Source organism: Cupriavidus sp. SHE (genome assembly GCF_000812445.1).
Lineage (GTDB): Bacteria > Pseudomonadota > Gammaproteobacteria > Burkholderiales > Burkholderiaceae > Cupriavidus > Cupriavidus metallidurans.
On record NZ_JWMB01000023.1, the window covers coordinates 57,463 to 115,133 of the forward strand.

Sequence of the window (57,671 nt, forward strand, 5' to 3'; positions counted from 1 at the left end):
CAGCTTCTTGCGGCCGAAGCGGTCGGACAGCGGCCCGACCACCAGCGCGCCGATAGCCAGGCCGATCGGCGCGGCGCTCATCACCACGCCAAAGGCGGCCTTCGAGATGCCCCATTCGCGTGTGATATCCGGCGCGAGGAAGCCCATGATGGCCACATCCATCCCGTCCGTGGCGACGATCAGGAAACACAGCACCAGCAGCAGCCACTGGTAGCCGGACATCTTGCGTTCGTTGATATGGGCCCGAATGTCGAGCCGTTGCGTTGTCATGTTGCCGTCTCCTGGCGTGATCCGCCGTGCGGGAGTCAGCGGATTCTAGTTATCGACATGGCTAATCGCCGCGGAAGCGGCCGGCCGCGCATCCCCCATGCACGGCAACGGCAGTCTACGTTCAGCAGGGGATAGCAGTATTGCTTTGTGGCGCGGGCTGCGTTGCCATCTACTTATCGACGGCCTGTTCCATTGACCCGCTGGCGTGCCGCAGCGCGGCGATCAGCGCATCGGCGCCGGGCGAGAGACGCGCGCCCACGCGAGTGGTGATGCCAATGCTGCGCGCCGTGTCAGGCAGCGGGAGCCCCAGTTCGCGCAGCCATCCCGCGTCGATCTCGTGGCGAAGCTGATGGGCGGACAAGGCGGTCACCATGTCCCCCTGCAGCAACATGCCGCGCACCAGCGCGAGGTCTCCGGTTTCCACCAGCGGCTGTGGCAACGGCAGGCCACGTGACGCAAACACGCCGTCCAGGGCCTGGCGCGACGGCGACGCGGCGCGAGACAGCACCCACGGATACGGTTCGAGATCGGCCAGCGTCACGCGCTTTCTGGCCGCCAGCGGATGCGCGGCGCGAACGATCAGCGAGATCCGGTCCTGGAAAAGCCTCTCGGTGGCAAGCCCTTGCGAAGCCAGCGGACGTACCGCGCCAAGAATGAAATCGATCCGCCCGGCCAGCAGGCCCGCGGTCAGTTCCTCATACGGGCTTTCGAGCGTCCGGAAACGCAGATGCGGATGGCGCCGGTGCACGTCGGCAATCGCCATCGGCAACAGCAGCGTGCGGCCCAGCGGCAGCGCGCCAACCGTCACCACACCTTCCAGCACCCCTTTCAGCGCGGCGATATCGGCGCGGATATTGCGCAGTTCTGCCAGCACGCGCTCGAAACGCACCACCCAGCGGCTGCCTGCATCGGTGGGCACCATGCCCCGCGCCGTGCGCGCGAAGATGGGCTGGCCCAGTGCATCCTCCAGCCGGGCGATTGCCTGACTGACCGCTGGCTGCGACACGCCGATCGACGCCGCCACGCTGGGCATGTGATGCACCTCGGCCAGCATCGCCGCCACTTCGAGCCGCCGTTCGTTGTGCAGCGCATCGATACTGGCGACGGCGGCGCCCGATTGGGCCCGCATCCGTACCGCTTCCTCCCGCACCTCGCGCAAGGCGGCTTCGATATGCCGCGCGCGCTCGAGCACGATCTCGCCGGCGCGTGTCAGCAGCATCCCCCTGCCCTTGCGCTCGAACAGCACCACCCCAAGCGTCTCCTCGAGCGCGGCCACCGAACGGGCAATCGCGGACGACGCCCGATGCAGCGACTCAGAGGATCGCCGTACCCCTCCGGCAGCGGCGACACCGGCAAAAACGTGAAGGTGATGCAGGCTGATGGTCTCCATGGCGTTGTCCGACCCGATGTTGTATTTGTGCTGTCGATAAGCAGATTAGAACAACTGTCCTGCGACATGGCAACCAAGGGATTCCACGGTACGCCGATACTTCGGCCACCTGATGGACAACCTGATGGACCACCGATCGGACCCCTGATCGGGTCCGGCTTCGCACACGCCATGACGCCCTGCCTCGCCTCCGATCTCCGCGCGATTCCTTGCACGCTGATGCGCGGCGGCACGTCGCGCGGACCGTTTTTTCTCGCGAGCGATCTGCCGGAGGACCTGCCAGCACGCGATCGCGTGCTGCTGGCCGCGATGGGCAGCCCGGACCCGCGTCAGATCGACGGCCTGGGCGGCGCGCATCCGCTGACGAGCAAGGCCGGCATTGTGTCGCGCGGCACGCCGGGTCATGCCGACCTGGACTTCACGTTCGCGCAACTGCAGCCGAACGCCGACACCGTCGATACCACCCCGAACTGCGGCAACATGCTGGCGGCGGTGCTTCCCTTTGCGATCGAACGCGGACTGATTGCGCCGCAGGGCGACATCACCCGGGCACGTGTGCTGACGCGCAACACCGGGATGCTCTGCGACATCACGATCCAAACGCCCGGTGGCGTGCCACGGTTCGCGGGCAACGCGCGCATCGATGGCGTTCCCGGCGCCGCGGCTCCAATCGTGATCGATTTTCTCGATACCGCAGGCTCCGTCTGCCATGCAATGCTGCCCACCGGCAACGCCATCGACGTCTTGACGATCAACGATCCGGTGCGTGGCGGCTCACGCATGATCGCTGCCACCCTGATCGACAACGGCATGCCGATGGTGCTGATGCGCGCGGAGGATCTCGACCGCACCGGCTACGAAAGCGTAGCCGCGCTCAATGCCGATCACGAGCTCAAGCAACGCATCGAAGCCGCGCGGCTCGCCGCCGGCAAGCTCATGGGGCTGGGCGACGTCTCCGACAAGAGCTATCCGAAGATGTGCCTGCTGGCCCGGCCACGCCAGGGCGGCAGCATCGCCACGCGTTGCTTCATCCCGCGCGTCTGCCACGATGCGATCGGCGTGCTGGCCGCCATCACGGTGGGCACCGCCTGCGTGCTGCCGGACACCGTGGCAAGCGGCATCGCAGTCACCAGCGTCGGGCCGCTCCATGCCATCAGCGTCGAGCACCCGACCGGCGAGTTCACCGTTGAACTGGAAACCGATCCTGCCAAGCCGGGATCGATCGTACGTAGCGCGCTGATTCGCACCGCGCGTCCCATCATGCGCGGCGAGGTACTGGTGCCGACCAGCGCATGGCCACTGTCTGACGAACTCCCATGATCATCGATTGCCACGGGCACTTCACCACCGCCCCCAGGGCCCTGGAAGACTGGCGCCAACGCCAGATCGCCAGCCTGAACACCCCGGCGCTCGCGCCTTCCGTCAGTGAGCTGCGCATCAGTGACGACGAACTGCGTGACGCCATCGCCAGCAATCAGCTTCGCCTGATGCGCGAACGTGGGATGGATCTGACGATCTTTTCACCGCGCGCGTCGTTCATGGCGCACCACATCGGCAGCTTCGAAACCAGCGCCACGTGGGCCGCCATCTGCAACACCCTCTGCCACCGTGTCAGCGAGTTGTTCCCCGACCAGTTCGTCGGCGCCGCCATGCTGCCGCAATCGCCGGGTGTCGATACCAAGAGCTGTATCGACGAACTCGAACGTTGCGTGCTCGAGTATGGCTTTGTCGGCGTGAACCTGAATCCGGATCCGTCTGGCGGACACTGGACCTCGCCACCGCTATCCGATCCGTACTGGTATCCGATCTACGAGAAGCTTGTCGAACTCGACGTGCCGGCCATGATTCACGTCAGCACGAGCTGCAACGCGTGCTTCCACACCACTGGCGCGCACTACCTGAATGCCGACACCACCGCATTCATGCAGGTGCTGACCAGCGACCTGTTTCGGCGCTTTCCGACGCTGAAATTCGTGATTCCGCACGGCGGCGGCGCGGTGCCCTACCACTGGGGCCGGTTCCGTGGGCTGGCGCAGGAGATGAAGCTGCCGCCGCTTAGCGAACACCTGCTCAATAACGTCTTCTTCGATACATGCGTCTATCACCAGCCCGGCATCGACCTGCTGACGCGCGTGATACCGGTCAATAACGTGCTGTTCGCCTCGGAGATGATCGGCGCGGTACGTGGCATCGACCCCGAGACCGGCCACTACTACGACGATACGCGGCGCTACATCGATCAGGCCGCGCTCTCGGACGAGGAACGTCACCAGATTTACGAGGGCAACGCGCGGCGCGTCTACAGCCGACTTGACGCGCGACTCAAGGCACGTGGCCACTAGGCACGCAGCCGCCAGGCAGCGCCATCGAAGCCAGGCATCAACGTTGTTCCAGAAAAATATCTAACGGAGGAGAAGAAGATGAAACTGCGCCACCTGGCGCTGGCGGCCGCGCTCGGCCTGCCCGCCATCGCCAACGCCCAATCCGTGACGCTCTACGGCGTCATCGACACCGGCATCGAGTACCTCAACCACGTCGGCACCGCCAGCAACTCCGTCGTCAAGATGGCCAACCTCAGCGGCACCGTACCCTCCCGCTGGGGCCTGCGCGGCACCGAGGACCTCGGCAGCGGCATGAAGGCCAACTTCGTGCTCGAATCCGGATTCGCCCCCGACAGCGGCGTCTCCAACCAGGGCGGCCGCCTCTTCGGCCGCCAGGCATGGGTCGGCCTCTCCGGCAACTGGGGCCAGGTCAGCCTCGGCCGCCAGTACACCATGCTGTTCTGGGCCACGCTCGACTCCGACATCCTCGGCCCCAACGCCTACGGCTCGAGCTCGCTCGACAACTACCTGCCCAACGCCCGCGCCGACAACGCCATCGCCTACAAGGGCAAGTTCGGCGGCTTCACCATTGGCGCTACCTACAGCTTCGGGCGCGACACCGTCAACGCCGGTCCCAGCCCGTCCGGCACCAACTGCGGCGGCGAGAACCCCGCCGACAAGACCGCCTGCCGCGAATGGTCGGCCATGCTCGGTTATGAAACCAACTGGTGGGGCATTCTGGGCGCCTATGACTCGCAGCGCGGCGGGCCCGGCGCATTCGGCGGCCTGACTTCGAGTTCGCTCAAGGATGATCGCGCCACCCTCGGTGGCTACATGCTCGTGGACCGCGCCAAGATCGGCGCCGGCTGGATCGGGCGTCGCAACGGTGCCATCGCCACGCCGCGCAGCGACATGTTCTATGCCGGTGTCGCCTACGACATCACTCCTGCGGTGACGCTCTCCGGCGAGGCGTTCTACCTCAAGTACCACAACAGCGCCGACAAGGCGTGGCTGGGCGCGTTACGTGCCAGCTACGCCTTCTCCAAGCGCACGTCCATCTACACCACGCTTGGCTATATCGACAACGGCGGCAAGCTGGCGCTGTCCGTGGACAGCGCTTCCACCGGCGCATCGCCCGCGCCTGGCGGCTCGCAGTTCGGCGCAATGCTTGGCATGAAGCACGTCTTCTGACGGCACTTCATTCGTCGGCTTGAGACTGGGCTCCACCTGCCCGCTTCTGGTCATGACTGGCTGGGAGCGGGCTTTTTTACGACTGCAGTCCTGTGCCGAGCGACCCGTAGTGCCAGTGACGTGCAGATAGGTGCAGATACGTGCTGATTGAACCCGTCCAAGGGCCGTTTCATTGCTGCGCCGGGCCCGGCGCGCTATCGGTAGCTCACCGTCACCTCGTTACTGCGGCCTTGCAGGGTGGGAGACAGCCCCCCACGGCCAGCAACCCGGTAGGCAAACACGAACCCGCCAGTCGCATCGTCGCCCGCGAATGCATCGGTCTTCCCCTGCGCGCCAGACAGCAGCACGCAGCGTCGCGCGTTACACAGGTATGCTTCCAGATCGATCGGCGGGGTGCTGACGAAGCTGTAGCGCCAGCGTACCGATGTAACGATGCCGCTTGCCTGAGGCATCGTGCCGGGAGGCAACACCGGCGACGACATCGTGCGCTGGCCGCGACTGGCAATCAGCGGTCCCTGCGCGGAGCTGGTCCAGGCATAGCGCGACCCACTGAGCTCGTAGGTGGCGCGCACGTATGTCTGCGCGTCGACCCATGTGGGGGCCAGACAAAGACACAACGCGAACGCCAGAAGATGACGCATCACAACATGCCGCGAAGCTGGTTGCGCAGCCGCGTAATGGCCTGGCTGCGGATCTGGCAGACGCGCGATTCGGTCACTTCCAGCACGGCCCCGATCTCGCGCAGGTTCAACTCCTGGTCGTAGCAAAGCGAGAGCACCAGCTTCTCGCGCTCGGGCAGCTTCTCGATGGCACGGATCAGCGCGTCACGCATTCCGGATTCCATCAGCACCGTGAGCGGATTCGCTTCGTCGGTCACCCCAAGGTGCCGATCCAGGAAGTCTTCCTCCCCGGAGCGTTCGAAGTCCTCATAGTGCAGCAACTGGCAGCCATGGACTTCGTTGAGCAGTTCCTGATACTCCTCCAGCCCCATTTCGAGTTCCTTCGCCACTTCGGAGTCGATGGGGCTCCGGCCGAGTTTCTGCTCGAGCTGGCGCTGCGTGCGTTCGATCTTGCGTGTGAACTGGCGCAGACTGCGCGATTGCCAATCGTTGGCGCGCACCTCGTCGAGCATGGCGCCGCGAATGCGCTGGCTCGCATAGGTCTCGAATCGCGCGCCATGGTTGTCCTCGTAGCGCTTGGCGGCGTCGAGCAGGCCGATCATGCCGGCCTGGATCAGGTCGTCGATCTGCACGCTGGCCGGCAGCTTCGCCGCCAGCTGCAACGCGATGCGTCGCACCAGCGGCGCGTGCGACTTGACCACGTCTGCCTGTTCGAGCTTTCCCTGAATCGTGTACATGGTGGAACTCTCGGTAAATGCTTTCTATCGGTGCCAGCGCCGCGCAAGCATGGCCGCGGCTGACTGTCTGGCTCGGTGTCCGGTCTTGTCGACTTCTTGTTCTGGCTTCATGCGGGAACGGCCACAGCCGCTCCCTGGGGCGTTGTTTCGTGTCGCAACGGCCATGCGCCGATACCGCTGGCGATGTGGCGCAGCGCGCTGGTGGATGCCGCTGCGGGATACGCCTCCACCACGCAACGGCCAAGCTGCAATGCGCGGGCCACCAGCGGGTCGATCGGCAGGTATCCGGTCAGACCAGCCTCGACGCCGAGGTACTGGCTCGCGGTACGGGCAAGATTGCGTGCCAGCGCGGCAACGGTCGCTTCGGCGGCCGCCATATTGACGACCAGATGGAAGCGGCGGCATGCGTATTCGTGATGCAGACGCTTGATGCGCGCGTAGGCCGCGGTAATCGACGTTGCCTCCGGGCGCATGACGATCACCACGTTGTGGGCGGTTGCCGCCAGAGGCGACAGCGCGCCGGTTGCATCCGTGCGCGCGTCGATCAGCACCGACCGCATGTCGGGAATCAGATCGGATAGCGCGCGGTCCATGTTCCCGGCGTCGACTTGGATATCACCTGCCGGCAGCACCGCGATGCCACTGGCAGGGCGCGTGCCAATCGCGGCGGCCGCGGTCACCCGGCCGGCCAGCGCATCGGCGAGCGTTGCGACAGGCGCGGCGCCCGACAGACGCGTGGCACGCACGCCATGGCGATCCTCGTCGACGAGCAGAACACGTTCGCCCTGCATGGCCAGCGCATTGGCCAGACCCAGTGTCACCGTGGTGGCGCCCGCCCCCGCATCGGCGGCAACCACCGCGATGCGCCGGGTGACGCGCGGCGCCAGCAGACGGCGCAGGCTTTCTGCCTGATCGGAACCCATGACGTTCAAGGCTTACTCCCCCGCGACTGCCAACTGCGGCAGTCCGACTGTCGCCTGCATTGCCGCGTCGGCAGTGATATCACCGACGAGCGCAGGCGAGGCGGCACGTCCCGGATAGTTCTCCAGCACATCCAGCAGCGCCAGCAGGCGACCCATGCCCTCGTTGAGCACGGAGCCTGGCACCGGCACATTCGCACGCGTCGCGGCACGGCCGGCCAGGCGTGACAGGAACGCCGGCGCGGTTGCGGTGGGGGTGTGCTGCAGGCGCAGCGTGGTCAGCCCGAGCTGGAGCGACACCATGCTGGTCCCCTGACTGTCCGACGCATCGCTGTCCTGCGCGAAGTGTTCGGCGGCATGACGCAGCGTGCGGAACTGCTCGTCCGCGGCGTTCGCCCATTGCATCCAGCGTGCGACCTGCGCGGCGTCATCGGTCAGCGCCACGTCGCACAGCACGTACTCGACCGCCAGCGTTTCGCCGGTACCACGATCCGCCATGCGGGAGACAACGAGGCACGCTTCGGTGCCGGTCTCGGCCGTGTTATCGCGAGCGCGTCCAACCGCACGAACCGTCCCTTCCGGAATCCGCACTGCACAGTGACCAACCCAGTGCACAGCACCGCGGTCGCGCCAGGTCGTGTCGCCAATCGCATGAAACGTCAGCGTGTCGGCGATCGCATCGAGCTTGCTGGCCGCGCCACCCGTGATCACACGCGCGGTTTTACGCGTACCCGCCACCCAGCGCTCGCCGAGCTGATGCCAGCGCGCGATGACGGCGGCCGATGGCACCGATGCATTCAGGTTGACGACGGTACGTGCCGCCGACAGCGTGGCGCGCACGGTCTCGGCTTCGGCATCGGCGTCCGCTTCTGACATCGACTGCCGCGTACGGCCAACCGGCGCGGTGGTACCGGCCAGCGGCATCCCGTCCCGATCGGCAAGCCACAGGGTGCATTGCATCAACTGCGGCGCGCGACGACCTTGCACCGGCTGGGTGAAATTCTGCGATACGGCGAGCACATAGCGCTCGCAGGCCCGGCTGGCGTCGCGGCAAATCGCCATGCGTGCCTGCTGGCCCATCTGGCGCAATCCCACGGCACCGGCGCCGCGCTGTTGCCAGAGCTGGCGCGCGACATCGAAGCCGTAGCCCGCGGCGTTCAACTCTTCCACGCACGTGCCCACGGCATTAGCGCTATCAGTCAACGAACGCAGCATGTCATCGGCGCCATTGCGCTCGGCCGGGCGCGGCGTTGCGGCGTCCGCTGCAGCGGCATGGCGGCGTGCCATGTCGGCGTCATTGAACAGCGAGCCACGACGCGGCGTCATGAACGCGCGTTCCACCAGTGTGCTGGCCTGCGCGAGTTCCAGATGTTCCGGCACGCGCTGGCCAGTGGAAGCATAGAAAACCGGCAGGCGATGGCGGATCACCACATCGAGCACGGAGCCGAGATGCGTCGCTTCATCGAGCTTGCTGATAATGCACCCGTCGATGCCACCAGCGTCACCGGCAGCGTCGTGGCGATAGGCGTGCACGACTTCATTGAGCGTATCGCCATGCGCGGCGCCGTTGAGCAGCAGCACGCGCTGCATCGGCGCCTGCACGCCCGCCAGCATCGCGATCTGGTCGGACAGGCTGCGATCGCGCTGGCTCATGCCAACGGTGTCGATGATGACCAGATGCTTGTCCTTCATCGCCGATAGCGCGAAACGCAGGTCCGCGGCGTCTTTCACCGCATGCACGGGCACGCCCAGAATGTCGCCGTAGATGCGAAGCTGCTCGTGCGCGCCGATCCGGAAGCGGTCGGTCGTCAGCAAGGCCAGGCGATCGGCGCCGTGGCGCAGCACGTAGCGTGCGGCCAGCTTGGCCGTGGTGGTGGTCTTGCCCACGCCGGTGGGTCCGATCAGCGCCAGCACGCCGCCCTGATCGAACAGTGCGTCCTCGTTGGACAGCACAGGCACCTTCTTCGCGATTTCCTGCCGAATCCACGACATGGCGGCCGGACGATCGGTACCCACTGGCAGACGGGAGATCAACGTACGTGACAACTGGCCAGAGAAGCCCGCGTTCACCATCCACTCGAACAGCGACTCGCGCAGCGGATCGCCCACGGCCACATTGCCGGCGCCGCTGGACAGGCCCGCAAACTGGCGCTCGAGCATCGAACGCATCGACGCAAGCTCGCCACGCAGATCACCGATGACGCCGTCGTCCGCCCGGGTCGCCTGCCCGTCGACGGCATTGGCTGCTGCGATGGCGATCGGGCCGATCTGCACCGGGGCGGTCTCAAGGATCTGGGATCCGGCCGGCGTGGGCGACACATAGGGCTGCGCGTTGGCGTTCACCGCACCGAGATCGGTGTCGCGCATCGCGACGATTTCCACGCCACCATCGATGGTCCGGTTCGACAACACCACGGCATCCGGGCCCATCGCCTCGCGCACCTTGCGCATCGCTTCGCGGCCGTTGGCCGCCACAAACTTTGCCACGCTCATGTTCAGTCCTTACGCTGCGCCGCCGATCATGGCGGTGATGCGGATATTGCGGTTGTCCGGTACTTCGGCATGCGACAACACCTTCAACTGCGGCAGGGTGCGGCGCAGGAAGCGCGCCATCAGCGGCCGCAGCGGCGACGGCACCAGCAGGACCGGATCGAGACCCAGTTGCTCCTGGCGCACCACCGCGCCCTGCGCCTGCTGCAGCACCGCATCGGCCAGGCCCGGCTCGATGCCGCCGCCATTGGCCAGCGCCTGCGACAGCACGCGCTCCAGGCCGGCATCGAGGCCGATGACCTGCAGGTCGGCGTTGTTGGGGAAAAGCTGCTGCGTGATCGCGCGGCCCAGCGCCACGCGCACGAGCGTGGTCAACTCGGCCGGATCGCTGACCTTCGGCGCGTGTTCGGCGATGACATCGAGAATCGTGCGCATGTCGCGGATCGCCACACCTTCGTCCAGCAGGCTCTGCAGCACCTTCTGCAGGCCAGTCAGCGTGATCGTCTTCGGCACCAGGTCCTCGGTAAGCTTGGGCGATTCCTTGGCGATGCGGTCCAGCAGCGACTGCACTTCCTGGCGACCCAGCAGCTCGGATGCGTGCATCTGGATCAGGTGGTTCAGGTGGGTGGCCACCACGGTGCTGGCGTCGACCACGGTGTAGCCATACGCCTGCGCCTGCTCCTTGAGGGCAGCGTCGATCCAAACGGCCGGCAGGCCGAAGGCCGGGTCGCGCGTGGCCGCGCCGGGCAGCGTGCCGGTGACCTGGCCCGGGTTGATCGCCATCCACTGGCCCGGGTTGGCTTCGCCACTGCCGACCTCTACGCCCTTGAGCGTGATGCGATAGGCGGTCGGCTTCAGTTCCAGGTTGTCGCGGATATGGACCACCGGCACCAGAAAGCCGATGTCCTGCGCGATCTTCTTGCGGATGCTCTTGATGCGGCCCAGCAACTCGCCGTTCTGGGCGCGATCCACCAGCGTGATCAGGCAATAGCCCACCTCCATGCCAAGCGGATCGACCATCGTGACGTCTTCCCACGACGCTTCGGCGGCCTCGGCCGGCGCGGCTGGCGCGCGCGCCTCGTTCGACTTCGTTTCTTCTGCCGTGGCCTCGCGGCGCATCATGTGCCGACCGAGCCAGATCAGTCCGGCAGCCAGCAGCAAGAACGCGAAATGCGGCATTCCCGGGATGATGCCCATCATGCCGATAATGGCGGCCGTGATGAACAACACGCGCGGATTCGAGAAGAGCTGGCCGGTCAGTTGCTGGCCGACGTCCTGCTCGTTCGACACCCGCGAGACGATGACACCGGCGGCCGTGGAGATCACCAGTGCCGGAATCTGCGCCACGAGGCCGTCGCCAATCGTCAGCAGTGTGTAGTTGTGCACCGCCGTGCCAAAGTCCAGGTCGTGCTGCACCATGCCTACGACCATGCCGGCCACGACGTTGATGAACATGACCAGCAGGCCCGCGATGGCATCGCCACGCACGAACTTCGACGCACCATCCATCGCGCCGTAGAAATCGGACTCCTGCGCCACCTCGGCACGACGCTTGCGCGCGCCCTCTTCATTGATCAGGCCGGCGTTCAGGTCCGCGTCGATCGCCATCTGCTTGCCCGGCATCGCGTCCAGCATGAAGCGCGCGCCCACCTCGGCGATACGGCCCGCGCCCTTGGTGATCACCATGAAGTTGATCACCACGAGGATCGCGAACACCACGATACCGACCGCGAAGTTGCCGCCCACCAGGAAGTGGCCGAAGGCTTCGATCACCTTGCCGGCGGCGTCCGGGCCGGTATGCCCTTCCAGCAGCACCACGCGCGTGGAGGCAACGTTCAGCGACAGGCGCAGCAGCGTGGAGAACAGCAGGACCGCCGGGAACGCCGCGAAGTCGAGCGGACGCTGCGTGTACATGCCGACCAGCAGCACCATGATCGACAGCGCAATGTTGAACGTGAACAGCAGGTCCAGCACAAACGCGGGCAACGGCAGGATCATCATGCCGAGGATCATGATGATCAGCACCGGCCCCGCGAGCGCCTTCATCTGGGCACCAGAGCGCAGGCCCGGCATATTGAGGATGTTCGTCAGTGCGTTCATGCGCGGCTTTCCGGTACGGCAAGTTCATCCGGCACCACCAGATCCGCGGGCCCATTGGGCTGTGGACCGTAGCTGTAGTGCCAGTTCTTCAGTTGATAGACCCAGGCCAGGACCTCGGCCACGGCGGTGTACAGACCGGCCGGGATCTCGTGACCCAGCTCGACGTGGCGATGCAGCGCACGTGCCAGCGGCGGCGCGGACAGCATCGGCACGCGGTGTTCCGCGGCCAGTTCGCGAATCCGCGCGGCCACTTCATCGGCGCCCTTGGCCACCACGCGCGGCGCGCCCATGCGGCCTTCCTCGTAGCGCAGCGCCACGGCGTAGTGCGTGGGGTTGGTCACCACCACGTCGGCCTTGGGCACTTCGGTCATCATGCGGCGGCGCGCAATGGCACGCTGCTGCTGGCGGATACGCGCCTTGATGTGCGGATCGCCATCGGTTTCCTTCATCTCCTGCTTGATCTCTTCCTTGGTCATGCGGAGCTTCTTGTGGAACGTATAGAGCTGCCAGGGCACGTCCAGCGCGGCCACCAGGATCAGCGATCCCGCCACCACACCGCTGACATACAGCACCAGTTCCATCATGTGCAGCAGTGCCTCCTGGATCGGCGCGTCCATCAGCGCGATCGTCTCCGGCAGCTTGCGCCAGATCATCCAGGCACCCACGCCACCCACCAGCAACGACTTGGCGATGGCCTTGGCCAGTTCCACCAGCGAATGCGCCGAGAACAACCGGCCGAGGCCGGAGATCGGCGACATACGCGAGAAATCGGGCGAAAACGACTTGGTCGAGAACATCCAGCCGCCCAGAGCCAGCGGCGTCACCAGCGCCGCGACGCCGAACATCAGCAGAAGCGGCAGGAATGCCAGCAGGGCGTCCCAGACAATGGCGGCAAACTGGGACAACATGCGATTCGTGTCGAAGGCCGTGGCCGGCTCGAACGCGAGGCCGGCATGCATTACGGCATCGAGCTTGCGGCCCAGCACGCCGCCCGTGGTCCAAAGGCCGATCACGCCGGTCATCAGCATCGCGAACGTGCCGAGCTCGCGCGAACGCACCACCTGCCCCTCTTCACGCGCCTTTTCAAGGCGCCGGGCTGTGGCGGGTTCGGTTTTCTCGAGATCGCTTTCCTCGGACATGGACGCTCCAGGCGCGAAGCGCGGACGGCACTTCGTCACCGAGGATTATCAAATCCCCGGGCGGGAAGCATTGGGAGGAAAAGGCGGGGAAACAGGTCCCTGTTTCAGGAATGGAGGGGGCAGCGGCGTTAACGGTCCCCTGGGTGCCGATCTTTAGGGGGAACGCCCCAAAATGCCGGGATCGCGCACTGTCCGGCTGGCATCCGGCGGCATGATGTCGCCTTTACGATGCGGCGCGATGCCGCGTCAGGCGACGCCGCATCGCGGGGCGCGCGGGCTCAGGACAGGCGATCCGGATCGATGGAGATGCCCAGCTGCTCGGCCATCTCCTCGACCAGCGCCTGGAGGCGCGCCACCTTGTCTTCCAGCTCGCGATGGCTGATCCGCAGCGCCTCCAGCTCCGACGGCGCGATCTCGATGCTCGCGCTCGCGCGTGGGCCCGGCGCTTCGGCCAGACTGACTTCTCCGCATAGCAGGTGCGTCCAGCGGTGTTCGCGCTCCCCCGGGCCACGGGGCAGCTTCACGACCAGGGCAGGATCGCGTTCGGCCAGCTCGTCCAGGAACGCCTCGACCGACGAGATATCGGCAAATGCGTGCAGCCGCGCCGTGTTCAGGCGCAGTTCCGCCGCCGTCTGCGGCCCACGCAACAGCAGCGTGGACAGCAGCGCCGCGGACTGGCTTGGCACGCCAAGCACGCGGGCAAGGTTTTGCTCGAAGCGGGGCACCCGGCTGCTGCTGCCTTCGAACACGAGGCTCAGCGATTTGAGGCCATCGATGGCGGTCAGGATCTCGTCCTCGCCGACGCTCATCACCGGCGATCGCGCGGTCTTCTGGTTGCAGCCTGCGGCCAGCGCATTGAGCGACAACGGATAGGTATCGGGAACGGTGAACTGCTTTTCGAGCAGCACCGCCACCACGCGGCCTTCAAGCGGTGTCAGCGCGCGCAGTGGCGGGCGGGACGAAGCCCCGGTTGCCGTGGGGGTGTCAGGAGTGTCGGGGGTATCGGTCATTTCGGGCTACGGCATCGGTCGGCAAGGCGACCATTGAAGCGCAAGCGGGCGGCCAGCGCAACCTCGCCCGAAGATGGCGGAGCCCGCGCCGCCCCCGTGGTCCCCCCCGTGGCTCCTTACCGTGTGATCGGCGGATTGCCCCGGCGCCGTGCCAGCAGCGGCGCCTCCACACCTTCCACGCCGACCAGACCCAGCACGGTGGTCAGGCCCCATTGCGCGCCTTCCCAGGCATTGGTGGGATCAAACCACTCGTCACGCGAGTGTGCGCCACCCGATTTGCCGCCGCTGCCGATGATGATGGCCGGAATGCCCAGCGCCATCGGCACGTTGGCGTCGGTGCTGCCGCCCCGCAGGGTTGGCGCCTCCTTGCTGTTGGCGTGGATCACGCGGACAGCCGATTGCACGATCACCGAGTCGGTCGGCGTCTGCCCGGCCGGGCGATCGCCGATCAGCTTCGTCTGGAACGTGATTTCCTGGCCCTTGGCTGGCGCCCAGCGACGATTCTCGTCCGCAACCCCGCCTGCAATCGCATCCATGATGTGCTTTTCGGTTTCCAGCAGGGCCGGCGTGCCGTTCGAACGGATATCGACCGCCATGCGCGCATCGCCCGCGATCGCGTTGACCGACGTGCCGCCGGCAACCGTGCCGACCGTGAACGTGGTCTTGGGATCGGATGGCGTGCGCACATCGCTGATCTTGCCGATAGCGCGCCCCATGGCGTGAATGGCGCTGGGCAGGCCAAACGCGCCAAAGCTGTGGCCGCCGGGACCGCGGAAGGTCACTTCGTAGCGATGGCTGCCGGTGCCCTGCGTCAGCACGCGATCGCCGGTGCCAGGTTCGATGCCGACCATGCCGTCGATGTCGGGATGCTCGCGGAACACCGCCTTCATGCCGCGCAGGTTGCCAAGTTCTTCCTCGCCAACGTTGCCCACGAAGACCAGATCGCCAGCCGTCCGCACATTGTTGTCGTTGAGCACCTTCAGCCAGGACAACAGCACGGCTAGTCCGCGCGTGTCGTCGCCAATACCGGGGGCGTAAAGCTTGCCGTCGCGCGCCTTGACGGTGACGTCGGTGCCTTCGGGGAAGACCGTATCGAGGTGGGCGGAAATCAACAACTTCGGGCCATTGCCAACACCCTTGCGGATCCCGATCGCATTGCCTTCGGCATCAATGTGGGCATCGGCCAGGCCAAGCGCCTTGAGCCGCGAGACGAAGTACTCGGCACGTGCGCGCTCCTTGAAGGGCGGCGCGGGAATCTCGGTCATGGTCTTCAGCTCGGTCAGCGCGCGCGCGTCATCGGCGCGGACGTCCGTCATCAGCTTCTTGTAGACCGGGGATGCTTCGAGTTTGGTGTAGGCAGTGTCTACCGCTGGGGAGACCTGTGGGATGGGCAGCGTCTGCGCGTGGGCAATTCCGACAAGCGCGACGGATGCGAGGGCAACAACGGTACAGCGAGCAGGCATGGGGGCAATCCTCTGGCAGGGGGGAAACCGTGTTTGCTGCGATTGTGCCAGTGAATGCGAAGGTACGCTGAAGCGCCGCTCTCCCGCGATGCGGGAGAGCGGAAGCCTATCTACTATCTACAAACAACCTCAGAAGCCGAGGCTCGCCAGCAGATCGTCCACCTGCGACTGGTCCGACACCACATCGGCCTTGCCCTCGGGGTTGATCTGCGGACCGTTGATCAGGGAAGGGGGCGCTTCCACGCGCCGATCGGCCGGCACGTTGTCGATCAGCACCTGCAGCAGTTCCTGCTCCAGCGTGCGGATCATGTCCATCATCTTCTTGATCACCTGGCCCGTCAGGTCCTGGAAGTCCTGGGCCATCATGATCTCGAGCAGATGGCTGCCGGTGGCCTTGGTCTTCTCCGGAACCTCGGTCAGGAACTCGCGCGTGTCGAGCACCAGCGCGCGGGCGTCGCCCAACTCCACGGGTTGCTCGAACCACTCGCCCCAGCGCTTGTCCAGCGCGGTGGCCTTGGCCTCGAGTTCTTCCTGCAGCGGCTGCGCCAGTTCCACGGCCGTGAGCGAACGCTCGGCAGCCTGCTCGGTCATGGCGGCGATGTAGCTCAGACGGTCGCGCGCGTCGGGAATGGCCTGGGCGGCACGCTCGATTTCCTTGTCGAGCCCCAGCTCCCGCATGTTGTCGCGCAGCATCCGGGTCAGGTTGCCGATGCGATGGATGATCTGCTCGGCCGCTTCATTGCTGAAAGTCGGAGTCGTCGACATGTCGCGTCCCTCTTATTGACCCATTTTCTCGAAGATCTTGGTGATCTTCTCGTCGAGCGTGGCAGCGGTAAACGGCTTGACCACGTAGCCATTGGCGCCTGCCTGCGCGGCGGCGATGATGTTCTCCTTCTTGGCTTCGGCCGTCACCATCAGCACCGGCGTCTTGGCGATCTCGGGCGTTGCACGGATCGTCTGCAACATGGTCAGGCCGTCCATGTTCGGCATGTTCCAGTCGGAAACCACGAACTGGAAGCTGCCATCCTTGACCTTCTCCAGACCGGCCGCGCCGTCCTCGGCTTCGTCCACGTTGGTGAAGCCAAGCTCCTTGAGCAGGTTACGGATGATCCGGCGCATGGTCGGGAAGTCGTCGACCACGAGAATCTTGATGTTCTTGTCCACTGTTACGGCTCCAAAACGGTTGCGGATGGCCATGCCATCCGGATGATTGCTGCTTATCTGACCTCTCGCGCGCTATACGCGCTGCGCCCGCGCGCCAAACGTAGCCAGGTGCGCCATGACACGCTGGCTCATCTGGTGCAGGGGCACCACTTCATGCACACCGCCGGCCGCGATGGCTTCCTTCGGCATACCAAACACGATGCAGGATTGCTCGTCCTGCGCCAGGTTGTAGGCGCCTGCCTCGCGCATGCGCAACATGCCGCGCGCGCCGTCCTTGCCCATGCCGGTCAGGATCACGCCCGTGACGTTCTTGCCACCGTGAATGGCGGCGGAATCGAACAGCACATCGACGGACGGTCGGTGCCGATTGACCGGCGCTTCCTGGGACAGGTGCGCCACGTAGTTCGCACCGCTACGCGCCAGCAGCAGGTGCGAATCGCCGGGCGCGATGTACGCATAGCCCGGCAGCACACGCTCGCCATGCTCGGCTTCCTTGACCGTGATGCGGCACAGGCCGTTCAGGCGATGCGCGAACGACTTCGTGAAACCTGCCGGCATGTGCTGGACGATCATGACCGCCGGAGAATCGGGGGGTAGCGGCGTCAGGAAATCCTTGATCGCCTCGGTGCCACCCGTGGAAGCCCCGACGATGATCAGCTTTTCCGTCGACAACAGCGGCGCGCGCAGCATCGGCGCGACGGGCGCCGCGCCAGCGCTCTGCTCCGCACGCGCACGCACGCGGGCGCGCGATGCGGCGCGGATCTTGTCCGCGATCGTCTGCGTGTAGTCCAGCAGGCCTTCGCGGATACCGAGCTTCGGCTTGGTCACGAAGTCCACAGCGCCAAGTTCCAGCGCGCGCATCGTGATCTCGGACCCACGCTCGGTCAGCGACGACACCATGAGCACCGGCATCGGCCGCAGGCGCATCAGGCGCTCAAGAAAATCCAGGCCGTCCATACGCGGCATTTCTACGTCCAGCGTCAGCACGTCCGGATTGACGCGCTTGATCAGGTCGCGCGCCACCAGCGGATCCGGGGCGGTACCCACCACCTCCATGTCCGGCTGGCTGTTGATGATTTCCGACATCAGGCTGCGTATCAGCGCGGAATCGTCCACGCACAGCACCTTGATCTTCGCGGCAGTCATGTTGGTCTCTACGTCTCTTGCGTGTATTTCGTGTATTACGCGTCTTGTACGTCCCGCGCGCCCGACATCAGGTCGGGATCCTGGCCGTGGTCTGTCGCGTGAACAGTTCCACGGCGCCTCGCGCGGGTGCCTTCGTCGACGTGGACAGCGCCCGTGCCAGGGCACGTTCCTCGCGTTCGACGCCTACGGTATCGTCCTGGCGCGTCAGTCGGCGGACCAGTGCAAGGCCGGTACGTGGAAAGTAGCTGACACGTCGCGCGTGCGGTCCGCGCAGATCCTGCGCGGCCACGCGCACTTCTTCCGTGCGCAGATACTTCAGTACGAAATCGGCATTCCGATCCCCGATATTTAGAGTCGTCATGTTGGCCAGCACCGCGCCACCGCCAAATACTTTGGCCTCCAGCCGTTCGCGACGCGCGCCCATCTTCAACAGTTCATTGATAAGCACTTCGAGCGCGTAGCAGCCGTAGCGCATCGACGTAGAGAGCATCCGGTCGGCGCCGGCGTTCTCGTCGTCGGGCAGCATGAAATGGTTCATGCCGCCGACACCGGCCACTTCGTCGCGAATGCACGCGGACACGCACGATCCCAGGACGGTCGTGAGAACGACGTCCTCGGCCGTCACGTAGTACTCGTTGGGCAATAGCTTGATGGCCTGCCGGTCGAATTCGCGGTCGAAATACTTCCGGGTGGCGATGGCCTCCGGCATCTGGGGCGTGCCACGCATCATGCAGCTCCGCTCTTGTTCGTCAGCTCGTATACGGTCTGCCCGCGCAACTGGAATGCGCGGGTGACGTACGAGAAGTTCTCCGAGTGCCCCGCGAACAGCAGACCGTTCGGCTTGAGCAGCGGTGCAAACCGTTCGAGAATCTGGCCCTGCGTCGGCTTGTCGAAGTAGATCATCACGTTGCGGCAGAAGATCGCGTCGAACTTCTCGCGCAAGCCCCAATCTGGCGCCAGCAGGTTCAGCGGCTCGAAGGTGACCGTCGCGGCAAGCTCCGGCTTGACCTTGACCGACCCTGCCCGCGCGCCGGTGCCCTTCAGGAAGAACCGCTTGAGCCGTTCCTGCGACAGCCGCGAAACCTGCTCGGCGGTGTAGATGCCGCTGCGCGCCTTGGCCAGCACCTGGGTGTCGATGTCCGTGGCCAGCACCGTGCCCGCACGCTCGCCCAGCGCTTCCGCCAGTGTGATGGCGATCGAGTACGGCTCCTCGCCGGTCGACGCCGCGGCGCACCAGACGCTGTAGGGTCGCCCGATCTTCTTGGCGTGCTCGGCCAGCAGCGGAAAGTGATGGGCCTCGCGAAAGAACGACGTCAGGTTCGTCGTCAGCGCGTTGGTGAAGTACTCCCACTCCGACGAACGCTCGTCGGCTTCGAGCTGCGCGAGATAGGTGCTGAAGTCCGCAAGCTGCAGTGTGCGCAGCCGCCGGGCCAACCGGCTGTAGACCATCTCTCGCTTGTGGCTGCCAAGCGAGATGCCCGCGCGCTTGTGAATCAGCGCGCGGATCTTCTCGAAGTCGCGCTCGGTCAGCAGAAAATCGCGCATCTCATCGCGCAATGGCGCCAGCACGGGCGCACCGGGCGTCATAGCCGCGCCTGGCTTCCTGATGGCGCTGGAGGAAGAACGGAGCGGCGTCATGGTGTATGTCCTTCAAGGTACCGGGAAGTCGGCGATGCGGGCTGCCGGACGTGCCGGCAAGCCTCAGGCGAGCTCGGCCTCGATCAATTCCATCTCTGGGCTGGTCATCATGCGTTCGATGTCGATCAGGATCAGCATCCGGCCTTCCACCGAACCCAGCCCGGTCAGATGTTCGTTGGAGACCGACACGCCGAACTCCGGCGCTGGCTTGATGTCATCGCCGGTGAGCGTCAGCACGTCCGATACGCCGTCGACGACGATGCCAACCACGCGGCCGGCCACGTTCAGGATGATCACCACGGTCTGGTGGTCATAGCGCACGTTGCCGAGCTTGAACTTCAGGCGCAGGTCGACGATCGGCACGATCACGCCGCGCAGGTTGGTCACGCCCTTGAGGAAGTCTGGCGCGTTGGCGATGCGCGTCACCGTCTCGTAACTGCGGATCTCCTGCACCTTGAGGATGTCGATGCCATATTCTTCCGTCCCCAGCGTGAAGACCAGGTACTCCTGACCCGAGGCTTCGCTGCCCTGGGTATCGATATGTCCGATGCCGGCCATGTCCGTTCTCCTTGCTGTCGATTACTACGCGGCCATCGGGGCCTGGCGGCGCACACCGGTGCGCTGCAGCGCGCCGACGTCCACGATCAGGGCCACGCTGCCGTCACCGAGGATGGTGGCGGCGGAAATGCACGGCACCTTGCGATAGTTGGTCTCGAGGTTCTTGAGCACCACCTGGTGCTGCCCGATCAACTGGTCCACCAGCAGCGCGAAGCGCTTGCCTTCGGCCGCCAGGATCACGGCGATACCCTGCGTGGGCTCCTGCACCGCGTTGGTCACGTTGAAGACCTTGTGCAGTTCCAGCAGCGGCAGGTATTCGCCGCGCACGTTCATTACCCGCTCGCCGTTGGCGGCGGTGTGCACGTCGTCGGCCAACGGCTGCAGCGACTCCATCACGCAGTTCAGCGGCAGGATGAAGGTTTCTTCGCCAGTGCGTACCGACATGCCGTCCAGAATCGCCAGCGTCAGCGGCAGCACGATGCGGGTGGTGGTGCCCAGCCCGGCGCGCGAGCTGATTTCCACGTGGCCGCCCATCTCCTGGATGTTCCGCTTGACTACGTCCATGCCAACGCCCCGGCCGGAGACATCGGTAATGACTTCGGCCGTGGAGAAGCCCGGCGCGAAGATGAGCTGCCAGACTTCGTCGTCGGGCATGCTCTCGGAGACCGGCAGGCCGTTCTGCATCGCCTTGGCCAGGATGCGCTCGCGGTTCAGGCCGGCGCCGTCATCGCTCACCTCGATGACGATGTTGCCACCCGCGTGCTGCGCGGAGAGGATCAGTTGTCCGGTCGGCTCCTTGCCGGCGGCGATACGCTTCTCTGGTGTTTCGATGCCGTGATCGAGACTGTTTCGCACCAGATGGGTCAGCGGATCGATGATCCGCTCGATCAGGCCCTTGTCCAGTTCCGTTGCCTTGCCGAACGTGACCAGATCGATCTGCTTGCCGAGCTTGCCCATCATGTCGCGCACCAGACGCGGGAAGCGCGAGAACACGTAGTCCATCGGCATCATGCGGATGGACATCACCGCTTCCTGCAGATCGCGCGCGTTGCGCTCGAGCTGGCCCATGCCGGAGAACAGGCGGTCGAACAGCACCGGGTCCAGCGACGACGCGGTCTGCGCCAGCATCGACTGCGTGATGACCAGTTCGCCCACGAGGTTGATGATCTGGTCGACCTTCTCGGTCGGCACGCGGATCGAACCGGCATCCGGACTGTGCGCGGCGGCGGGCTTGGCCTTTTCTTTCTCCTTGGCAGCCACCGGTGCGGCGGCGGGTGCGACAGGCGCGACGGCTGCCGGCGCGGCTACGGGCGCGGGCGTCGGCGCAGCGACCGGTGCGGCCGGTGCCTCACCTGGCGTTACCGCTTCCACGGCGATCTGCTTCTCGTCGATCACAAAGCAGCAGACCGCGATGATGTCGTCGGGGCTGCACTGGCTGTTCAGCCAGATGATCAGGTCGCCGTCCGATTCCTGTTGACCGGTGATCTCGCCCAGGTTGGCAAGCTCCTCGCGCAGCAGGGCCTGGTCGGCGGCCGATATCTTGATCAGGCTCACCTTGAGATTGCCGCCGGCCGGTGCGGCAGCGGGCGCGGATGCAGCCACTGGTGCCGGTGTGGCGGCAGGCGCGGGTGCCGCCTCGCCGCTGGCTTCCTGGGCCAGTTGCTGCAGCACGGCGCAAATGCGCGCCAGCGTTTCCGGATCGGGTTCGGTGCCGTTACGGTAGGCGTTGAGCTGATCGTGCAACACGTCCTTGGTTTCCAGAAAGGTGTCGATGATGACGCGCGAGAGAGCTAGTTCCCTCCGACGCGTGCGGTCCAGCAGATTCTCGAAGATGTGCGTGGTTTCGGTCAGCGCCGTGAAGCCGAACGTCGCGGCGCCGCCCTTGATCGAATGCGCGGCACGGAAGATCGCGTTGAGCGCTTCCGCATCGGGGGATTCGATATCCACCTCGAGCAGCAGCTGCTCCATTTGTACGAGCAGTTCCTCCGCCTCCTCGAAGAAGGTCTGGTAGAACTGCGTGATATCGATATCGACAGACATGATCGTCCTGACTCGCTAGATTGCCCTGGAAGATGCGCCGCCCTGTTCAGGCGGCACGCGTCATTCCCCCTTGCCCTTGCCCTTGCCTTTGCTTTCGCCCGCGCCGGCAGGCGTGGCCGCGGGCGCCGAGGCGCTCCCCAGCTGCGCCTGCACGTCCTGTGCCGCCTGGCCCTTCTGAGTCTGCACCGTGACATCGGCGGCGCTGGCGTTCTCGGCCTCGAACTGGGCCTGGGCGCGCTGGTTGAGCACGACGATGCTGATACGGCGGTTCACCGGTGCCAGCGGATCGTTCTTCTCCAGCGGCATCGTGTCCGCCAGACCCAGCACCCGCAGCAACTTGCCTTCCTCCATGCCGCCTGCAACCAGTTCCTGCCGCGACGCATTGGCGCGGTCAGCAGACAGTTCCCAGTTGCTGTAGGCACGCTGGCCCATCATGTATTTGGCCGAGTCGGTATGGCCGGAAAGACTGACCTTGTTCGGCAGTTCGTTGAGCACCGGGCCGATCTCGCGCAGGATCGTGCGCATGTACGGCTCGACCGCCGCGCTGCCGGTGCGGAACATCGGACGGTTCTGCGTATCGAGAATCTGGATGCGCAGACCTTCGCTGGTGATGTCGAGCAGCAACTGCGGGCGGAACTGGCGCAGTACCGGGTTGTTCTCGATGATCTGTTCCAGACGCTTCTTCAGGCCGCGCAGCCGTTCGCTCTCGATCTGGTCGCGGCGGCGCTGGGCATCCGCGGCCGGATCGTTGGTCTGCGCCTTCATGATCTCGCCATCCTTGGCCATCACGTCCTTGCCGCCGCCTGGAATCACGCTCGTCGAAAGGCTGCTCTTGTCGCCGCCGGCAATCGCCACCTTGAGCGGCGTGCGGAAATACTCGGCCACGCCGACGAGAACCTTTGGCGACGAGGAACTCAGCAGCCACAGCACCAGGAAGAGCGCCATCATGGCCGTCATGAAGTCGGCGTAGGCGATCTTCCAGCTGTGGTTGCCATGCGGCTTGGCATGCGATTTCGCCTTCTTGATGACGATCGGACGCAGGTCCTGGGCGCTGCTCATGACTGCTCTCCCGTCAGGTCAGGCTCTTGACTTCGCGAACGTGGTCGTCGAGCTCGAGGAACGACGGACGTACCGTGGAGTACAGCACCTTGCGGCCGAACTCCACCGCCACCAGCGGTGCGTAACCATTGAGCGATGCCAGCAGCGTGACCTTGATGCATTCGTACATCTTGATGCTCTCGGACACCTGGTGTTCGACACGCGACGCCAGCGGCGACACAAAGCCGTAGGCCAGCAGAATGCCCAGGAACGTACCGACCATCGCGTTGGCGATCAGCGCGCCGAGTTCGGCCGGAGGCAGGTCCGCGGAAGCCAGCGCGTGCACCACGCCCATCACCGCGGCCACGATGCCGAAAGCGGGCAGACCGTCGCCGACGCGCGAGAGCGCATGGGCCGGAATCTCGGCCTCATGGCGGACGGTTTCGATTTCGTGGTCCATGAGCGCCTCGATCTCGAACGCGTTCATGTTGCCGTTGACCATCATGCGCAAGTAGTCCGTCAGGAATTCCATCATCTTGGCGTCGGCCAGGATGCGCGGGTACTGACTGAAGACACTGCTCGATGCCGGATCGGCGATTTCCTTTTCGAGGAACAGGATGCCCTCGCGACGTGCCTTGGACAACAGCACGTACAGCAGCGCCATCACGTCCAGGTACAGTTCCTTCTTGTACTTGGAGCCCTTCAGCAGCGAGGGCATGGCCTTCATCGTGGCCTTGATGGCCTTGCCGCTATTGGAGCTGATGAATGCGCCAACCGCGGCACCGCCGATGATGATGAGCTCCGCCGGTTGATAAAGCGCGCCCATGTGGCCGCCGGTGAGGGCGTAACCGCCCAGCACCGCCACGACTACGACGACATAGCCAAGAACTACAAGCACGATCGGATCCCCGTCTGAAAAACACGCGTCAGGCACGCATCGGGGGCATCCCGCGCGGGCGAGAGGGGTCACCGCTCACCAACCCAGGGCCCACCTCCTGCGCGGACGTTGGGCCAGATGGATCAGGCTTCGGTCTGCGCGGCTGCGGCGTCCTTCGAGAGCTTCTTCACCTTTCCGGCGCGTGACGGCGGACGGCACAGGCTGCACACGAAGTTCGTGTGCGGCTCATAAGCGTGCGTGACGAACTGTCCACCGCAACACGTGCACGAGGAAAGCTGCAGCATGTTGCTCTCGAAAAACCGTACTAACGTCCAAGCACGGGTGAAACTTAAGACGATTTCGCCGCCGAGCAGTGAAACATGCTCGAGATACAGGCGATAGGCCGCCACGACTGCGCGAATGCCAGACGTCTCGCCTTCCTGCACCATGAACTGGTACGCGGAGAAGAACAGCGACGAATGGATGTTCGGCAGCCAGGTGGTGAACCAGTCCGTGGAGAACGGGAGCATGCCCTTGGGCGGCGACGCGCCACGGAGCTCCTTGTACAGGCGGATCAACCGGTCGCGCGAGAGCGTGGTCTCGGCTTCAAGCACCTGCAGTCGCGCGCCCAGGCCGATCAGCTCGATGGCGAGCTGCGTCTGGTTCGCGTCCTGCAGGACGCTCTTGCGGTTGGGGATGGGGGTGGCCGCAAAGCTGCGGGCTGGCGAGGCCTGGAGGAGCGCGGTCAATTGAGCGACTCCACAGGTTGCCGGGCAAGCAGGATAGCAGCGTGGATCTGCTGCATATCGTGGCTCTTGGCCGTGTGTGTGAGAGTGGAAAGCAGCGCGTGATCGTCGAAGCGGAAACGGCACAGCACCATGTTCGATGCTGCCAGCTTGACGAGTTGCGCCGAGGTCAGTTTGGCGAGGATCTCAGCAATTTCCTTGCTGACGCCGAGCCTGAACATGGCTTCCACCTGGTTTTCGCGCACCAGTCGTTGCGCGAGCAGAAGATAGGCGAGATTGACCTCCCGGATCTCCTGGAGAACTTCACTGCTTTCCAATTTTTCCCCGCTACCAAAAAAACCCTCGACCGCTTGTCCGGCGCTTACCGGCAGATGCTGCTTGCCGGCGACCAGATCGTTAAGGTGCGTGTGCGATGGGTACGACGTACTACGAAAGTAACTGCGCCTGGTAACACCGTCTCTCTGAAACGTTACAGATGTTACAGAGTGTAAGTGAAACTGTTACGTTTATATCGGCTTTCCGCCTCGTATGCCAATCCCTACTTGAGTTGGGGGGAGACAAATGTCGTACAGATCAGACAAAGGCCGCGAATTTTGTAACAGGCTTTAAAACTGTCTTCTGATTTACATCAATGTTGTTACGGCCAGCCAACCGAAGAGACACTCTAATTTTGCGCAGCACACGTCACTGACTGACCGATCGACTGCCGAATTCCACTATTGACGAACAAGCGCGCCTTGACTAAAGACGCGCCGCAACCACGCTGCCAAGCGGGCAAATACATCGTCGGGCGCCTCCCTGAACAAATGCGGACACGCGCGTTCCACCTGTTCCAGCACGCGAGCAGCCTCTTCGGCGCCGATGGAGCCGTACTCCAGCGCCAGGCCCAGCAAGACGCGCAACTCTCCAACCTTGCTGCGCCCCAGCGCTTCGCTCTGCTCCGTCTGCAATCCGTACATGACGTCGTACGCGCGCTGCCGAAGACCATCGGCAACACGCCACGCAGGCGTCTTCATGCGTTCTTCCAACGTGCGAATGTCGACGGCGCTGGCCGATATCTGCGCGGCCAGCGCTTCGGTAAAGGCGGCGTCGGCGCCTGCCTCGGAGAGAATCTGCGTGGCCCACTGGCGCGCGTGCTCGACGCGCTGCTGCGGCGTCCAATCGGGCTGCACGGCCAGGCCAAAGCCGAAGCGCTGCGCGTCGCGCATCAACGCGGCCAGCGCATTGGGTAACTGCTTGTCGAAGACCTTCTTGGCCCATCCATATTCGCCACTGGCCAGCAGGCGCATCACGGCGCGCTCGGTCAGCGGACCATCCTGCTGCATCAGTCGTGCACGCAGGAAGTCATCGAACGCGGGTGGGATGAACTGGGCATCGAGGCCCGTGGAGACCTTTACGAAGGCATCGAAGTCCGCGCGCAGCCGCGCAGAGGCTTCGGCCGACAGGGACAGGCTGATGTCGGTGTTCATGGTGTCGTTGGACGAAAAAGCGCCCCGGCGCTGGCTGGCTCGATGCCTGGCGCCGGGACGTGCGTCACCCTTCCTTGCGGTGCCGCCAAGCGGCTACCGGAAGTCCGGTCAGAAGGCGCTCCAGTCGCCGTTGTCGGAGGCGCTGGTCGCCGTGCTCGCGGAAATTGTCGGGCGCTTCAACTGGCTATCGGCAGCTTCGACCGATTCCTCAACACCAGCGGCGGCAACCGGAGTGGCGGCAAGCGCCGTGCCCGCGGCCTTGGCAGCCGTCTTCCTGACCGGGCGCGCCGGGGCAGGCAGGCGTTTCGGGCCCGACGGCCGGGCGGCCGGGCGCACGGCGGGAGCCGGGGCAGCCAGTGCCGGCACGGCGTCATCACCGTGGGACAGGCGGAAGCCCGACACCGACGCCATCAGGCGGCTGGCCTGATCCTGGAGCGAACCTGCGGCAGCGGCGGCCTGCTCGACCAGCGCCGCGTTCTGCTGGGTGACTTCGTCCATCTGCGACACGGCCTGGTTGACCTGCTCGATGCCCGAACTCTGCTCGGCCGAAGCCGCGCTGATCTCGCCCATGATGTCGGTCACGCGCTTCACGGCCTGCACGATCTCGTCCATCGTCGTGCCGGCCTGCGACACCAGCGCGGCGCCGGTGTCCACCTGCGCCACGGAGTTGTCGATCAGCGTCTTGATTTCCTTCGCGGCGTTGGCGCTGCGTTGCGCCAGGCTGCGCACCTCGCCGGCCACGACGGCAAAGCCTCGGCCCTGCTCGCCCGCCCGCGCGGCTTCCACGGCGGCATTCAGCGCCAGGATGTTGGTCTGGAACGCGATGCCCTCGATCACGCCGATGATGTCGACGATCTTGCGCGACGCGTCGTTAATCTCGCCCATCGTCTGCACCACGCGGCCCACCACTTCGCCGCCACGGACAGCCGTCTCCGACGCATTGGCGGCCAGCCCGCTGGCCTGACGCGCGTTATCGGCGTTCTGGCGCACGGTGCTGGTCAGCTGCTCCATGCTCGAGGCCGTTTCCTCGAGCGATGCCGCCTGCTGTTCCGTGCGTTGCGAAAGGTCGTTGTTGCCGGCTGCGATCTCGCTCGATGCCGAGCCGATCGATTCGGCGGACACCTTGAAGTCACGCACCATCCGCGAGAGTTGCTGCTGCATCTGGTCCATGGCATGTAGCAGGCTGGTCCGGTCGCCGGCACGCAGGTTCACGGCGTCCGAGAAGTCGCCCTCCGCGATGCGCGCCGCGATGGTGGCGGCATAGCCCGGCTCGCCACCGAGCTGGCGCGAAAGCTGGCGTGCCAGGAATCCACCCAGCAGCACCGACACCGCCAGGCCGCCCAGCACCAGCGCCAGCATCAGCACGCGCGAGTGGTTGTAGACGCTGGTCGATTCATCCATGTTGGCCTTGGCGCGCTCGTCGCGGCGCTTCACCATCTTGAGCAGGAGGTCTTCAAGCGCGCGGCTGTCCTTGAGCAGTTCGGCGCTCTCGGTGAACACGGTGCTTTCGAACTGCGAGGTGTCCAGCGGTTGCTTGCCGACCAGTTCGACATACTTCTGCATCCGCTCGCGGAACGGCGGCAGCAACGTCTCGTACTGCTTGAACAACGCCTGGCCTTCCGGTTGCGTGAAGGAACTCTTGGTCGACTTGAGGCGGGTCTCCAGCGTGCTTAGCGACTTCTCGATCTGCTCCCGCTCGGTAGCGCGCTCGCCCATCGTCGACGCGGACAGCAGCGCGATCTGCGCGCGGCTGGCATAGACCAGGTTGATGTTGCCGTCCTGGACCGCCTTGAGCGCCTGCAGGTCGCTGTTGTAGATCTTGCCGGTCCATTCCGTCATGCGCCCCATGTTGACGACGCCTAGCAAGCCAATGATGGCGCCGATGACGGATACAACCAGGAAGCCAGCAATCAGCCTGGTTGTCACGCGTAGTTGATTGAACCACTGCATAGAACTACCCCCTCCTTCCATTTGAATAGACCCGAAGCTCAGGCGTTGACCAGCCCGGCTTCTTTCCCCGTTTCACCCATCGTCGCCACCTGTCGCTTGCGCGGCGGCCGGACCTCGGCCTGCATACTCACGCGGAACGTGGAGATCGACTCCCGCAGGCGCTCGGCCTGTTCTTCGAGCGAGCCCGCCGCGGCAGCGGCCTGCTCCACCAGTGCAGCGTTCTGCTGCGTCACATCGTCCATCTGCGTCACCGCCTCATTCACCTGCTCGATGCCTGCGCTCTGTTCCGCCGATGCCGAACTGATCTCACCCATGATGTCGGTCACGCGCTTCACCGCCTGCACGATCTCGTCCATCGTGGCGCCGGCCTGACCCACCTGCTCCGCGCCGCTTTCCACGCGCGCCACGGTATTGCCGATCAGACCCTTGATCTCCTTGGCCGCATTGGCGCTGCGCTGCGCCAGGCTGCGCACCTCGCCGGCCACCACCGCGAAGCCGCGGCCCTGCTCGGCCGCGCGCGCGGCTTCCACCGCCGCGTTCAGCGCCAGGATGTTGGTCTGGAATGCGATGCCCTCGATCACGCCGATGATGTCGACGATCTTGCGCGAGGCCGCGTTGATCTCGTCCATCGTCTGGACCACGCGCCCCACCGCCTCGCCACCGCGCACGGCCGTCTCGGAGGCATCGGCCGCCAGCCGCGTGGCCTGTTGTGCGTTGTCGGCGTTCTGCCGGACCGTGCTGGTCAGCTGCTCCATGCTCGAAGCCGTTTCCTCGAGCGACGCGGCCTGCTGCTCGGTACGCTGCGAGAGATCGTTGTTGCCGGCGGCCACCTGGTGCGTGGCCGCCGAAATGCTGGCCATGCCGCCCTGGATATCGTTGACCACCGACTGCAGGCTGCGCTGCATCGTGCGCATGGCACGCGACAGTTCGCCGACTTCGTCGGCTGACCGGTGTTCGAAGTTGCTCGTCAGATCGCCCGCGCCCATGCGCAGCGCGAAGTCCAGCATGTCGCGCACCGGGCGCTCGACACGCGACACCAGCATCGAACCCGCCATGAACGAGGAGAGCACCGCGAATCCGAATGCGCCCCACAGCCACGGCCAGAGTTGCGCGGCCTGCTCCTCTGCCAGCCAGTGCACGCCGGCGATGGCCGCCAGGAACCACACCAGCCCCGCAAGCTGGGCCCAGAGAATGCGTCGCTTCAGGGTAATTCGCGTCACGCGGCCGATCAGGCCCGCCAGGCCAGTACGCACCACGGCGCCATCGCGGATCGCCAGGCCGCCGGCGCGGTTCTCCCGGAAACGCCGATATGCGGCGTCGGCCGCGTCGATCTGTTCGCGGCTGGCCATCGAACGCACCGACGTATAACCGACGACGCGGCCGCCGATGCGTGTCGGCGTGACCGTGGCCTGCACCCAGTAGTGATCGCCGTTCTTGCAGCGATTCTTCACAACGCCCACCCATGACTTGCCCGCCTGCAGCGAATCCCAGAGATCGGCAAAGGCCTCGGGCGGCATGTCGGGATGTCGCACGAGATTGTGGGCAGCGCCAAGCAGCTCGTCGGACGTGAATCCGCTCACCTCGACGAACGTCCGATTGGCGAACGTGATACGACCCTTGAGGTCGGTTCGCGAGATCAGGTAGACGTCCGGGGGAAGCGGATGCTCCCGCTGGGTGACTGGCTGGTTGTTGCGCATGGCTTTGACTGCTTTGGGGGCGTTGACCGCGGTGTGCGGTCGGCCCACGCCACGCCCGGCAGGACGCGCGTGGGGCGAGATACGAATCGGCGCGGTACGCTAGCGCCGCTCAGGCGGCGCCGGCCGCGGCTTCGATGGCCGCGAGATCGTCGACGTTCATCAGCTTTTCGATGTCCGCCAGGATCAGCATGCGGCCCTCGAGCGAGCCAATGCCACGGATATAGTCGGTTTCGACGCCGCCCGACAGGGTCGGTGCCTGCTTGATCTGGGCCGGGGCCAGCGTCAGCACGTCCGACACGCCATCGACCACGATGCCGGTGGTCCGCTCATGGATGTCGACGATGATCACGACGGTGTACTGGTCGTAGCTGATCTGGGCCTGATTGAACTTGATGCGCAGGTCGATGATCGGGACGATCGTGCCGCGCAGGTTGATCACGCCCTTCAGGTACGCGGGAGCATTGGCGATCTGCGTCACCGTTTCGTAGCCGCGAATCTCCTGAACTTTCAGGATGTCGATACCGTACTCTTCACGACCGAGCCGGAACGCCAGGAATTCCTCTCCCGAACCGTCCGTCCTGTTGATGCTGATGTTCATGGTTGCCCCCGCTGGCATGGTTGATCGTTGCCGGGCTGGCGTGCCCTTGCCGTTACCGCGCATGGCGGCCCCTGAAACCGGGCATCGAATATGGCCCTCTAGTAATTACGGCAGGCAGCGGGGTGAATGAAGGGCGACTTTGCGTGAAACTCACCCTACGTTGGGAGGGCCCAGCAGCGCGTCGACCGACGCCATGAGTTCATCGGGGTCGAACGGCTTGGCCAGGAACCCCGATGCGCCGGCCTCACGGGCGCGTTCAAGGATGGCATCGTCATGCTCTGTCGACAGCATCAGCATCGGCACCGTGGCGTAGTCCGGCATAGCGCGCAACGCGCGGATCAGGGACAGGCCATCCATGACCGGCATGACCTGATCGGTCACCAGCATGTCGAAGTTGCCCTCCCGCGCGACCTCATACGCCTCCTTGCCATCCGACGCCTCGGTCACCCCATAGCCGCCGGCACGCAGACAGGCGCTGGTCATCCGGCGCAGGGATGGTGAATCATCGACGACAAGAATGCTCAGGAGAGACATCGGGGACTCCGGGTTCGGGTGAGTCCGCCAATGGCACGGCCAAGACCGCCGGCGGCGGACGGGCCGGCTTGGGCGACCGCAATACGCGCGGCACGCCCTTTCATTGGCATATCGGCGCGATGGAACCGTTCTTTAGCGCCGATTCGCGAAGCGTGCCTTCTAGACCGCCAGCGGCCGTGCCGCGTGCAATACGTCGGCAAACCCGGGCGAGTCGAGCGGAACGGCCAGCAGGTAGCCCTGCACTTCGTCGCAGCCCATGCCGTGCAGGATTTCCAGTTGCGAGGCCGATTCGACACCCTCCGCCACCACCTTCATGCGCAGCTCGTGCGCCAGCGCCACCATCGAGCCGACGATGGCGCGACCCTGCGGGTCGGCATCGAGCCCGCCGATCAGCGTGCGATCGATCTTGAGGGTGCCCACGCGCAGTCGTTTCAGATAACCAAGGCTCGAGTAGCCGCTACCGAAATCGTCGAGCGCAACCTGGATGCCGAGCGATTGCAGCTCCGCCAGCGTTTCCAGCGACTTGGCGATGTCCTTCATCGCGGCGGTCTCGGTGATCTCCAGCGTGATCGCCGAAGGCGGGATGTCGTGCTGGTGGATATGTTCGAGCAGATAGCGCGGAAAGTTGCGGCTCGCGAAACGCGTCCCGGAAACGTTGATCGCCACCGGCACCACCGGCAGCCCAGCGTCCTGCCAGCTCCGCACCTGCCCGCAGACCCGCGAGATCACCCAGTCGTCGAGCTTGTCGATCTGGCCCGACTGCTCGGCCACCATGATGAATTCGGCCGGACTGACCGAGCCCAGCGTGGGATGCCGCCAGCGGCAGAGCGCTTCGGCACCCACCACCTGGCGCGTCTTCACGTCGAATTTCGGCTGGAACATCAACGACAGGCCGTCGTCCTGAATGGCAGGCCAGAGGTCGCGCCGGATCACGCGCGTGCGGCGCGCGCGCTCCCCCGCGGCCGAGTTGAACACGCGCACCTGATTCGAACCGCTTTCGCGCGCCTCCGACAGACTCACGCGCGCTGCCTGCATCAACCCTTCGGATGTGGCCGCATCACGCGGATAAATCGCGATCCCGATGTTCACGCCGATCTGCATCTGCAGGCCGCGTGCCGCGACGAACTCGGCCAGGGACCCGAGCACGCGAGAGCCCAGGTCATGCGCGCGGCTGTGATGCACCAGATTGGGCACGCCAACGGCGAACTCGTCGCGCGCCAGCCGTGCCAGGAAGTCGTGCGGCTCCAGCGCGGCCTGGGCGAGCGCGCCCGCGTCCTGCGCCAGGATGTCATCGGCACGCACTTCGAAAACTTCGTCGACCTCGCGATAGTCGGCAATATGGATCAGCAGCACCGCGCATCCCGTCTCTGCCAGGCGCGCATGGGCGATGCTTTGATCGAGCCAGCGGGCGAAGGCGGTGCGGTCCGGCAGGTCAGTGCTGACGCTGTATTCGCCGACCGGTGACAGGCCACTGCCGGAAGGCCGGATCGTCAGGCCGGGAATGCGGCCCGGCCCGCGGCGCGAAACGCGTCCGTCACCGGCCCGAAGCATAGGCATCGTGGCATGGTCATCGGCGACATCGTCGTGCATTGCCAGCTCGGCCTGCCCCGGGAGCCATCCGCGCGCCTGGGCACGATGCATGGCGAACATCGCCACGCACAGCAATGCGATCCCGCAGGCCAAGTAACTGGCTTCCGAGAAGTCGGCCGTGTCGATACAGGCGCGCGCCGTCATGACGGTGCCGCCACAGGCACGCCCCAGCCGCGCGCCGGCCACGGCGACCAGACCGGCGCCAGCCAGCATCGCGGCGGCAACCGCCACGCGCCAGCCACGCGCGCCTTGTTGCAACCACTGAAGCGGCGGCCCGAACAGATGCGACGCAGCCAGGCTTGCCGCCAGCGTGGCGGCAAACGTGGCTGCCATCCGCGCGCCATCATTGGCGGCAGTCAGCGTGCCGGATGCCAACGCCACCCAAAGGGGCAAACCGAGCATCCCGTGCGACATCAGCGCGGCCGGCCACGTCATCGACCAAATGGCCTTGCGCCCGGGCCCGCCTTCGGTTTTGGCCGCGCGCACGCCCACTGCCGCGGCAATGCCGAGCAGGGCTGCGAGCAGCAGGAGGCTGGAACTCGTGGCGATCATGGGGGCGACAAGAATGGAAAATACTGGGGCACCGAAAGCGCCATGATGCGTGCCGGGCGCGCGCCCCGCATCATGGCACTTCGCAAATGCCTCATGAATCTAGCGTCGATGTGTCCTTGCTGGTTGACTGCGTTGATCAGAAGGTTGCCCAGTCGTCGTCAGCCGTGGCTGCCGCGGCCGGCTGGCTCGCCGACGGTCGCAGTGGCCGGCTTTCGGCTGGCATGCGCGCCACGGGCGGGCGGCGGTTGGCCGGGAGCATCGCGGGCGGCGACGCGCGTTCGGCGCTGCGTGCCATTGCCGGTGCGCTTGCCGGTGACGTCGCCAGCGAATGCCCGGCACGTTGGGCGCCGGCATTGGCGCGCGCATTGCCGCCATCGGAAGCCAGCGTAAACACCGACACCACACCCTTGAGCTTTTGTGCCTGCTCTTCCAGCGCGCCGGCCGCTGCCGCCGCTTCTTCCACCAGGGCCGCGTTCTGCTGCGTGACCTGGTCCATCTGCGCCACGGCCTGGTTGACCTGCTCGATGCCGGTGGTCTGCTCCTGCGACGCGGCGCTGATTTCGTTCATGATGTCCGTCACGCGGCGCACGGCATGAACGATCTCGCCCATGGTCTGACCCGCTTCGGCAACAAGCCGGGTGCCGCTTTCCACGCGCTGGCCGGATTCGTTGATCAGCGACTCGATCTCCTTCGCTGCATTGGCGCTGCGCTGCGCGAGGCTGCGCACCTCGCCGGCCACGACCGCGAAGCCGCGTCCCTGCTCGCCGGCGCGCGCGGCTTCCACCGCCGCATTCAGCGCCAGGATGTTGGTCTGGAATGCGATGCCCTCGATCACGCCAATGATGTCGACCACCTTGCGCGAGGCGCCGTTGATCTCGTTCATGGTGTCCACCACGCGGCCGACCACGTCGCCACCCTTCATGGCGATTTCCGAAGCCTCGCCGGCCAGGGCGCCGGCCTGGCGCGCGTTGTCGGCGTTCTGTCGCACGACGGTGGTCAGTTCTTCCATGCTGGCCGCGGTCTGCTCGAGCGATGCGGCCTGCTCCTCGGTACGCTGCGACAGATCCGTGTTGCCAGCGGAGATCTGCTGCGTGGCCGACGCCATCGAATCGGTGCCGCCGCGAACTTCGGCAACGATGCCCGCGATGCTCTCCTGCATGGTGGCCAGCGCCTGCATCATGCGACCGATCTCATTCTTCGACATGCTGGAGATACGCGATGTCAGGTCGCCGCGCGTCATGCGCTCGAACACGTCGAGCGCTTCCTGTACCGGGCGAACGATGGCGCGGTGAAGCATCGCGGTAGCGAATACCGCAACCAGGATGCCGAGCGCGATCAGCGCCAGCGACATCGCGCGAGTCGTCTCATAGCGCGACTGCGCGCCTTCGAAGTTGGCCTTGCCGGTATCGAACTGGAATTTTTCGAGCTTCTCGTGCGCGGCGGACATGCCGCGCTGCAGGTCTGGCAGCACATCGCGCGCCAGACGCAGCGCCTCGTCATGGTTGCCGGCCACCATGGCCTGCTCAAGTGGCTTGACGCCGGTTTCGAAGAACGCCTGCCGCTTGGCCGCCAGTTCGCCGGCCAGCGCCTTTTCATCGTCGTTCTGAGGCAGCGACATATAGGTCTTCCAACCCTTGTCGGATGACTCGATGAAGACATTGGCACGGTCGACGTGCTTCTTCAGATCATCGTTCTCGCTCCCCCGCATCACACCGCGATCGAGCGCCAGGCGCAGGCGGGTGGTGCCGAGCATCGCCTCGGACAGCGCCTGTGACGACGCCAGCTGGTTGGAGTACGTCTCCTTGAGCGCGCCGTTGGATTGAGAAATACCTAGCAGACCGGCGCCGCCGACCAGCAGAAGGTTCGCCGTAAGCAAGGCCATTGCGCCCCGTAAAAGGGTCTTGATCTGGATATTCTGGTGAAAAGACATGATGTGCTGATCATTGGGGGATAACCCGAAGACACCCCTGCTCCGGTCCCGGCGGAGCGATACCGCGCGTCGCCCCGCTCAGGCTTCGATAACGGCCATCCCGAGAGCTTCCTTGAGGCGCCGGCTCTGAACATCGACGAAATGCCGACTACGCCACGTGAGATCAATCAGAATTATCTCGTGACATCTTCGGCACTTACTTTCAAATAGCTTTCAAATGATAAATGTGAAATCTCGCCGCGCGTGCCTGATTCAGTGCCTGCTGAATTACCCGTCCAGGCACGACTGGCCAGGAATATGGCCGCCATTGAATAGAGCACCGCCCTTGGCACCGTAGATTTACGGGTTTTAGTGCGGCATGTGGCTTGCGCTGGCGGCGCCGGAGATCATCGCGCGGACCACATGCCAACCCGAAAGTTCAGGGATTATTCTGATTTGGGACTTTTCGCAGATTTCTCTGAAATTAAAGTCAGGGGATTTGCAGCGGCGAGATACGCCGTTATAATTCCCCTCGTCAATTCACGGACCAACACTAAAACCCGAGGATACAAATGGCGACCTATCAGGAAATCGTTCAGAAAATCAGCGAACTGCAGAAGCAGGCCGAAGAGATCAAGGCACGCGAGCAAGCCTCGGTGATCGCCGATATTCGCGAGAAAATCGAACAATATGGCCTGACCGCCGAAGACCTCGGATTTGGTGGCAAGGCCGTGGCCGGCAAGAAGGCCGTCAGCCGCAAGGTGCCGGTTCGTTACCGTGACAGCGCCGGCAATACCTGGACGGGCCGCGGCAAGCGCCCGGGCTGGCTGACCCAAGCGCTGGCCAATGGCAAGTCGATGGAAGATTTCCTGATCCGCTGAGCAACCCAGCCGATCGGCAGATAAAAAGAAACCGGGCGCTATGCCCGGTTTCTTTTTTGCCGCGTGTCCATCAGGGCAGTCGCCGCTAAGCCGTGAACCCCACCGGGTTCAACGACTGCCAGCGCCAGGAGTCCTCGCACATGCGGTCGAGGTCGTGACGGGCGCTCCAGCCAAGCAGCGTGCGGGCAAGACCCGGATCGGCATAGCATTCCGCAATATCGCCGGGGCGGCGCGCGACGATTTCGTAGGGTATCGGCCGCCCGCTGGCCCGCTCGTAGGCCTTCACAACTTCCAGAACACTATATCCACGGCCCGTGCCAAGATTCACGGTCATGCCGCGCGGGTTCTTGCCTAGGTAGGCCAGCGCTGCCACATGGCCATCGGCCAGATCGCTGACATGGATATAGTCGCGCACCCCGGTGCCATCGGGCGTCGGATAGTCACCGCCATACACACTCAGCTTTTCGCGCCGCCCGGCGGCCACCTGCGCCACATAGGGCATCAGATTGTTCGGAATGCCGCCCGGGTCCTCGCCAATCGTTCCGCTCTCATGTGCGCCCACCGGGTTGAAATAACGCAGGAAGGCGATTTTCCATTCCGGATCGGAAATTTCCAGATCACGCAGGATCTGCTCCCCCATCAGTTTGGTCTGGCCGTACGGATTGGTGGCCGATAGCGGGAAATTCTCGAGAATCGGCATCGCATGGGGATTGCCGTACACCGTGGCCGAGGAACTGAACACCAATTGCCTGACACCCGCCGACTGCATCGCCGAGCACAGTGTGATCAAACCCTCAAGGTTGTTTCCGTAATACTCGAGCGGTTTGCTGACCGACTCTCCCACCGCTTTCAGGGCGGCAAAATGGATGGCGCCGTTGATCTTGTGCTCGGCGAACAGGCGGTCCAGCAGTGCGCGGTCGCGCACGTCGCCTTCCACAAAATGCGGTGTCGTGCCAGTAATCTTCGCCAGCCGGTTCACGACCTCGGCGCTGCTATTGCAGAGATTATCGAGCCCGATCACGTTGTAGCCTGCTTCATGCAACGCCACCCATGTGTGGGAGGCGATATATCCGGTCGCGCCGGTCAGCAATAGGGTCTCAGCCATGGAAATCTTCAAGGATCTGGATTGGGTTCACGTCGCTCGCTCACCGAGTGGGCTGCCATCATAACCGTGCGTCTTTACGGCTGCGATATGTATCATGCGCCGCTTCCACCATTCGGGCGCGAAAGCGGCCTGCCCATGACTGGAAGCCCGGTGCGGGCCTGCCACGCTTCATAAGCTGCCCGCAGCCGCCAGCCAGACTCCATATCGCGCATCCCCAGCAACTGGGCCACCGCCGCCGGCGGCGTTCCTGCATCGAAGTGCATGGCGCCGCAGGTATTCCGCAGTGTCTGGGGCGACGCCCGTTCGCTGCGGCCCGCCAGCACGCCGGCCTCTTCGAGCAGGATCTCGACGCGGCGATACACCGATGCCGCGTGCATGGCACGGCCGTTGGTCATGGCCGGGAACACGAGATCGCCTAATGTCTCCGCTGCCGCTCGCGTCTCCAGCCAGCGGCGCAGCGGTGCATGGACAAACCCGAACAAGGGGACGGTGTACGCCCGCCCGTTGTCCGTCCGGACCATGCGAATCGCCATCGCGCCGCCACCCAAACCTTCGATCGCCTCCACGCGCAGCGCCCGCGCCTCCGCCACCTTGAGTCCGCCACCCAGCAGGACTGCGAGAAGCGCGACATCGCGGGCGCGTTTCCATTGTTTTGGCGAAATGGCCTGGCTATCCGGGCGGGCGGCCTCGGCAACCGGCTCAGGCGCCGGTGCCAGGATGCGGGCCACCAGCAGGTCGCGCTCGCCAGGTAACAGAAAGGCGGTCGGATCGTTCTCGCCGTCGGCGAGATGCGACTTGACGGCCTGGCTGGCGGGGTTGTGCAGGTTCTGCTGCAACTGGGACAGATGATGGAAAACGCGTTCGATCAGCCGCGCGTAACGGTAGCGGTGACGCTTGTGCAGATTCTGGGCGTCCAGGAACACACCGATCTGTGCGGCCGACCACGTCAGCGGTGTTAGTCCTTGCTCACCTGACCAGCGCAGCAGCTTGCCCCACATCGCCCGATAGACCACGGCGGTGCCGTGGCGAAAACCGTGTCGCGCAAGCCAGCCGTCGAAGGCGCGGTCCGGGTGCTTTCTCCAGGCGTCGAGGTCGGCATCGAACAGATCGCCGGAGGTGGCCGGTGTCTCGCCGTCCGCCGTAACGAAATCGGCACTTGCCTGGGTCATGACCAACGCTCTCCCGCTCTGAGTATGCAAAGCAACGTTCTCATTGTAGACAAAGGGCCACTGGATCCCGCGATCGTAGCCCTCCGGCAGTTGCACATCGGAGTCATCGCGTGATACCTTGGCACCCACTATGCAACCAGTTGCATAAATTCACCTCAACCGCTGAACGAGAGATCCGTCATGGCCCTTCCCGCCCTGCTGCAGAACCTGTCGCTACCGGCTGTCTGCTCGCCGCTGTTCATCATTTCCAATCCCGATCTCGTGATCGCCCAGTGCAAGGCCGGCGTGGTCGGATCGTTCCCCGCGCTGAATGCGCGGCCGGCGGAAAAGCTGGAGGAATGGCTGGACCGGATCACCACCGAACTCGGCGAGCACAACGCCAAGCACCCCGACCGCCCGGCCGCGCCGTTCGCGGTCAACCAGATCGTGCACAAGTCCAATGACCGGCTCGAGCACGACCTGGAAATGTGCGTGCGCTACAAGGTGCCCATCGTCATCACCTCGCTGGGCGCGCGTGTCGAAGTCAACGAGGCCGTGCACTCCTACGGTGGCATCGTGCTGCACGACGTGATCAACAACACGTTCGCACGCAAGGCCATCGAGAAGGGCGCCGACGGGCTGATCGCCGTGGCGGCGGGCGCGGGCGGCCACGCCGGCACGCTGTCGCCGTTCGCGCTGCTGCATGAGATCCGCGAATGGTTCGACGGTCCGCTGCTGCTGTCGGGCGCGATTGCCAGCGGCGATGCCGTGCTGGCCGCTCAGGCTGCCGGCGCCGATCTGGGCTATATCGGCTCGGCCTTCATCGCCACGCTCGAAGCCAATGCTCAGGATGCGTACAAGCAGATGATCGTCGACAGCTCCGCCGACGATATCGTCTACTCGAACCTGTTCACGGGCGTGCACGGCAACTACCTGCGCGAGAGCATCGTCCGTGCGGGTCTGGACCCGGCAGCCCTGCCGACCTCGGATGCGTCGAAGATGAATTTCGGATCGGGCAGCGCCAAGGCCTGGAAGGACATCTGGGGCGCTGGCCAAGGTGTCGGCGCCATCAAGCGTGTGGTGCCGGCCGCCGAGCTGGTGCGCCGCTTCGTGGAAGAGTACGCGCTCGCACGCCGCCGTCTGGGCCTGGCTGCGCCGGCCGGCGCGGCACGTGCCGTGGATCTGGCCTGAAGTTTGTAGTTTGTAGTCTGAAGACTGACGACGCCCGTCGTCAGTCCTTGACGCCACTGCCCGTGGCAGTGAGCAGCGGCAGCAGCGACCTGCCCCATGCGAGCCAGTTTTCCTGAAACTGGATGCCGCGCTGGAGCAATGCGTACTGGATCTGCTGCCGGCGGTCGAGCGTGCCGGAGAAATCCTTGCGCTCGATCCCCCGGTATGTTTCCAGCCGCGCCTCGTGCAGTGCAATCAGTCGCCCCATCTCCTTGTCCAGGCCTAGCGGCCCGATCGCGGCATCGGCACGCAGCTTGACCAGGATCTCCTCGCGCTGGTCCAGCCCCTGACCGGGCGCAAGCACCCATCGCACCAGTTCGTCGTGCCCGGCGGGCAACACCCGATAGACCTTCTTGCGGCCTTTCTTCTCCGCCCCGTCTCCGTCGATGGTGACTTCCGGCTCGTCCGAGGCAATCCAGCCCAATTCGGCCATCCGCCCCAGCTCCCGATAGATCTGCTGGTGAGTGGCGTGCCAGAAATAACCGATCGACTTGTCGAACCGGCGCGCGAGATCGTAGCCCGAGGATGGCTTTTCGATCAGGGATATCAGGAGAGCGTGTTGGGTGGACATTCGGCCGATAGGTGCGACGGGATCGCTGGCATGGATGATGCTGACCAAGTTCAGTGAAATGGTCAGGTGGCGCTATGGTAACGCGCAAGTCACGTCACGTCATGCCGATATCCACTGAGATGCGCGCGTCGAAACCAGCCATGTGCAAGTGACGGCACAAATACTCGCATTCATGACAATTTAGTCAATTATTACGATACTGATGTAAAAAAATCGAAATGGCATTTCCCGATAATCTGCAATACATTCCAGACATTGCCACCCCGCATGCGCGTGCCCTTCTACCGGCCCAACGTTCCGCGCCATGCGCTACCCGGGAGTTGTCCATGAACGCAAGACCGGATGCGACCGCCGGCACAGCCGCAGTCGAGGTGACGAAGCCTGTCACCCGCGCGCGCGCCGGAACGGCGCCGTTCTATTACCGGCTCCCCGATACCCCGGAGGGCCATCACATCAAGGAATACGCCAGCGGCCTGCGGCAACTGGTGCGTTTCGTGGGTGTGGAAGAACAGGTCGTCAAGTACAGCCTGACCTGATGCCTTTACTGCGGTGAGATTCCAGTCACCGCAAGTCTGTCGATTGTCTCCTCCTGTCCGCCAAGGACCTGGGATTCAGCCCACGACGAACGTCGCGGGCTTTTCTTTTCTGAAGAGGATTCCCACCAAAAAAAAACCGGCCAGCAGGCGCGATGCCTGCTGGCCGGTCTTCGGCGACCTGGGTCGATCCGGGAGATCAGTCCACGGTCGCGCCAGAAGCCTTCACCACCTTGGCCCACTTGGCGGCCTCGGACTTCATGAAGGCAGCCAGTTCAGCCGGCTTTTCCGGATGCGGTTCGGCACCCTGCTCGGCCATCTGCTTCTTCACTTCCGGCATGGCAAGGATCTTCACCACTTCGGCGTTCAGGCGATCGACGACGGCCTGCGGCGTGCCGCCCGTGGCGTACAGCGCGAACCACGACGTGGCTTCATAGCCGGGCACGCCCGACTCGGCCACGGTCGGCACGTTCGGCAGTGCCGGCGAGCGCTTGGCCGAGGTCACGGCGATGGCGCGCAGCTTGCCGGCCTTCACGTGCGGGTACGACGACGGCATGTTGTCGAACATCAGGCCGATCTGGTTGCCCAGCAGGTCGTTCACGGCCGGAGCGCTACCCTTGTACGGGATGTGCTGGATGTGCAGGCCCGTCATCGAGTTGAACAGTTCGCCCGACAGGTGCATCGACGAGCCGCTGCCCGACGAGCCGTACGACAGCTTGTCCGGGTTGGCCTTCACGTAGGCGATCAGTTCCTTGATGTTGTTGACCGGCACCTTCGGGTTCACCACGACGATGTTCGGCACCATGGCCACGCGCGTGATCGGCGCGAAGTCCTTGACCGGGTCGTACGGCAGCTTCGAGTACAGCGACTGGTTGATCGAATGCGTGCCGATGGTGCCCATGAACAGCGTGTAGCCATCGCCCGGCGCCTTCGCGGCCAGCGATGCGCCGATGTTGCCGCCCGCGCCCGGACGGTTGTCGATCACGACGGGCTGGCCGAGCGCCTTGCCCAGTTGCAGGCCGACGATACGGGCCAGGATATCGGTGGTGCCACCTGCCGAGAACGGCACGATCATGGTGATCGGCTTGGTCGGATAGGTGCCCTGCGCTTGGGCGCCGGTCATGGCGGCAAAACCAGTTGCCAGTGCCACGCCTACGGCCAGCAGGCGTCTGCGCGCCTTCGACGTTTGCTTGGTGATACTCATCTTGTGCTCCAGGAGTGATGCACGTCCGCTAGCCAACTGGCTTACCGCGGACGTAATGCTTTGAACCGCTATTCCGCCCCGTGCCTGGGGGGCGGGCACTTTCTTATACGGGTGCCACACCCAGCGTGGTTCCGCCGCAGACGTACAGGACCTGTCCCGTCACGAAACCATTCTCGGGTGCAAGGAAGAACAGCGAGGCACGCGCCACGTCTTCCGGCGTTCCCATGCGTTTCACGGCGATGCTTGCCAGAATGCGCCGTGTCTGTTCGCTGCCCTCCGGATTGCTCCGGCGGAACAGCTCGGTGGCGATGGGACCCGGTGCCACGGCGTTGACGGTGATGCCGTCGCCGCCCAGCTCCATCGCCAGCGTTCGGGTCATGCCAACCAGCCCAGCCTTGGCCGCGGAATACACCACGCGTTCGGGCTTGCCCAGCGCCGCGCGCGAGGCCATGTTGACGATGCGGCCAAACCCCGCCGCGCGCATCGCGGGCAGGCAGGCCTGTGTCAGCAGCATCGTGGCCTGCAGGGTCAGGCCCACGACGTAATCGAGATCTTCCGCCGTGGCCGTGTCAACCGTGCCGGGGCGCGTGGCGCCGGCATTGTTGACGAGCCGCGTCACGGCGAACTGAGACGTCACCTGTTCCGCCACCGCGCGCGTGGCATCGGCATTGGTCAGGTCGGCCTGGAAGAAGGTCATGTTCGGGTGCGACCACGTCGGCGCTGCATAGTCGACGTTGATGACACGCGTCACACCATCGGCGAGCAGCATTTCCGCAATGGCTCGGCCGATTCCGGAACTGGCGCCAGTGACCAGGGTGGCAACAGGAAGGGACATCTCGGTACTCCGCACCGGCACGCAAGCGGCCAGTCAAATCAGAAAAAATGCGGCGAAGCCGGCGAGCCCGTCGGCCTGGCCGCGATGCTCTACCTCGTTGGGGAAGAGACACCACTGAAACTTCCCGCATGAATTAACGACGGGAAGCAAGGGAAACTGAAACTTCTACTGTTTTGCTTCGGTAACTCCTCTCTCCCACCTGCGCGGGAGAGAGGAGCGCATGACCACTGGCATCGGCCAGTGGTCATGCATCAAGCCATCAAACGCGCTCGATCACCATGGCGATGCCCTGGCCGACGCCGATGCACATCGTGCACAGCGCGAAGCGGCCACCAGTGCGCTCCAGCTGGTACATCGCGGTCGTCACCAGACGCGCGCCGCTCATGCCGAGCGGGTGGCCCAGTGCGATGGCGCCGCCGTTCGGGTTCACGCGCTTGTCGTCGTCGGCGATGCCCAGTTGACGCAGCACGGCCAGGCCTTGCGCGGCGAACGCTTCGTTCAGTTCGATCACGTCGATCTGGTCCAGCGTCATGCCCAGTTGCTTCATCAGCTTCTGCGTGGCCGGTGCCGGGCCGATACCCATCACGCGCGGTGCCACGCCAGCCGTTGCCATGCCAACGATGCGGGCGCGCGGCTTCAGGCCGTGCTGCTTCAGACCCGCTTCGCTGGCCAGCAGCAGCGCGCACGCGCCGTCGTTCACGCCCGAGGCGTTACCGGCGGTCACCGTGCCGTCCGGACGCACCACGCCGCGCAGCTTGGCCAGCGCTTCCATGCTCGTGGCACGCGGATGTTCGTCGCGGTCGACCACGATGGCGTCGCCCTTCTTCTGCGGAATCGTCACCGGGGTGATTTCCTGCGCCAGCGTGCCGTCGGCCTGCGCGCGCGATGCCTTCTCCTGGCTGCGCAGCGCCATCAGATCCTGGTCTTCACGGCCGATCTTGTAGTCGGTCGCCACGTTCTCGGCGGTCTCGGGCATCGAGTCCACGCCGTAGGCGGCGCGCATCGCCGGGTTGATGAAACGCCAGCCGATGGTCGTGTCGAAGATCTGCGCGTCACGCGAGAAGGCCGAGGTGGCCTTGCCCATGACGAACGGGGCGCGGCTCATGCTTTCCACGCCGCCGGAAATCATCAGGTTGGCTTCACCAGCCTTGATGGCGCGGGCGGCGGTGCCGGTGGCGTCCATGCCCGAACCGCACAGGCGGTTGATCGTCGCGCCGGGAACGGCGTCCGGCAGGCCAGCCAGCAGGGCCGACATGCGCGCAACGTTGCGGTTGTCTTCACCGGCCTGGTTGGCGTTGCCAAAGATCACGTCGTCGATCGCCGACCAGTCCACGCTGGCGTTACGGGCCATCAGGGCCTTCAGGGGCACGGCGCCCAGGTCGTCCGCGCGCACGCCGGACAGGCTGCCGGCGTAACGGCCGATGGGGGTACGGATGGCGTCAACGATGAATGCTTCGCTCATGTTCTGTCTCGCTCGTCTTGGTGGTGGGTCAGGCGGCTACGGCCTGCTTGAGAGGCACGCCGGTCAGGCGTTGCAGTTCGTCGAACGACAGGCCGTCCACGAGATCGCGGGCAACCAGGCCGTCCGGCGTCACATCGATCGTGGCCAGGTCCGTGTAGACACGCGTGACGCAGCCGATGCCGGTCAGCGGATAGGTGCACTGGGACACGATCTTGCTTTCGCCCTGCTTGGTCAGGTGCTCCATCATCACGAACACCTGCTTGGCGCCGATAGCCAGGTCCATCGCACCGCCCACGGCGGGGATGGCGCCCGGTGCGCCGGTATGCCAGTTGGCCAGGTCACCCTTCTCCGATACCTGGAACGCGCCCAGCACGCAGAAGTCGAGGTGGCCGCCACGCATCATCGCGAACGAATCGGCGTGGTGGAAATACGAGCCACCCGGCTTGATCGTCACCGGCTGCTTGCCAGCGTTGATCAGGTCGCCGTCTTCCTCGCCCGGCGCGGGAGCGGGGCCCATGCCGAGCAGGCCGTTCTCGCTGTGCAGCAGGATTTCACGGTCGGCCGGCAGTTGATTGCCGACCAGGGTGGGCAGGCCGATGCCGAGGTTCACCACGGCACCGTCCGGAATGTCTTTGGCCACGCGGGCGGCCATTTGGTCGCGGGTCAGGCGTTGCATGTGTTTCTCCTTCTTCGCTCGATTCGGATCAGGCCGCGCCGGCCGGCTTGGCGGCGCTTGCAACCTTGACCACGCGCTTGACGAACAGACCCGGCGTGACGATGTGCTCGGGGTCGAGTTCGCCCAGTTCCACTACGTTGCTGACCTGCACGATCGGGCACTTGGCAGCCATGGCCATGATCGGGCCGAAGTTGCGGGCGGTCTTGCGATAGACCAGATTGCCCCAGCGGTCGGCGGTCTCGGCCTTGATCAGCGCGAAGTCAGCGTGGATCGGCTTTTCGAACACATAGCCCTGGCCGTCGATGATGCGCGTTTCCTTGCCTTCGGCCAGCGGCGTGCCGTAGGCCGTGCGCGTGAAGAAACCGCCGATGCCGGCGCCGGCCGCGCGGATGCGCTCGGCCAGATTGCCCTGGGGCACGAGTTCCAGCTCGATTTCACCGGCGTGGAACAGCGAGTCGAATACGTAGGAGTCCGCCTGGCGCGGGAACGAGCAAATGATCTTGCGGACACGCTTGGCCTTGAGCAGCGCTGCCAGGCCCGTGTCGCCATTGCCGGCGTTGTTGTTGACGATGGTCAGGTCGCGCGCGCCCTGGGCGATCAGCGCGTCGATCAGCTCCGCCGGCATGCCGGCCAGGCCGAAACCGCCAATCAGGATCGTGGCGCCATCGTGGATGTCGGCCATTGCCGATTCCACCGAGTCATATAGCTTGTTGATCACTTGCGTTCCAGTATGGAAGGGTCCGGCGCGCATACCGGGACCGGCCGCAAAGGGGCGCGGCACGCAAAGCTGTCTCCGGCAGTGGCTGGACGGGCGTCCTGTCTGATGTCCCCGCGCTCCGTGCGCGGTGGTCCGTCAAGGACAGTCCAACAATCTTGCAGTTGTTTTGTCAGCCATCTTGCTGCGGCTTCATGCAGATGCTTGCTGCGAATACCAGCGAACGTCAGTAGTTTCCTGCCTTGTTCACCGGACTCCCATGGAGTTCGCTATACGAACTCCAATTCGCAGAATGAACAAAGGTTACACCTGTCGCCAAAACAGGGTCAAGGCGGGGGGCCACGTCTCGGGCGATAATCGGCCAGCCCGCCGGGCAGCGTCATACACGACCAGAGGCGGGCTGAAACAGGCTTGAACCAAAGGTACGGCGGGCGATGCACAGCTACCACGCATGGTAGTGCGCAACGCCCGCCGATGCCTTGCGGAATCGCAGTTTTACTAAATTATTCCGACAACCGCTTCACCAGACGGTAGAGAAACTCGCGGCCATCGTACAGGCGCGCAATCTCGATGCGCTCGTCCAGACCATGCGCGCGCATGTCCGACGGTTCGGTGAACAGGCCGGAAACGCCGTACATCCGGATACCGGCATTGCGCATGAAGCGGCTGTCGGTTGCGCCCGTGCTCATGGCCGGAATCACCGGCACATCCCACATCTGCTTGGTCAGCGCGTCGACCTCCTTCATCAGCGCGCCGTCTAGCGGAGAGGCCGGGCTGGCCAGCGGCTTGTTGATGTATCGCACGCTGATCTTGTCGTTACCGAGGGCCGACTTGAGCTGGCGGTCGATGTCGGCCGGATCGTCATGCGGCAGGATGCGACAGTTGACGATGGCCTTGGCCGATTGCGGCAGCGCGTTCTCGGCGTGTCCGGCATTGACCATGGTCGCCACACAGGTGGTGCGAAGCTGGGCGTTGTAGAACGGAATGGCCGACAGCCGGTCGATCGCCGCCTGGCTCGGACGGCCCGTGCCAACCTCGCGCATGTCCTCGGCAAGCTGCCCCTTCGCCAGCGGAGCGCTGCGCGCGAAGTAGGTCTGCGTCACGTCGGCCATCTTGACCGGGAACTGGTACGCACCCAGGCGGCTCAGCGCCTCGGACATCGCATACACAGGATTGGACTTGGTCGGCACCGAGCTATGCCCGCCCACGTCGCGCACTTCCAGTTCGTAGGTCGTGTACATCTTCTCGGCCACCTGAACGCGGTGCAGCACCGGCTTGCCGTCGCGCAGCTCGCCGCCGCCGCCCTCGTTGATGCCGAACTCGGCCTTCAGCAGTTCAGGCTTGTTCTTCACCAGCCAGTCGGCGCCATTGCTGGGCACGTCGCCGCGCTCCTCGTCGGACGTGAGCGCCAGGATGATGTCGCGCGACGGCTTGAAGCCTTCCTGCTTCAACTGCCCAAGCACCGACACGAACGCCGACGCCATCGCCTTGTCGTCGATGGAGCCACGCGCGGTGAAGTAGCCATTGGTCTCCTGAAGCTGGAAGGGGTCGGTCTTCCAGTCCTCGCGCTTGGCCTCCACGACGTCGATATGCGCCAGCAGCAGAACCGGCTGCCTGGCGCCGGTGCCCTTGAAGCGCATCACCAGATTGCCCTTGCGCGGAAACGGCTCGAACACCTGGATATCCGACGCGGAGAAGCCTGCCTCCACCAGTCGCTTCTCCATCGCGCGCGCCGCCTGGGCACTGTCCCCGGCCGAATGCGTCGTGTTGATCTCGACCAGTTCCTTGTAGATATCGTGAAAACGCTGCTGGTCGGGCGTGAGCGTGGCGGGGGGCGCCTTGCTGGCGGGCAGGCTCTGGGCAACGGCCCCTGCGGCGCAGGTCACGAGCACGGCGGCCACCAGGGCGCGAACAGCTTCTGGACGACGATGGATACGCACGACACCTCCGAATATTCGTTATGGGATCGAGCAGGAAGGAAAAAGGCCCGACGGATTCGTCGCAGCCTCCCCTCCCTCGAAGTTCCGATAGGCGGAACAACGTTTTATTAAGTGCTCGCCGAATATTCTAGGCACGTGGCGTCCGCGTCGCGATTTGGGGTATCTCCCAAGTGGCGCGCGCGTGGAATTGCGCTCGCGCGCCTTCCACCGCGCGCTCCGGCGCCGTGGACCCCGGGGCTCAGGGCAGGCGCAACACGGCCTGACTGCCCGCCACGCCGGGCCGGACCTCAAGCCGCACGTCGATCCGCTCGCGCAGTTCGGTTACGTGCGAGATGATGCCAACCAGCCGTCCGGCTTGCTGAAGATCGAGCAGCGTGCGAATCGCGAAGTCGAGACTTTCCGGATCGAGCGTGCCGAAGCCTTCGTCAACGAACAGCGTATCGAGCTGGATGCCACCGGCGCGCGACTGCACCACATCGGCCAGACCCAGCGCCAACGACAGCGACGCCAGAAAGCCTTCGCCGCCGGACAGCGTATTGGCCGGGCGCGTGCCGCCGGTATCGTGGTCGAACACTTCGAGGTCAAGGCCACCGGCCACGCGCTGATCGCCCTGCTCTCGCACACGTTGCAGCGCGTAGCGACCCCGGCTCATGCGCAGCAGCCGTAGCGACGCAGCTTCCAGCACCTCGTCGAGCAACGTGGCCAGCACGAAACGCTGGAACGTCATGCGGCGCGGATTATTGCCGTTCGCCACTTCCGACAGGCGGCCGAGCACCGCGTAGCGCGTCTCGACGTCGCGTCCTTCGGCGGCCAGCGAGTCGAGCAAGCCTTTGCACTGCAACAGCGCATCGCGCACGGCGGCCAGTTCGCTGCGCTGCCGGATTGCCGCTTCAAGCTGAACGGCCGCCGCATCGCGTGCCGCCAGCAATGCAGGCATGTCCGGCGTCTGCAACGCCTGACCGATTTCCGCCGTGCGTTGGCGCCATTCCGCGGCGCGAGCCAGATCGACGTCGAATGCGCGCACGGCGTCGTCAAGCACGCGCGTGGCATCGTCAGCCAGGGATGCGGCGCGGTAGTCGTCCGCTCCGGCGAATCCGGCGGTGGCAAGTGCCTCCACAAAGGCGGCGTCGCGTTGCGCGGCCCGTTCCTCGGCACGAGTAGTGGCTTCGCGCGCGGCGGCCAGTGCCGCATTCGCACCGGCCAGCAGTGCCACCGCATCACGCTCAGCGCCCTGGGCCGCCTGCAATGCGGCCTCCAGTGCGCCGGCTTCGCGCTGCGCGGCTTCGAGCGATGCGGTCACGACGTCGGGGTCGCGCGAATCCTCGGGCACCTGCGCACTCGCGGCACGCCACTCGCCATCAAGCTGAGCGTGCTCATGCATCGCCGTGCGCAATGCACCTTCGGCCGCCTGCACGGCGGCTTCGGCAGACTCCTGCGCCTGACGCGCCTGTATGGTCTGGGCCGCGAGCCGTTCCGCGCGGGTTGCCGCAGCCTCGGCCTTCGCGCCGCTGGCGGTCAGCGTCTGGATTTCCTGATCGAGCGCCTGCACGCCCGCGTCGGACACATCGCCCGCGCCTTCGCGCAGATCCGCCAGACGCACCTGACATTGGGCGACGTTTGCCTCGGCCTTTTGTCGCACGGCCTGCGCGTCGGCCAACGCCTCGTCGGCATGTTGCAAGGCGGCTCGCGTGGTATCGAGGTCCTCGTCGGTCACCAGCGCCAGCGTCTGCTGCGCCAGCGCAGGGTGGTCCTTGCCACCGCAGACGGGGCAAGGTTCGCCACGCTTCACGCCAGCGGCGAGGCGTGCCGCCTGGCCAAAACGCCAGTCCGATTCCGCCTGACGCATTGCGACACGCGCGGTATCGCGCGTCTGCATCGCCCGGCTGGCGCCGGCTTCCGCAGCGGCCAGCGATTCGCGCAACGGCCCAAGTTCGGCATCGAGCTGCCGGCAACGTGCCACCCGCGTCGCGCGTTCGCGCGCCAGTCCAAGCTGAAGCTGCAGGGCCTGCGCATTTGCGCCGTCGCGCCGCGCAAGCTCCAGCTCGCCTTCCAGCGTCTTCGCCGCCGCCACGGCGGCATCGCGCGCCTTCGCCTTGGCGGTAAGCGCCACCTGGGCAGCGGCCAGTCCGGTACTCGCCAGCGCCACGCCGTTGCGCAGCACGCCAAGCCTGCGTGCCTGCGGGAGAATCGCCTCCAGTTTCGCCACGGTGCGTTGTGCGGCCAAACGCGCTTCGCCACGCGCCTGTTCCGCGCGCAGCGCGCCCGTTGCGATATCTGCGGCCCGGCTGGCGCTTGCCACGCGCGTCCCGGCGGCGGCATTCGCGGCGAGTGCGGCCGTCTGATCCTGTCTGGCAACCTCAAGCAGTTGCGCAACCGGCGTCACCTGCGCCGCGCGTCGCGCGGCCTGCAGGCGAGCGCGGTCCGTGTCGACCGCCGGCACCCGGGCCGACAGCACGGCATAGGCGCCCTCCGCCTCTTTCCAGGCCTTGATCTGCGTGCTCTCCAGCTCGCCCTTGCGCAAGGACGCCTGCGCCGCTTCGCTACCCGCACGCGCCAGCGCTTCGCGCCGTTCCAGCTCGGACAACGTCTCCCGATGCGCGGCGATACGTTCGTCAAGCGCCAGTTCGGAGGGCAACTGATACTGGTCCAGCAAGGTCTTGCGTCGTACCGAGATCTCCTCGGCTTCGCGGCGAATGCTCGCGGCCTGCTCCTTGAGCAGTTCCTCGACGCGGCGGTAGAGCTCGGTCTGGAACAGACGCTCGAGGATCGACTGCCGCGCCTTCGAGTCCGCCGTCAGCAACTCGCGGAAACGTCCCTGCGGCAGCACGATCACCTGCCGGAACTGCGCGCTGTCGAAGCCGAGCAGGACCCGCACCGCGTCGGTCACACGGACCGGCTGGCTGGCGTGGCTTTTCCACTCACCGTCCACCTGGGCATCGAGCTGCGCCTTCGCAGTCTCCTTGACGAAGCCGCCGGCCGCACGCGGGCTCGGGCGGTCCTGCGTCGGAGAACGCGTCACGCGATAGCGTGTCGCCCCAAGCGAGAACTCCAAGGTGACCTCGGTCCGCAGGGCCGGGTCCGCATTGGCGCTGCGCATGTCCTGCGCGCTGCGCTCGCCACCTGATGTATCGCCATAGAGCGCGAAGCAGATGGCATCGAGCAGCGTGGTCTTGCCCGCGCCCGTGGGGCCGTGGATCAGGAAGAATGCCTGGTCGCCGAGCCGCGTGAAGTCAATCGTCTCCGTGGCGGCGAACGGGCCGAAGGCCTGCAGTTTCAGGTAAAGCGGTTTCATGCCGACTCCCTTTCCGATGCCTGCATGACTGCCAATAGATCGTCGAGCGCGCGGCGCTGATCACCGTCGAGGTCTGTGTCAGCCACCTCGCGGAAAAAATTCGCAAACAGGCTGGCCGTATCCAGTTCCCGCAGCTTGCGCCCCGCTTCCCCGGCCTGACCGCTGCGCGCCAGCACCGCGCGCTCGATCGCCAGTGCGTTCGGATAGACCTGGCGCAATCGCGCCATCGGGTCCAGCAACGCGCCCGCGTCGGTCAGCACCGCATGGACGTAGTCGTCCCGGTGCGGGTCGGTGGCACCCGCCTCAAGCAAGCCGGCCAGCGTGCCGGTCAGCACGCGCAGGTCGCGCAACGGTCGCAGTGGTATCGCCTCGATCCGGACGCCACCTTCGGCGTCAAGTTCGATCAGCGATACCGTCTTGATGTGTTCGGCTTCCGACAGCGAATACTTGAGCAGCGACCCCGAATAGTGAATCCTATCGCCGATGCATTGCGGACGATGCAGATGTCCCAATGCCACGAAATCGAAGCCGTGGAACACGTCCGCGGCCACGGCACCGCTACCGCCCACGCTCAGCGGGCGCTCCGATTCGCTGACCGCGCCGCCCACCACGAAGGCATGGGCCACCGCCACCGAACGGACGCCTGCGGGATGCGTGGCGCGGATGGCGTCGAGCTGGGCGTTCAATGCGGCTTCGTGCGTCGGCAAGTCGGTGCCGAGCGCGTCGCGCACCGCCGCCGGTTCTGCATAGGGCAAGGCGTAGATGCGCACCTCACCGTGCACATCGTGCAGCGTCACGCAGGACGCTTCCGGACCGGTGCGCCCGGCCACGTGCAGACCCCGCGCGGCCAGCAGGCGCGCGCCGAAGCCGAGGCGCTGGGCGCTGTCGTGATTGCCCGCGATCATCACCACGGGCACGCCCGCATCCACCACGATACGCGCCAGCACATCGTCGAGCAGCGCCACGGCCTCCGGCGGCGGCACCGCGCGGTCGTACACGTCGCCGGCAATCAGCACGGCGTCGGGGCGCAGGTCGCGCACCAGCGCGACGAACTGGTCGAGCACATGAGACTGATCCTCGATCAGGCTACGGGCGTGGAAGAGCCGACCAAGATGCCAGTCGGCGGTGTGGAGAAAACGCAATTCGGGTCCTTCGGCACAGTGGTGCCAAGAGCACGGCAGATACCGTGCGGTCCCGCATCATAACGTCGCGGCCACCGAACGGTACGCGGACACCACTCAGACCGGCTCCGCCTCGCTGTCCTCGATCTGGAACTTGCGCATTTTTTCCCACAGCACCTTGCGGCTGATGCCGAGGCACGTCGCCGTGTCCTGGCGTCGCCAGCTGTTGGCATCGAGCGCGGCGATGATGCGGCGGCGCTCCTCCGCGTCACCGCGCGGGTCGGCCCGCTCGGTGCCATCGAACGCGCCGGGGCGCAGCGAGCGAAACAGCGGCCGGATGCGCGCCTCGTCCCATTCGCCGCGCTGCTGGACCGTGATGCCAATGCGTTCGGCCAGGTTGCGCAGTTCGCGCACGTTACCGACGAAGAACGCGGAGCCCACGGCGCCCTTGAGCCAGTCTGGCATCGGCGGCAGCGCATCGTAGGCGGCGGCGCCGATCATGTGGCGCATGAACGATTGCAGCAGACCGATCTTGTCCGCAGGGCCACGGTCCTCGAGGCTGGGCAGCCGCAGTTCGATCACGGCCAGCCGGAAGTACAAATCCGCGCGGAAGCGGCCCTGCGTCACGGCTTCGCGCAGATCCTTGTTGGTGGCGGCCACCAGCCGGAAGTCCAGCTTGACCGCCATGGCGGAGCCGAGCCGCGTCACCGCGTTCTCCTCCAGCACGCGCAGCAGCTTGACCTGCTGGAACAGCGGCAAGTCGCCGATCTCATCCAGGAACAGCGTGCCGCCGGTGGCCTGCTCGAAGAAGCCGCGATGCGCGAACATCGCGCCGGTAAACGCGCCCTTGGCGTGACCGAAGAACTGCGACTCGAACAGCCCATCGGGAATCGCGCCGCAGTTGACCGCCACGAACGGTCCCTTGCCATACGTCGCGTTGCGATCGTGAAAGAGCCGCGCGATGCGTTCCTTGCCCGCGCCGGTCTCGCCATAGAGCATCACGTTGCTGTCGAAATTGGCGAAGGTATCGACCTGCTCCAGCAGCGACTGCATTGCCGGAGACCCGGCGACGAGATCGGCCACATCGGGGCGCGCCTCGGCCGCCGCCATCAGTTGCGGCATCAGCTTGGCGATCTGCGTGCGCAGATCGGCGCCGGTGAAATCGTGGGGCAGGATATAGGCGTACTCGGTCGGGAACCGGCCGGGATCGCTCTCGCGGTCGGGCGCGCCGACCCAGATCACCGGCATGCCGTGCGCGGCTTCCCAATCCAGCGTGAACTTGGCGGAGCCGATCGCCGACGCACTGATGACGGCGATGCTGGGCTTGACCCGTGGTTCGGCCGGCAGCGCATCGAGCGCGCCTGCGCGAACGACTTCGGCGCCCAGTGGCGTCAGAAAGCGCGCGACGCGATCGGCGATCTCGTACTTGCCTTCCCACACATAGACTTCAAGGCTCTCGTAGGCCCACCGGTCTGCTTTCATGATCGTTCAGTTCAGTACACGAGTTCCGTGTTGTTGCAGTCGACGCCGTTGAGCCACAAGTCGGCGTTGGCAAGGCTGATGCCGAGCAGGCTCGTCAAGGTATTGACGAGCTGGTTGATCAGCGTGAGCAATGGATTCAGCACCTGTTGCAGCAGCCAGCCCGGGGAAATGCTCAGTAATTGAAGTTGCAGCAGGCTGACATCGAGCGTTGGATTGAGGCCGTTGATCACGTTGGTCACGGTGTCGCCGATCACTGTGCTCGACGATGCGGCCACGTAACCACCCGGTGCGAGTACGAAGCTGTTGCCTGCACCAGCCAGACCGGACTGCGAGATCGGCTGTCCGGTCATCTTCGCATCGGCAATGGGGAACAGTCCGACCGCCGACAGCTGGACGTCGGCGATGGTAAGTGGGCCGCCGGAACAGCCTGTGCCGCCGGGGTTGCCCAGGCACGCCATCACGGCGTTGGTGGATACATTGACAGTCGCCCGCCGGTCCGGAACGGCAGCCGCGCACTGGATATGCGTCAGATCTCCCTTGGCCTGCGCGATCTGCAGCCACAACGGCAGATTCAGATTGACGTTGGCCACTACCAGCGGCACAGAGACCTGCGCGGCCAGCTTCAGGCCAAGCTGCGCGGTCGTCGCAGTGGTCTTCCACGTTCCATCCGGATACTGCTTGGCCGGCCCCACGGCCACCTTCGGCGGCTGGATGATGTACATCGAGCCGCCGATCGATCCAAGCGCGGTCTTCACGTTGAGCGTGCTCAGGTCCACCGCGCTCGTCCCGCGCGCGACATAGGCGGCCGTGGTCAGCAACGTTGCCACGTTGAGCGCCGCCTCCGCCGCAGACGAAGCCGCCGGTGTCAGCACACCCAGGTCGAGCATCTGGCCCAGCGTCACCTTGGTGCCAATGCCGTTCAGGCCAAGCTGTGTCGTGGGGCTGCCAAGCGCCGCGTTGAGCAGCGCCGACTGCCCCGCCGCGCCCAGCACCAGCGCGTAGAAGTCCTGGATCGAGAGCGAAGTGTTCAGCAACTGATCGACCGTGCCCACACCTGCCCGCAAACGCAACTGCTCGAGCGTCACGTTCGCGCCTACCAGTCCGCTCCAGTCCGCCACCGACAGATTGACCGAGTTGCCCAGCAGCAGCCCCAGCAGGCCGTTACCCGACGAGAGCCTGAGCAGGCCGCTGCCGAGCGTGAACGACGCGGCGGGCGGACTCGCGGCGGCAATCGCCTCGGCGTGTAGCTGCCGCGACTGGCCCCCCTGGAACATAAACAGCAGCGGTACCGTCAACGTGGCCTGCACGCGCACCGCATTGGCCGACACCGTTGTGGCCGGATAGCCCGGATCGAAGTGCCGCGTGCTGTCGCCATTGGCAGGGTTGGCGGGGTCCCACAACCCAAGGCACGTCCGCACGCCGTCCGCCGCGCCAGCCACTGCCGTAGTGCAATCATTCGCCACGGCCTTGGTGTAGCCGTTCTGGGCTGCGGCGGACGTCACGCTTGACAGCACGTTGGCATTGGTCGTCGCCTGATCGTCAGCGCTCTTCAATTGCTGCGCGCCAGAAAGCGCCGCCACGTCCACCAGCTTCTGCAACTGCCGCTGCGTGTAGAACACGAAGCCGACGTCGAGCGACACCAGCGCCGCGACGCCAATCGCGGCAATCAGCAGCGCGGCCATCAGACTGACGGCACCGCGCTGGCGTGGGTGGATCGAGCCGGACGTGACGTGACGCATCGCGATGCCTACTGCCCCACCGGCGCCGGGCTGCCCGTGCTGCCACGCAATGCGCTGCCGGTCGACTGGCTGCTGAAGAATTCGGGCAACGGATACTGGAAGCTCCGCATATAGCGGGCATAGCCGATGGCCGCCTCTTCGCCGGTCATCGACTGCTGTGGCCCGGCCTGCGAGCCATTGCGCTGGACCTCGAGCAGCATCCGCGTGGTGTCCCCTACCGGCACGTCGTTCGGGTGAAACGTCGGGGACGGTGGCGGCTCGACGGCTTGCGTCGATTGCGCCCCGGCGGCCCCGGCCACCCCCAACAGCATCGCGGCGATAGCCACCGCGCACGCAGCGTCCGTCAGTCTGGAACGATTGCTCGTCATGGTTTGACTCCTGCGTTGAGCGCCACGGCCTGCGCGCCCCGCGGCGCGGTCTTGTCGCGGACCTGCGCGGCCCGACTGACGCGATCCGCCTCCTTGCGGACTGCCGCTCGCGTCGGCTCCTGCATCGCGGCACGCTGCATCATGGCGTTGGCTTCGGCGCGCTTGCCGGACGCCCACAGCCACACCACCGCATTGCTGATCACGCGCGGATTGGCGGCATCCAGTTCCAGCGCCTGCATGACCGGCACGCGGGCCTCCTGCAGTGCACCGCCTCGCATCAGCGCGTAGCCAAGATCGCTCGAGAATTGCGGGTTCACCGGCTCCATCGACACCGCCTGGCGCAGTTCACCGGCGGCACGCATGAAGTCTCCCTGTCTGCCGAGCACAAGGCCAATGCCGTGATGCGCCCGCGCGGCGCGATCGGTCCCGAGCAGATCACGGTACGCCTGCAGGGCCGCATCGTCCTGACCGGTCTCACGCAGGGCATCGGCCCGCATCGCCAGCAGCGATGGATTACTGCCGAACTTCTGCTGGAAGGCATCGATATGCGCCAGCGACGCGAAGTACATGGCCTCTGTCTGCATCCGGTTGATCAGCCCCAGGTAGACGGACTGATCGTTGTATTCGGCGCGGGCCTCCTTGTCGCGCAGCTTCGCCAGTTCGATCTGCGCATCGGCTTGCTGCGCCATCACCTCCGCGGTGTTCGGCGTGGACGCGCATCCGGCCAGTAGCAGCGCGGCTGCCAGCGGCATGGCCAGTGACGCTGGCAAGAGGGTCCGGGGCGACCAGGGCGACCAGGGCGACATCACCGTCTTCATTCAACTGCCTCCATTCATCTGCGCCAACATGCGCATCACACCCAGGAACCCCGGGCCTGCCGTCAGGATCAGCAACACGGGCAGCAGGCTGACCACCATCACACCGGTCATCTTGACCGTCAGCCTGCCGATCTTGTCCTTCATGCGCGCCTTGCGCGCGATCTGCAGGCGCTCGCCGAACTGGCGCAACGGCTCCTGTACGGCACCGCCGTGGCGGTCCACCTGCGTCAGCAAGGTGATCAGGCCCTTGAGATCCTCATCGTCGAACAGCTTGCCGATGCGCAGCAGCGTCTGCTCGCGCGAGCGGCCCGACGCGAACTGCTGATTGGAGCGCTGCAGCTCAGGGCCAAGCACCTGCAGCATGCTGCCGAACTCGGTCACGATGATCTGCAGGCTCTGGTCGATCGACAATCCCACGCCCTGCAGCAGGCGCAGCATGTCGATCAGGATCGGAAGCTCATCGGCCACGCTGCGCAGCCGTTGGGCCGCGCGCCGCCGCAACAGGGTCTTCGCCAGCAGGAAGCCGCCCGCGAACGCTGCAAACGCCCATGCCAGGGCGCCGGCCAGCGAAACGTCGAGCTTCCACGCGAACGCCAGCGCCGCCAGGATGCCCGGCACCAGCAGGCGCAACGCACCGAACACGGCGCGTGGCCTGACGCCGTAGAAACCGCACTGCTCCAGCAACTGTTGCTCCTCGGCACTCACCGCGGCCTTGCCCAGGCGCGATTCGAGCCAGTGCTGGTTAAAGCGTTCGCTGATGCGCCCGCCAAGCTGCGCGCCGATCGATCCGCGCTGCGTGTCGGCGACACCCGGCGCGGGGCTCGCACCCTGCGTCGTGGCCGCTGCCGTGGCGGCCGCTACTGCTGCGGCGCGTGGCGACATCTGCTGGGCCGGTTGCGTCGCCGGTGCAGCACCGGCCTGCGTGGCGCCAGCCTGCGCGGCGGCACCCGCGGCCCGCTGGGTGGCCTGCCGCACCAGCGCCTCGTCGATCGTGCGCGCGGCGGCGCGCCGCTGCCGCCATTGCTGCAGCAGCGGCCACGCCAGCAGGATCATCGCCACCGCGCCGACAAGCAGGCTGATCGAGATCAGTGTGAACACGTCCATGGCGGGCCTCTAGATCGACCTGGCGAGCCGGTAGAGCAGGAACGCGCCTGCCACCTCCAGCCCGGCCGCCGTCAGCAGCATCGCCTTGCCGCCCGGGTCACGCCACATCAGCAGGATGTAGCCCGCATTGAAAACGAACATGCCGCCACCCACGATGAGCGGCAACAGGCCCAGCACCCACGCCGACATACGTGTTTCCGCCGAGAGCGCCATCAGCTCGCGTTGCGCCTCTTCACGATCGCGCATGAAGGTGGCGGTGCGTTCCATCACCACGTCGGCGCGGCCGCCAT

The 57,671-nt window shown here is 65.3% G+C and carries 51 protein-coding genes (2 of these 51 only partly in view); 6 read left to right on the forward strand and 45 right to left on the reverse strand.

Going from position 1 to position 57,671, the window contains the following annotated elements; all coding sequences use genetic code 11:
- Positions 1-270 carry the 5' end (the start) of an aromatic acid/H+ symport family MFS transporter gene (locus tag RN01_RS13125; protein ID WP_017512000.1) on the reverse strand. The gene continues 1,056 nt to the left of window position 1, outside the view, so the window shows 270 of its 1,326 coding nt (coding positions 1-270); it begins with the start codon at positions 268-270; the stop codon falls past the left edge of the window.
- A 169-nt stretch (positions 271-439) separates the two neighbouring features.
- Positions 440-1,660, reverse strand: coding sequence for a LysR family transcriptional regulator (locus RN01_RS13130; RefSeq protein ID WP_017511999.1), 1,221 nt, complete (start codon positions 1,658-1,660; stop codon positions 440-442).
- Between the two features lie 171 nt (positions 1,661-1,831).
- Between RN01_RS13130 and RN01_RS13135 the strand changes: the two genes are divergently transcribed.
- From RN01_RS13135 to RN01_RS13145, 3 genes are all read left to right on the forward strand, one after another.
- Positions 1,832-2,980, forward strand: coding sequence for a 4-oxalomesaconate tautomerase (locus tag RN01_RS13135; RefSeq protein WP_017511998.1), 1,149 nt, complete (start codon positions 1,832-1,834; stop codon positions 2,978-2,980).
- A complete protein-coding gene (locus RN01_RS13140; protein WP_024569335.1) occupies positions 2,977-4,002 on the forward strand; it encodes an amidohydrolase family protein in 1,026 nt (341 codons plus the stop codon). Before RN01_RS13135 ends, RN01_RS13140 begins: the two co-directional genes overlap by 4 nt.
- Before the next feature lie 78 nt (positions 4,003-4,080).
- Complete coding sequence (locus RN01_RS13145; protein ID WP_017511997.1) at positions 4,081-5,172, forward strand: porin; 1,092 nt, start codon at positions 4,081-4,083, stop codon at positions 5,170-5,172.
- Positions 5,173-5,366: 194 nt separating this feature from the next.
- On the opposite strand, the gene RN01_RS13150 is transcribed toward RN01_RS13145, so the two are convergent.
- The 26 genes from RN01_RS13150 to RN01_RS13275 all read right to left on the reverse strand — a co-directional run bounded on the left by RN01_RS13150 (position 5,367) and on the right by RN01_RS13275 (position 35,178).
- Complete coding sequence (locus RN01_RS13150; RefSeq protein ID WP_008641080.1) at positions 5,367-5,813, reverse strand: flagellar protein FlhE; 447 nt, start codon at positions 5,811-5,813, stop codon at positions 5,367-5,369.
- Entirely contained in the window at positions 5,813-6,529 is a 717-nt protein-coding gene (locus tag RN01_RS13155; protein ID WP_008641079.1) for an RNA polymerase sigma factor FliA, read from the reverse strand. Before RN01_RS13155 ends, RN01_RS13150 begins: the two co-directional genes overlap by 1 nt.
- A gap of 107 nt (positions 6,530-6,636) precedes the next feature.
- Positions 6,637-7,452 carry an AAA family ATPase gene (locus RN01_RS13160; protein ID WP_008641078.1) on the reverse strand — a complete coding sequence of 272 codons (816 nt, stop codon included), beginning with the start codon at positions 7,450-7,452 and terminating at the stop codon, positions 6,637-6,639.
- 12 nt (positions 7,453-7,464) lie between these two features.
- Positions 7,465-9,942, reverse strand: coding sequence for a flagellar biosynthesis protein FlhF (gene flhF / locus RN01_RS13165; protein ID WP_017513790.1), 2,478 nt, complete (start codon positions 9,940-9,942; stop codon positions 7,465-7,467).
- 9 nt (positions 9,943-9,951) lie between these two features.
- Complete coding sequence (gene flhA / locus RN01_RS13170; RefSeq protein WP_039016677.1) at positions 9,952-12,039, reverse strand: flagellar biosynthesis protein FlhA; 2,088 nt, start codon at positions 12,037-12,039, stop codon at positions 9,952-9,954.
- A complete protein-coding gene (gene flhB, locus RN01_RS13175; protein WP_017513791.1) occupies positions 12,036-13,178 on the reverse strand; it encodes a flagellar biosynthesis protein FlhB in 1,143 nt (380 codons plus the stop codon). Before flhB ends, flhA begins: the two co-directional genes overlap by 4 nt.
- A gap of 278 nt (positions 13,179-13,456) precedes the next feature.
- Positions 13,457-14,188: a YceH family protein gene (locus RN01_RS13180; RefSeq protein ID WP_017513342.1), complete on the reverse strand. Its 732-nt coding sequence runs from the start codon at positions 14,186-14,188 to the stop codon at positions 13,457-13,459.
- Between the two features lie 116 nt (positions 14,189-14,304).
- Entirely contained in the window at positions 14,305-15,651 is a 1,347-nt protein-coding gene (locus RN01_RS13185; RefSeq protein ID WP_017513341.1) for a M20/M25/M40 family metallo-hydrolase, read from the reverse strand.
- A gap of 129 nt (positions 15,652-15,780) precedes the next feature.
- A complete protein-coding gene (cheZ, locus tag RN01_RS13190; RefSeq protein ID WP_011518216.1) occupies positions 15,781-16,416 on the reverse strand; it encodes a protein phosphatase CheZ in 636 nt (211 codons plus the stop codon).
- Positions 16,417-16,428: 12 nt separating this feature from the next.
- Positions 16,429-16,815 (reverse strand): chemotaxis response regulator CheY, encoded by a 387-nt coding sequence (gene cheY, locus RN01_RS13195; protein ID WP_008641058.1) that lies wholly within the window; start codon positions 16,813-16,815, stop codon positions 16,429-16,431.
- Between the two features lie 72 nt (positions 16,816-16,887).
- Complete coding sequence (locus RN01_RS13200; RefSeq protein ID WP_011518214.1) at positions 16,888-17,961, reverse strand: chemotaxis response regulator protein-glutamate methylesterase; 1,074 nt, start codon at positions 17,959-17,961, stop codon at positions 16,888-16,890.
- A 67-nt stretch (positions 17,962-18,028) separates the two neighbouring features.
- Positions 18,029-18,691 carry a chemoreceptor glutamine deamidase CheD gene (gene cheD, locus RN01_RS13205; protein ID WP_369799849.1) on the reverse strand — a complete coding sequence of 221 codons (663 nt, stop codon included), beginning with the start codon at positions 18,689-18,691 and terminating at the stop codon, positions 18,029-18,031.
- On the reverse strand, positions 18,688-19,599 hold the full coding sequence (locus RN01_RS13210) for a CheR family methyltransferase (RefSeq protein ID WP_011518212.1): 912 nt from the start codon (positions 19,597-19,599) through the stop codon (positions 18,688-18,690). The genes cheD and RN01_RS13210 overlap by 4 nt, the downstream gene beginning before the upstream one ends.
- A 63-nt stretch (positions 19,600-19,662) precedes the next feature.
- On the reverse strand, positions 19,663-20,157 hold the full coding sequence (locus tag RN01_RS13215) for a chemotaxis protein CheW (protein WP_008641041.1): 495 nt from the start codon (positions 20,155-20,157) through the stop codon (positions 19,663-19,665).
- Between the two features lie 24 nt (positions 20,158-20,181).
- The gene (gene cheA / locus RN01_RS13220) at positions 20,182-22,197 is read right to left on the reverse strand and encodes a chemotaxis protein CheA (RefSeq protein ID WP_039016678.1); all 2,016 of its coding nucleotides are present in this window, start codon (positions 22,195-22,197) and stop codon (positions 20,182-20,184) included.
- Between the two features lie 60 nt (positions 22,198-22,257).
- Positions 22,258-23,256 (reverse strand): flagellar motor protein MotB, encoded by a 999-nt coding sequence (gene motB, locus RN01_RS13225; protein ID WP_017515549.1) that lies wholly within the window; start codon positions 23,254-23,256, stop codon positions 22,258-22,260.
- Positions 23,257-23,269: 13 nt separating this feature from the next.
- Entirely contained in the window at positions 23,270-24,133 is an 864-nt protein-coding gene (gene motA / locus RN01_RS13230; protein ID WP_008647547.1) for a flagellar motor stator protein MotA, read from the reverse strand.
- A gap of 122 nt (positions 24,134-24,255) precedes the next feature.
- The gene (gene flhC / locus RN01_RS13235) at positions 24,256-24,861 is read right to left on the reverse strand and encodes a flagellar transcriptional regulator FlhC (RefSeq protein WP_011518208.1); all 606 of its coding nucleotides are present in this window, start codon (positions 24,859-24,861) and stop codon (positions 24,256-24,258) included.
- The gene (flhD, locus tag RN01_RS13240; protein ID WP_008647543.1) at positions 24,858-25,175 is read right to left on the reverse strand and encodes a flagellar transcriptional regulator FlhD; all 318 of its coding nucleotides are present in this window, start codon (positions 25,173-25,175) and stop codon (positions 24,858-24,860) included. The genes flhC and flhD overlap by 4 nt, the downstream gene beginning before the upstream one ends.
- Before the next feature lie 399 nt (positions 25,176-25,574).
- Complete coding sequence (locus RN01_RS13245) at positions 25,575-26,327, reverse strand: DUF4088 domain-containing protein (RefSeq protein ID WP_011518207.1); 753 nt, start codon at positions 26,325-26,327, stop codon at positions 25,575-25,577.
- 108 nt (positions 26,328-26,435) lie between these two features.
- A complete protein-coding gene (locus tag RN01_RS13250; RefSeq protein WP_017513140.1) occupies positions 26,436-28,277 on the reverse strand; it encodes a methyl-accepting chemotaxis protein in 1,842 nt (613 codons plus the stop codon).
- Positions 28,278-28,315: 38 nt separating this feature from the next.
- Positions 28,316-29,974 (reverse strand): PAS domain-containing methyl-accepting chemotaxis protein, encoded by a 1,659-nt coding sequence (locus tag RN01_RS13255; protein WP_017513141.1) that lies wholly within the window; start codon positions 29,972-29,974, stop codon positions 28,316-28,318.
- A gap of 109 nt (positions 29,975-30,083) precedes the next feature.
- Positions 30,084-30,572, reverse strand: coding sequence for a chemotaxis protein CheW (locus RN01_RS13260; RefSeq protein WP_017513142.1), 489 nt, complete (start codon positions 30,570-30,572; stop codon positions 30,084-30,086).
- A 150-nt stretch (positions 30,573-30,722) separates the two neighbouring features.
- A complete protein-coding gene (locus RN01_RS13265) occupies positions 30,723-31,106 on the reverse strand; it encodes a response regulator (RefSeq protein WP_011518203.1) in 384 nt (127 codons plus the stop codon).
- A gap of 159 nt (positions 31,107-31,265) precedes the next feature.
- Entirely contained in the window at positions 31,266-33,248 is a 1,983-nt protein-coding gene (locus RN01_RS13270; RefSeq protein ID WP_024569339.1) for an EAL domain-containing protein, read from the reverse strand.
- 136 nt (positions 33,249-33,384) lie between these two features.
- Positions 33,385-35,178, reverse strand: coding sequence for a methyl-accepting chemotaxis protein (locus RN01_RS13275; protein ID WP_024569340.1), 1,794 nt, complete (start codon positions 35,176-35,178; stop codon positions 33,385-33,387).
- 551 nt (positions 35,179-35,729) lie between these two features.
- Between RN01_RS13275 and RN01_RS13280 the strand changes: the two genes are divergently transcribed.
- Complete coding sequence (locus RN01_RS13280; protein ID WP_011518200.1) at positions 35,730-36,038, forward strand: H-NS family nucleoid-associated regulatory protein; 309 nt, start codon at positions 35,730-35,732, stop codon at positions 36,036-36,038.
- 85 nt (positions 36,039-36,123) lie between these two features.
- On the opposite strand, the gene galE is transcribed toward RN01_RS13280, so the two are convergent.
- Positions 36,124-37,143, reverse strand: coding sequence for a UDP-glucose 4-epimerase GalE (galE, locus tag RN01_RS13285; RefSeq protein WP_017515728.1), 1,020 nt, complete (start codon positions 37,141-37,143; stop codon positions 36,124-36,126).
- A gap of 92 nt (positions 37,144-37,235) precedes the next feature.
- Entirely contained in the window at positions 37,236-38,312 is a 1,077-nt protein-coding gene (locus RN01_RS13290; RefSeq protein WP_024569341.1) for a tyrosine-type recombinase/integrase, read from the reverse strand.
- Between the two features lie 180 nt (positions 38,313-38,492).
- On the opposite strand from RN01_RS13290, the gene RN01_RS13295 reads away from it, so the two are divergent.
- A complete protein-coding gene (locus RN01_RS13295; RefSeq protein WP_008645355.1) occupies positions 38,493-39,482 on the forward strand; it encodes a nitronate monooxygenase family protein in 990 nt (329 codons plus the stop codon).
- 40 nt (positions 39,483-39,522) lie between these two features.
- Here the strand turns inward: RN01_RS13295 and RN01_RS13300 are convergent, their stop codons facing one another.
- Complete coding sequence (locus tag RN01_RS13300; protein WP_024569342.1) at positions 39,523-40,092, reverse strand: PadR family transcriptional regulator; 570 nt, start codon at positions 40,090-40,092, stop codon at positions 39,523-39,525.
- Between the two features lie 326 nt (positions 40,093-40,418).
- Here RN01_RS13300 and RN01_RS13305 point away from each other — a divergent pair, with 326 nt between their 5' ends.
- Positions 40,419-40,628 (forward strand): hypothetical protein, encoded by a 210-nt coding sequence (locus tag RN01_RS13305; RefSeq protein ID WP_017512609.1) that lies wholly within the window; start codon positions 40,419-40,421, stop codon positions 40,626-40,628.
- 196 nt (positions 40,629-40,824) lie between these two features.
- Here the strand turns inward: RN01_RS13305 and RN01_RS13310 are convergent, their stop codons facing one another.
- From RN01_RS13310 to RN01_RS13375, 14 genes are all read right to left on the reverse strand, one after another.
- Positions 40,825-41,829: a tripartite tricarboxylate transporter substrate binding protein gene (locus RN01_RS13310; RefSeq protein ID WP_008645351.1), complete on the reverse strand. Its 1,005-nt coding sequence runs from the start codon at positions 41,827-41,829 to the stop codon at positions 40,825-40,827.
- A 103-nt stretch (positions 41,830-41,932) separates the two neighbouring features.
- Entirely contained in the window at positions 41,933-42,664 is a 732-nt protein-coding gene (locus tag RN01_RS13315; protein WP_017512610.1) for an SDR family NAD(P)-dependent oxidoreductase, read from the reverse strand.
- Positions 42,665-42,923: 259 nt separating this feature from the next.
- Positions 42,924-44,126 carry a 3-oxoadipyl-CoA thiolase gene (pcaF, locus tag RN01_RS13320; RefSeq protein ID WP_008645349.1) on the reverse strand — a complete coding sequence of 401 codons (1,203 nt, stop codon included), beginning with the start codon at positions 44,124-44,126 and terminating at the stop codon, positions 42,924-42,926.
- A 28-nt stretch (positions 44,127-44,154) separates the two neighbouring features.
- Positions 44,155-44,802 (reverse strand): 3-oxoacid CoA-transferase subunit B, encoded by a 648-nt coding sequence (locus tag RN01_RS13325; RefSeq protein ID WP_008645348.1) that lies wholly within the window; start codon positions 44,800-44,802, stop codon positions 44,155-44,157.
- A gap of 28 nt (positions 44,803-44,830) precedes the next feature.
- Entirely contained in the window at positions 44,831-45,520 is a 690-nt protein-coding gene (locus RN01_RS13330) for a 3-oxoacid CoA-transferase subunit A (protein ID WP_024569343.1), read from the reverse strand.
- Positions 45,521-46,020: 500 nt separating this feature from the next.
- On the reverse strand, positions 46,021-47,457 hold the full coding sequence (locus tag RN01_RS13335) for a M20/M25/M40 family metallo-hydrolase (RefSeq protein WP_011518192.1): 1,437 nt from the start codon (positions 47,455-47,457) through the stop codon (positions 46,021-46,023).
- Between the two features lie 238 nt (positions 47,458-47,695).
- On the reverse strand, positions 47,696-50,749 hold the full coding sequence (locus tag RN01_RS13340; protein WP_024569344.1) for an AAA family ATPase: 3,054 nt from the start codon (positions 50,747-50,749) through the stop codon (positions 47,696-47,698).
- The gene (locus RN01_RS13345) at positions 50,746-51,891 is read right to left on the reverse strand and encodes an exonuclease SbcCD subunit D (protein ID WP_017513578.1); all 1,146 of its coding nucleotides are present in this window, start codon (positions 51,889-51,891) and stop codon (positions 50,746-50,748) included. The genes RN01_RS13340 and RN01_RS13345 overlap by 4 nt, the downstream gene beginning before the upstream one ends.
- A 96-nt stretch (positions 51,892-51,987) precedes the next feature.
- A complete protein-coding gene (locus RN01_RS13350) occupies positions 51,988-53,352 on the reverse strand; it encodes a sigma 54-interacting transcriptional regulator (protein WP_017513577.1) in 1,365 nt (454 codons plus the stop codon).
- 11 nt (positions 53,353-53,363) lie between these two features.
- Entirely contained in the window at positions 53,364-55,091 is a 1,728-nt protein-coding gene (locus tag RN01_RS13355) for a TadG family pilus assembly protein (RefSeq protein ID WP_017513576.1), read from the reverse strand.
- 8 nt (positions 55,092-55,099) lie between these two features.
- Positions 55,100-55,459: a DUF3613 domain-containing protein gene (locus tag RN01_RS13360; protein ID WP_017513575.1), complete on the reverse strand. Its 360-nt coding sequence runs from the start codon at positions 55,457-55,459 to the stop codon at positions 55,100-55,102.
- Positions 55,456-56,277, reverse strand: coding sequence for a tetratricopeptide repeat protein (locus tag RN01_RS13365; protein WP_017513574.1), 822 nt, complete (start codon positions 56,275-56,277; stop codon positions 55,456-55,458). The genes RN01_RS13360 and RN01_RS13365 overlap by 4 nt, the downstream gene beginning before the upstream one ends.
- Positions 56,278-57,381, reverse strand: a complete 1,104-nt coding sequence (locus RN01_RS13370) for a type II secretion system F family protein (protein ID WP_024569345.1) — start codon at positions 57,379-57,381, stop codon at positions 56,278-56,280. It abuts the gene before it with no gap.
- A gap of 9 nt (positions 57,382-57,390) precedes the next feature.
- Positions 57,391-57,671 carry the end of a type II secretion system F family protein gene (locus tag RN01_RS13375; RefSeq protein ID WP_024569346.1) on the reverse strand. Its footprint extends 646 nt past the window's final position, so 281 of the gene's 927 nt are visible here — the last part of the coding sequence; the start codon falls outside the window, past its right edge; the stop codon is at positions 57,391-57,393.

What these genes read in the sequence shown, in the direction of transcription:
- RN01_RS13300 (WP_024569342.1), bottom strand. Translation starts at nt 40,092, where the DNA reads ATGTCCACCCAACACGCTCTCCTGATATCCCTGATCGAAAAGCCATCC.
- RN01_RS13270 (WP_024569339.1), bottom strand. Translation starts at nt 33,248, where the DNA reads ATGATCGCCACGAGTTCCAGCCTCCTGCTGCTCGCAGCCCTGCTCGGC.
- RN01_RS13355 (WP_017513576.1), bottom strand. Translation starts at nt 55,091, where the DNA reads ATGCGTCACGTCACGTCCGGCTCGATCCACCCACGCCAGCGCGGTGCC.
- galE (WP_017515728.1), bottom strand. Translation starts at nt 37,143, where the DNA reads ATGGCTGAGACCCTATTGCTGACCGGCGCGACCGGATATATCGCCTCC.
- RN01_RS13140 (WP_024569335.1), top strand. Translation starts at nt 2,977, where the DNA reads ATGATCATCGATTGCCACGGGCACTTCACCACCGCCCCCAGGGCCCTG.
- RN01_RS13255 (WP_017513141.1), bottom strand. Translation starts at nt 29,974, where the DNA reads ATGCGCAACAACCAGCCAGTCACCCAGCGGGAGCATCCGCTTCCCCCG.
- RN01_RS13210 (WP_011518212.1), bottom strand. Translation starts at nt 19,599, where the DNA reads ATGACGCCGCTCCGTTCTTCCTCCAGCGCCATCAGGAAGCCAGGCGCG.
- RN01_RS13180 (WP_017513342.1), bottom strand. Translation starts at nt 14,188, where the DNA reads ATGACCGATACCCCCGACACTCCTGACACCCCCACGGCAACCGGGGCT.
- flhF (WP_017513790.1), bottom strand. Translation starts at nt 9,942, where the DNA reads ATGAGCGTGGCAAAGTTTGTGGCGGCCAACGGCCGCGAAGCGATGCGC.
- RN01_RS13365 (WP_017513574.1), bottom strand. Translation starts at nt 56,277, where the DNA reads ATGAAGACGGTGATGTCGCCCTGGTCGCCCTGGTCGCCCCGGACCCTC.
- cheA (WP_039016678.1), bottom strand. Translation starts at nt 22,197, where the DNA reads ATGTCTGTCGATATCGATATCACGCAGTTCTACCAGACCTTCTTCGAG.
- RN01_RS13200 (WP_011518214.1), bottom strand. Translation starts at nt 17,961, where the DNA reads ATGACTGCCGCGAAGATCAAGGTGCTGTGCGTGGACGATTCCGCGCTG.
- RN01_RS13295 (WP_008645355.1), top strand. Translation starts at nt 38,493, where the DNA reads ATGGCCCTTCCCGCCCTGCTGCAGAACCTGTCGCTACCGGCTGTCTGC.
- RN01_RS13245 (WP_011518207.1), bottom strand. Translation starts at nt 26,327, where the DNA reads ATGAACACCGACATCAGCCTGTCCCTGTCGGCCGAAGCCTCTGCGCGG.
- flhB (WP_017513791.1), bottom strand. Translation starts at nt 13,178, where the DNA reads ATGTCCGAGGAAAGCGATCTCGAGAAAACCGAACCCGCCACAGCCCGG.
- cheZ (WP_011518216.1), bottom strand. Translation starts at nt 16,416, where the DNA reads ATGTCGACGACTCCGACTTTCAGCAATGAAGCGGCCGAGCAGATCATC.
- flhA (WP_039016677.1), bottom strand. Translation starts at nt 12,039, where the DNA reads ATGAACGCACTGACGAACATCCTCAATATGCCGGGCCTGCGCTCTGGT.
- cheD (WP_369799849.1), bottom strand. Translation starts at nt 18,691, where the DNA reads ATGATGCGTGGCACGCCCCAGATGCCGGAGGCCATCGCCACCCGGAAG.
- RN01_RS13275 (WP_024569340.1), bottom strand. Translation starts at nt 35,178, where the DNA reads ATGTCTTTTCACCAGAATATCCAGATCAAGACCCTTTTACGGGGCGCA.
- motB (WP_017515549.1), bottom strand. Translation starts at nt 23,256, where the DNA reads ATGAGCAGCGCCCAGGACCTGCGTCCGATCGTCATCAAGAAGGCGAAA.
- pcaF (WP_008645349.1), bottom strand. Translation starts at nt 44,126, where the DNA reads ATGAGCGAAGCATTCATCGTTGACGCCATCCGTACCCCCATCGGCCGT.
- RN01_RS13145 (WP_017511997.1), top strand. Translation starts at nt 4,081, where the DNA reads ATGAAACTGCGCCACCTGGCGCTGGCGGCCGCGCTCGGCCTGCCCGCC.
- RN01_RS13350 (WP_017513577.1), bottom strand. Translation starts at nt 53,352, where the DNA reads ATGAAAGCAGACCGGTGGGCCTACGAGAGCCTTGAAGTCTATGTGTGG.
- RN01_RS13290 (WP_024569341.1), bottom strand. Translation starts at nt 38,312, where the DNA reads ATGACCCAGGCAAGTGCCGATTTCGTTACGGCGGACGGCGAGACACCG.
- RN01_RS13185 (WP_017513341.1), bottom strand. Translation starts at nt 15,651, where the DNA reads ATGCCTGCTCGCTGTACCGTTGTTGCCCTCGCATCCGTCGCGCTTGTC.
- RN01_RS13370 (WP_024569345.1), bottom strand. Translation starts at nt 57,381, where the DNA reads ATGGACGTGTTCACACTGATCTCGATCAGCCTGCTTGTCGGCGCGGTG.
- RN01_RS13215 (WP_008641041.1), bottom strand. Translation starts at nt 20,157, where the DNA reads ATGGCCGGCATCGGACATATCGATACCCAGGGCAGCGAAGCCTCGGGT.
- RN01_RS13135 (WP_017511998.1), top strand. Translation starts at nt 1,832, where the DNA reads ATGACGCCCTGCCTCGCCTCCGATCTCCGCGCGATTCCTTGCACGCTG.
- RN01_RS13130 (WP_017511999.1), bottom strand. Translation starts at nt 1,660, where the DNA reads ATGGAGACCATCAGCCTGCATCACCTTCACGTTTTTGCCGGTGTCGCC.
- RN01_RS13260 (WP_017513142.1), bottom strand. Translation starts at nt 30,572, where the DNA reads ATGAACATCAGCATCAACAGGACGGACGGTTCGGGAGAGGAATTCCTG.
- RN01_RS13305 (WP_017512609.1), top strand. Translation starts at nt 40,419, where the DNA reads ATGAACGCAAGACCGGATGCGACCGCCGGCACAGCCGCAGTCGAGGTG.
- RN01_RS13325 (WP_008645348.1), bottom strand. Translation starts at nt 44,802, where the DNA reads ATGCAACGCCTGACCCGCGACCAAATGGCCGCCCGCGTGGCCAAAGAC.
- RN01_RS13155 (WP_008641079.1), bottom strand. Translation starts at nt 6,529, where the DNA reads ATGTACACGATTCAGGGAAAGCTCGAACAGGCAGACGTGGTCAAGTCG.
- RN01_RS13310 (WP_008645351.1), bottom strand. Translation starts at nt 41,829, where the DNA reads ATGAGTATCACCAAGCAAACGTCGAAGGCGCGCAGACGCCTGCTGGCC.
- RN01_RS13250 (WP_017513140.1), bottom strand. Translation starts at nt 28,277, where the DNA reads ATGCAGTGGTTCAATCAACTACGCGTGACAACCAGGCTGATTGCTGGC.
- RN01_RS13315 (WP_017512610.1), bottom strand. Translation starts at nt 42,664, where the DNA reads ATGTCCCTTCCTGTTGCCACCCTGGTCACTGGCGCCAGTTCCGGAATC.
- RN01_RS13280 (WP_011518200.1), top strand. Translation starts at nt 35,730, where the DNA reads ATGGCGACCTATCAGGAAATCGTTCAGAAAATCAGCGAACTGCAGAAG.
- RN01_RS13340 (WP_024569344.1), bottom strand. Translation starts at nt 50,749, where the DNA reads ATGAAACCGCTTTACCTGAAACTGCAGGCCTTCGGCCCGTTCGCCGCC.
- RN01_RS13160 (WP_008641078.1), bottom strand. Translation starts at nt 7,452, where the DNA reads ATGGGTTCCGATCAGGCAGAAAGCCTGCGCCGTCTGCTGGCGCCGCGC.
- RN01_RS13265 (WP_011518203.1), bottom strand. Translation starts at nt 31,106, where the DNA reads ATGTCTCTCCTGAGCATTCTTGTCGTCGATGATTCACCATCCCTGCGC.
- RN01_RS13150 (WP_008641080.1), bottom strand. Translation starts at nt 5,813, where the DNA reads ATGCGTCATCTTCTGGCGTTCGCGTTGTGTCTTTGTCTGGCCCCCACA.
- RN01_RS13360 (WP_017513575.1), bottom strand. Translation starts at nt 55,459, where the DNA reads ATGACGAGCAATCGTTCCAGACTGACGGACGCTGCGTGCGCGGTGGCT.